Origin of the sequence: Plantibacter sp. CFBP 8804, assembly GCF_014841225.1 — a bacterium.
Lineage (GTDB): Bacteria > Actinomycetota > Actinomycetes > Actinomycetales > Microbacteriaceae > Plantibacter > Plantibacter auratus.
In genome coordinates this window covers 1-56360 of sequence record NZ_JACYTU010000001.1, presented here as the reverse complement: position 1 = coordinate 56360, position 56360 = coordinate 1, and the positions used below count along the sequence as shown (strand labels likewise).

Below are 56360 nucleotides of genomic sequence, written 5' to 3'. Positions count from 1 at the left end.
CGCTCTCGTTGCGGGGTCGGTCACGGCCGACGGTGGCGGCTCCTCGCCGGTGGGAGGAGCTCGACGATCCCGGGTTGGCGCAGCTGGAGTTCCCTGCGGTGCTCGAGCGTCTGGCGGACGGTGAGGACCCGTTGCGGGTGCTCGGCGACCCGCGTCCGTCGATCACGATCCGCCCGTCGGAGCACGAGGACCGGCTCGTGGAGTACCGGCGGAAGCGGGATGCGGAGCGGACGCCCGAGCCCGTCCCGGACGGACCGCCGACGCCTGCCGTTGCCGGGGCACCGCCCTCGTTCGTGATCCAGCGACACGAGGCCCGGAAACTCCACCATGACTTCCGACTCGAGCACGACGGCGTGCTGGTGTCATGGGCCCTGCCGAAGGGGGTGCCGACGGATCCGAGCAGCAACCACCTGGCGGTGCGCACGGAGGACCACCCCATCGAGTACGGCAGTTTCGAGGGCACGATCCCCGCTGGCGAGTACGGGGCCGGTGAGGTGACCATCTGGGACGCGGGCACCTACGAGCTGGAGAAGTGGCGCGACGACGAGGTCATCGGGACCCTGCACGGCCGGGCGGGAGACGCGCTCGGCGGGCCGATGCGGTTCGCACTCATCCGGACCGCGGGCGGGACGGGACGGGAGGCGCCGTCGTGGCTCATCCACCGGATGCGGGCCCCGGGTGACCCGCCGGCTCCACCGGTCGCACGGCCTCGTGGGATCCCCACCCCCATGCTCGCGAGTGTCGCGGTACCCGGCGAGCTGGTCGACGACGGTTCCTGGGCGTTCGAGATGAAGTGGGACGGCATCCGTGCGATCGCGAGCGTCGACGGCTCGACGGGGCGGGTGCGGTTGTCGAGCCGGAACGGCAAGGACCTCACGGCGGCGTACCCGGAGGTGGTCGAGGAGCTCGCGGCGTCGCTCGCCGGCCGTGCGGTCGTCCTCGACGGCGAGATCGTGGCGTCGGGACCCGACGGCCGTCCCGACTTCTCGCTGCTGCAGCGTCGGATGCAGCTCACCGCGGAGCGGGACGTCGAACGGGAGCGCCGTCGGACGCCGGTCCGGCTGCTGCTGTTCGACCTGCTCGCGCTGGACGACACGGATCGGACGGAGCTGCCGTACCGGGAGCGTCGCGAGCTGCTCGAGCGGACGATCGAATCCGGGACCGTCGTCCAGGTGCCACCGACGATCGACGGCTCGCTCGACGATGCGCTCGAGGTGAGTCGCGGGTTGCGGTTGGAGGGCGTGATGGCGAAGGAGCTCGACGGCCGCTACCGGCCGGGTCGACGCAGCAGCACCTGGGTCAAGTTCAAGCACGAACGCATGGAGGAGGTCGTCGTGGCCGGCTGGCGTCCCGGTCGGGGCGGGCGCTCGGGTGGGATCGGGTCACTCCTGCTCGGGGTGCCGGGCTCGGACGGACTGCTGCACTACGCGGGTCGGGTCGGAAGCGGTTTCAGCGACCGGGAGTTGGCGGCGACCGCGCTCCGCTTCGAACGGCTGGGTCGGGCGTCGACGACACTCGTGGGTGTCCCACCGGCCGATGCGGCCGACGCCAACTGGGTGGAACCGGTCCTCATCGGGGAGGTCCGCTTCAGCGAGTGGACACCGGACGGGCGGTTCAGGCATCCGGTCTGGCGCGGATGGCGCCCCGATCGGACGGTGGACGACCTCGAAGCGCCGGACCGCGGACGCTGAGCCCGCGCATCGACCGCGGACGTCCTGTCAGGACAAGCGGCCGGATTCGGCGAGGAGGGCGAGGACGGCCGAGACCCGCGGGTTGCTCGAGGTGTCGTGCTCGATCCCGAGCGCCGCGTAGATCGCCGTGAGGTGGTTCTGGACGGACTTCTCCGCGATCCCGAGCCTGGTCGCGATCCCCGTGTTCGAACGACCGGTCGCGAGCAGCTGCAGCACGGCGTACTGCCGATCGGTGAGCGACTCGAGACTCGACCCAGCTCTGGGCCGGGTCCGGTCGATGAGTTCGGGATCGAGCATCGTCTCGCCACGAGCGGAGACCCGGATGGCCTCAAGCAGGATCTCGCGCGTGAGTGACGAGGTCTTCGACAGGTAGCTCCACCCGTCGCGGACGTCGGCCGGCATCTCGAGCAGCATGTCCATGAGGTCGTAGGCGGACAGCAGGACGACACCGAGGCCGGGTTGCGCCCGGCGGAGGGAGACGCCGAGGCTCACCCCGTTGCCGTCGGGGAGCTCGATGTCCATGGTCAGCACGTCCACCGTTCCCGGGAGGAACAGCCTGCGGGCCTCGGCGACCGTACCGGCACGCCCGACGAACTCCACGCCTGGCGCCCCGTCGAGCAGCTCGGCGAGCATGCCGCCGAGCAGCGGTTGATCCTCGATCACGCCGACACGCAGCGGCCTGGTGGTCGCGGCGTCCGTCGTCGCGTCACCGACCGTGGACAGCGCGGCGGGCGAGATATCGGAGTGCGACTGGTGGTGCATGTTCCGAGTATCCCGGATCGACCGGGGAACGACCGAGGGGGAAGCTCCCGAGCGACCGCACGTCGATGTCGGCGGTGGCGGGCACGGCAGGTCAGAATGGAGCCATGACCCAGGAGGCCCGGACCGCTCGCGCTGAGCGCTGGAGCGACAGCCGGGCGTTCATCACGGCAAGTGGCGCCATGGCCGCGGTCTTCGGGCTCGCGGTGTCCTTCCAGAGCGTCTACATCTACACCTGGGTCGCCCCGGGCGGGACGCGTGGCATGCTCGCCGAACGGGTCACCGCGAACCTCGTCTCGTTGAGCGCGGCGATCCTCGTGCTCGCACTCCTGCTGTGGTCGAGGTGGGGGCCGTCGCTCCACGAATGGTGGCGCCCCAAGGTGCTCGCGGGTGTCCTCCTCGTGGCGATGCTGACGGGGCTGCTGCGAAGCGGACTCCAGCTCCTGCTGGGCGTGTACCGCGACCCGAGCCTGCAGACGGTCCTCGTCGAAGCCGGGACGACGACGCTCGCCCTGGCGGTCTGCGCGACGTTCGGGTTCAGCCTCAGTGCCGCCCGGCGACGCGCCCGCGAGGAGGAGCGCGCGCACGCCGATCAGCGACACCGGGCCGACCTCGCCCTCCAGTCCCTGCAGGGTGAGGAGCTGCGGGTGAAGCGGGAGGTCGCGGAAGGCCTGCACGGCACCTTGCAGCAGCACCTCGTCCTGATCAGCGCCCAGCTCGCGTCCGTCACGACAGCACTCGAACAGGGCGGCCCGGACGTCGGGTCGGATGCGGCCAGGACCCTGCGATCGCTCGGCGAGGAACTCCGCACCGTGCGCGAGCGCGACGTGCGGGAACTCAGCCGGCTCCTGTCACCGCCGCTGCTCGAGGTCGGGATCGCCCCGAGCATCCGCGCGATCCTGCAACGGCTGCCCCCGTCGATCACCACCAGTCTCGACGTCTCTCCGGAGTTCCGGCTCCTCGACGACCCGATCGACAACGTCTTCACGACCGCGGAGCGCGCGGTCGTCGTCCGCACGCTCGAGGAGGGCGTGACGAACGCGCTGACCCACGGGGCGGCCGACCGACTCGTCGTGGACCTCCGGGTCTCGTCGCCCGCCACCGAGCGGCGAGGGACGATGGCGGGCGCCGTCGAGCTGCGCGTCGTCGACAACGGCTCCGGTCTCCGCGACGACGCCGAACCGTCCGGCGGCCTGCTGCAGCTGGATCGACGGGCCGGCGCCTTCGGCGGCTCCCTCAGGGTCGGCCCGGCAGCCGACGACGAGACCGGCGGCACCGTCCTGACCCTGACGATGCCCTACCGCGCGCCGGCGATCCGCTGAGCCGGATCAGGCGGTCGAGGTCTCGGTCAGGAGTTCGCGGACGCGCGGGACGACCGCGGAACCGTACAGACCGATGCTGTCCATGAGGTGCTCGTGCGACAGCGAACCGTTGCTGATCTTCAGATCCACGCGGGACAGCCCCAAGCCGTCGACCGCGGTCGCGACCTTCCGTGCGACCGTCTCGGGCGAACCGACGAACAGCGCACCCTCCGGGCCGGCCTCCTGCTCGAAGTGCCCACGCGTCATCGGGCTCCAGCCCCGCTCGCGGCCGATCCGGTCCATCATCGCCCGGTAGTGCGGCCAGAGCTGCTCCTGCGCGAGCTCATCGGTCGCGGCGATGTGGGCCGGCGAGTGCATGCCGACGGGCTGGGTCGGCAGCTGGAACTGCGCGAGTGCGCGGTGGTAGAGGTCGACGAAGGGGGCGAACCGCAGCGGTCCACCGCCGATCACGGCCAGCATCATCGGCAGGCCGTACCGAGCGGTCCGCACGACCGACTCGGGGCTTCCGCCGACACCGACCCACGTCTTCAGCTTCCCGTGCTCCACCCGGGGGTAGACCGACTGCTCCCGGAGCGGCGCGCGCGTCTTGCCCGACCAGGTGACCGGTTCCTGCTCGAGGAGGGCGACGAACAGCTCGAGCTTCTCCTCGAAGAGCTCCTCGTACTGCGACAGCTCGTACCCGAAGAGCGGGAAGGACTCGGTGAAGGATCCGCGGCCCAGGATGGCCTCGGCCCGCCCTCCGGAGATGCCGTCGAGCGTCGCGAAGCGCTGGTAGACCCGAACCGGGTCGTCGGAACTCAGCACCGTGACGGCGGAACCGAGATGGATGCGCTCGGTGCGGGCCGCGATCGCCGCCAGCACGACCTCGGGTGACGAGACCGCGAAGTCCTCACGGTGGTGCTCCCCCACCCCGATGAAGTCGAGGCCGACCGCCTCGGCATGGACGCCCTGCTCCACGACGTTGCGCAGGACCTGCGCCTGGGACAGTGGTGCGCCGTCGGCGTCGACCGTGACGTCACCGAAGGTGTCGATGCCGAACTCGAGGGGTGTGGTCATGGGGTTCTCCAACGTCGTGTGGCTCGCCGCGGGCTCTCACGGCGATTGTATGTGTTTGCATACATATCGGTGAACCCCGTCGCTTCGACGGGTATTCCCGATCCACCCAGGGTGGCAGAACCGGACGCCCGCTGGGAGCACCCTCTCAGCCGTCCCTGGCAAGCTGGAAGACCTGCACCCCGAGCCTTGGAGCCCCTTGTGTCGCCGCGCCGCCTCTTCCGCCTGATCGCGATCGCCGAGGCGATCACCTGGACCCTCCTCATCATCGGGATGATCCTCAAGTACGTCACGAAGACGACCGACGTCGGCGTGAGTATCGGTGGCGCGCTGCACGGCTTCGTGTTCCTCGTCTACGGTGCAACGGTCCTGCTGATCGGGATCAACCAGCGCTGGCCCATCGGCACGATCCTCGTGGGCCTCGTGAGCGCCGTCGTCCCGTACGCGACCATCCCCTTCGACCTCTGGGCGGACCGCACCGGCCGGCTCGACGGGGCGTGGCGCCGTGAGGCGGGCGCCGACCCGCGCGACCAGCGGGTCCTCGACCGCCTGACGCGCTGGCTCGTCCGACACCCGATCCTGCTCGTGGTCGCCGGCGGCCTCGTGGTCGTCGCCGTCTTCACGGTCCTGCTCGTCGTCGGGCCACCGGTCCCGAAGGGCTGATCGTCAGGATCCCTGCGGACCGCTGAAGCCCACCCCTACCCTCAGCCGAGCAGCTCGACCAGATCCCGCGTGATCTCGGAGCGGGCCTCGTCGCTGGAGATCGTCGCCGAACCGTCACCGGGCTGCACCCCGTAGTCACCGAAGCTCGCGTGGTTCGCCCCGTCGATCTCGATCATCGTCGCGTCAGCGGGCAGCCGGACGCGCGCGTCGGCGACCTTCTCCGGGGTACTCAGTCCGTCGTCGCTCCCCGCGAGGCTCAGCACCTCGAGGGACGAGCCGGAGAGGTCGTTCGCGCAGTAACTCCCGAACAGGACGAGGCCCGTCACCGCGGGATCCTCCGCGAGCTGGCAGGCGCGCACCCCACCGAGTGAGTGGCCACCGACGAACCAGGTGTCGACGCCCGGGGCGGCGGCGGTGAACGTCTCCAGCGGCCGTTGGTCGAAGAACGCCAGGTTGAGCGTCGGCTTCGTGATGACCACGGTCACGCCTGCCTCCTCGACGACGCCGGACAGCTTGTACAGGTAGGCGTACGGGTCGACCTTCGCGCCGGGGATGAAGACGAGACCGGTACCGGAGACCGGGCGCTCGGCGTCTGCGGTCGGGGCGAGGACCACCGCGTCGCCGACGTCGGTGACGGAGACCGCCGGATTCTCCCACACCGTGAGTGCGGCGGGACGGGTGCCCTGCATGACGATCTGGGTCCAGACGACGAACCCGAGGACGACGACGAGCACCGCGCAAAGAACTCCGATGAGGATCGACTTCAGCCGCCCCGCCCGCCGTGGTCGGCCAGGGTGCTCGGTCACATCGCTCATGTTGTTCCTCCACGCTCGGCGCCCCGCGAGGATCACGGCGGACCGGCTCCCTCCAGTATCCCAAACCCGGCCCGGCGCGCGTCGGTCGCGAGGCACGCTGCTGCCGGCTGGGCGCCCGGGTCCCGGTCGCGCTGTCAGGCGATCGGCCTATGCTCGACGGGTGACCACCACTCGCACGAAGCACCCCACCGGGCCGTCGATGACGATCGGCCTCATCACGCACCCCACGAAGAACATCGACGACTCCGTCCGCATCCTCCGCTCATGGCAGCTCGAACACGGCGCGCGCCTCGTCGGACTCCGCGCGGAGGCCAACCGGCTCGGCGACGACGTCGAACTGCTCGACGAGGACGCCTTCGCGTCGTCGGTCGACGTCGCCGTGGCGATGGGCGGCGACGGCACGATGCTCGGGGCGATGCGGCTGCTCGCCGGCCGATCCGCACCGGTGCTCGGCGTCAACTACGGCAACGTCGGCTTCCTCGTGGAGGTCGAGCCGGCCGCACTCGCGGAGGCGCTCCAACGGGTCAGCGACAACGAGTTCTCCCTCGAACCGCACCACGGCCTCGAGGTGACGATCACCACCGGCGAGCAGGTCGCCCATCTCCTCGCCTTCAACGATGTCTCGATCGCCCGGCGCCCGGGAACCGGCGTGGTCATGGCCGACCTCGCCGTGGACGGCACCGCCTACGGGTACTTCAAAGCCGATGCGATCGTGATCGCCACCCCGACCGGATCGACGGCCTACAACTACGCGGCAGGCGGGCCGGTGCTCTCCCCCGCCGTCGCCGCCACCGTCGTGACGCCGGTCGCCCCGATGTCGGGCATCGACCGCTCGTTCATCCTCGGGCCGGCGGAGCGCCTGCAGTTCTCGATCGGGACGGCGACCAAGCAGGCCGCCGTCGAGATCGACGGCCAGGTCCTCGCCGATGTCGCGAGCGGCGCGGTCGTGACCGTCCGGCTCGTGCGCGACGCAGCCAACGTCGTGCGACTCGACCCGAGCCGGCACTCGCGCAAGGGCCGGATGAAACTCAGCCTGCTCGACCTCCCGTTGCGTCGTGATCAGCTGCTCGACCTCGTTCCACCGGACATCCGCGCGCGCGTCGAGCGTCCGTCGCGGGTCCGCCGGACGCGCAGCAAGCCGGCCGACCCCTCGCACTGAGTCCCGCGCCCGCCCGCAGCGCGGCGCCGGCGCCGGCGCGGGGCGGGCGTCACGACGTCGGCAGGACGACCCCGATCGGTTCGCGCTTCTCCGCCTGGAAGCGGTCCTCCGTGCGTCCGTAGGCCCAGTACCCGGACAGTGACAGCTGGGAGCGGTCGAGCCCTCGTTGGGTGAGGAACACCTCGCGCAACGCCTTCATCGACTCCCGCTCGCCGTGGGCGAAGACCTGCACGCGTCCGTCGGGCCACGGGTGTCCGCTGATGGCGGTCGCGAGGAGCGCAGCCGTCGATTCGTCGCGGGCCGCACGGCCGACCCAGATGAGCTGCACCCCGGCCGGGTGGTCGAGGTCGACGAGGTCGTCCCGCCCACCGATCTCGAGGAACGCGAGCCCCTTCGCATCCGCCGGGAGCGCTTCGAGGGCGGCGGCGATCGCGGGGATCGCCGACTCGTCGCCCGCGAAGAGGTGCCAGTCGGCGGTCGGGTCGGGCCGGTAGGCACCGCCGGGGCCGGCGAGCACGACGCGGTCTCCCGGCTGCGCGGCAGCGGCCCACGGGCCGGCGATCCCCTCATCGCCGTGCACCACGAAGTCGATGTCGATGGTGCCCGCCGCCTGGTCAACGCGTCGCACCGTGTAGGTGCGGGTGACCGGGAGGTCGGCGGGTGCCAGCGTCTCGCGGAGCGCCGCGAGGTCGTACGGCGGCTCGAGGCCGAGTTCAGGCTTGGCGAAGGAGATCTTCACGTAGCTGTCGGTGGCGTCCTTGGGCTGGAAGTCGGCGAAGCCGGGACCGCCGAGGGTGAGGCGCACGAGGTGCGGTGTGACCCAGGAACTGCGGATCACCTCGAGGATCATCTGTGGACGTGGGGCTCGAGGTCGCGGTGTCGTCGTCATGATTGTCTCCATTCTGCCGCCCATCGGACGGTCTCGGCATCCCCGATCCCGCTGTCATACTGGAGGAATGGCTACGACCGCAGGCTGGTACCCGCACCCCGACGACCCGACGAAGGAACTCCACTTCGACGGCGAGACCTGGGGCGACTCGAGGGTGCTGCGGTTCCAGCGGGACAAGCCGTCGCAGGCCGACGCCGCGGGCTGGTACCCGCACCCGACCGACGAGGAACGCCAGGTCCACTTCGACGGACGGACGTGGACGGACACGCGGGTGTTGCAGCTCAGCGGCGGCGCGTCCGGTGACGGCGGGCAGGCCCCGGTCTACGTGTCGCCCGCCGAACTGCCGGCACCGGAACGCGAGAGCCGTGCCTGGACGATCGCCAAGGCCGCCCTGTCGTTCGGTCCCATCGTCGCCATCGCGGTCGTCGGCGTGCNACCGGCGGGGCGCTCTTCGTTGGCATGGGTCCTACTTGGCTGCGACGGCCTCGGGGGTCGCGATCGACGAGGCGAGCACCTCGTCGAGGCCCGCGGACGCCTCTTCGTCGGTCATCGACTGCGCGAGCGCGAGTTCGGAGACGAGCACCTGGCGCGCCTTCTGGAGCATGCGCTTCTCGCCGGCCGACACGCCGCTGTCCTGGTCGCGACGCCACAGGTCGCGGACGACCTCGCCGACGCGGTGGACGTTGCCACTGGCCATCTTCTCCTGGTTGGCCTTGTACCGACGCGACCAGTTGCCGGGCTCCTCGACGAACGGCTCGCGGAGCACGCCGTAGACGGCCTGGACGCCGTCGTGGTCGATGACGTCGCGGACACCGACGAGGTCGGCGTTCGCGATCGGCAGCTTGATGGTGAGCTCGGACGTGTGCACGCGAAGCGTCATGACGTCCTGCTCGACACCCTTGATCGTCACCTTCGACAACTCGGTGATGGTGACCGCTCCGTGGTGCGGGTAGACCAGGGTCTCTCCAACGATGAACTGCATGGTTCCTCTTCTCTTCTCAGGTCGTCACCGGTACTCGCGCACCGGCGTCGTCGTGCTCCGGCGGTTCAGCGGCCGGATGGTTCGGGGGTCGGTGGTGGCGGTGACGCGCCGACGGGTCGTTCGTCGAGCAGCCAGGCGGGCAGCAGGGCGACCAGGGCTTCGACCAGTTCGTCGTCCGAGACGTCGATGCGTCCGCGGCGCCAGCCGTCGACGAGGGAGAGCGTGCCACCGGCGACATAGGCGGAGACCAGGCCCGCCGGGATGCCGGCCGGGACTTCGGTGCGCTCAAGCAGCGAGCCGATGAGGTGGTCGGCGTGCTCGCCGACGAGGTCGTCGAACGCGCTGCGGGCGACGGGGAGCTCGAGCACGCTCGAGTAGAGCGGTGCGTCTTCGAGGAGCTGGGCGACGAGCCGTCGGTAGGCTTCGCGGGCGCGCTCGGCGCTGCCCAGCGACTCCCCCGCGGGACGCACCGAGACACCGGACGCGGCAAGGCCGGCGAACTGCACGCGCAAGTAGGCCGCGGTGAGGTCGTCGAGGCTGGAGAAGTGGGCGTAGAACGAGCTGCGGCTGATGCCGGCGACCCGGACGATGTCGCCGACGGACACGCGTTCCGGCCGGCCGGCGAGAATGGTGGCGACGGCGTCGAAGATCGTCTGCCTGGTGCGCTCGGCACGGGGGTCGCCCGTCACTCGGAGGATGGGAGCGAAGCGCTCGACGCGCGACGGCGGAGCGGGACGTTCAGTGGTGGACTGCTCGACACCGAGGGCGGGAACTCCTGATGTGCGAGGCATTCCCACCAGTGTACCACGACTTCTCGGACAGCTGTCCGAGACAGCACCTGTCGGTCTCGAGCGGGTCACGCCTGCAGCCAGGTCCATCCGAGCACACCTCTCCCCCACGAGCCGAGGCAGCGCGACCCGAGTGCCCTTCGACAGGCTCGGGAACCGGAAATGGCGCGGGCGTACGTTCTCACGGTCACCGAGCTTGTCGAAGTGCCCACGAGGACTCCTCGTCGTTCCGGGCGCACCTTTCCCGCTCACTGAGCTTGTCGAAGTGCCCACGAGCAACCCTTCGACAGACTCGGGAACCGGAAATGGCGCGGGCGTACGTTCTCACGGTCACTGAGCTTGTCGAAGTGCCCACGAGCAACCCTTCGTCACGTCGACAAGCTCAGGGCGGCGCAGCTCAGGGACCGGCGGGGGTCAGAACGGTGCGGGGTCCGGTTCCGTCCGGTGGCGTTTGCCGTCAGGTGTCATCCACTCGAGGACCCCGCCCGGCCGATGGTCGAGGTCCCACCCGGGGAAGTGCTTCATCCGGTGGTGATGTCGGCAGAGGCAGGCGAGGTTGCCGACATCTGTTGTGCCGCCGTCGTCCCACGCGACCGAATGGTCGAGGTCGCAGGCCCGGGCGCGCCTCCCGCAACCGGGTGCCCGACAGGTGCCGTCCCGAAGCCGCACTGCCCGTTGGAGGTCGGCGGGAACCCGGTACTGATTCCGCCCAACCGACAAGACCGCGCCGGTTTCCGGCTGGACCAGGATCCGGGTGAAGCTCGGTGCGTTGACCGCGATACGTGCTGCGGTCTCCGGATCGATCGGACCGTACCCGTCGAGGGTGGCCGGGGCGTCGCTGACGCCGGCCATGGTGAGCGCCGGCACCGTGATCTGCACCGTCGGCTTGATGTGCTCCTGCACCTCGATCGGATGCGGAAGCACCGGGCTCGACATCACGTCCTCGGGCGTGACGCCGGTGAGCGCGAGCGCCGCGAGGGCGTCCGCCTGCAGCTGGGTGCAGGTGCGGGTGTCACCGGCCTTGAGCGACTCCGCCGCCGCTGCTTCGACGCGCTCGATGATGCCCTGGGCGATGGGTGCGGTGGTGAAGAGGTGCACCCAGGCCATGCCGTCGGCGGCGGGCTCGAACTCGACCCGGCGGTCCACCTCCGAGCGGGTTGCGCGCGCCGTGATGGATTCGGGGTGGAGGCGCTCGCGCAAGACGCGGGCACTCGTGCGGAGGCCAGCGACAGTAGTGCGCTCGGCGACGACGAGGACCTGTTCGAGGAACACCGCCCGACCCGCGGTCGGGACGTCGCAGAGCTGGTCGGTGATCACCTGCGCATGTCGGGCCGAGATGCGGCCGGCCTCCAGTGACGCGAGTACGGTCGGTGCGTCGTTCACGAGGCGTTCGGCGTCGTTGGTCGCACGCTGGATCGTCCGCTCCGGCGTCCGGGTCGCCATCGCGAGGGCCGCACATGTCGACCGGCGGGAGAGCGCCTGCCGTTCAGCCGGCGGGAAGACGGCCGGCACCGTGGCGTCGGCGAACGCGTCGGCATAGGCGGCGGAACGGGCGAGCAGGCGCGCCTTGCGTGCGTCCAACGTGGCCTGCTGCCGGTGGATCTCAGTCCACTCGTCCGAGAATTCCGCCAGCTGCGCGGCGCACTCGTCGCTCGCGCGGATCGCGGTGATGGTGGTCTCGGTCATGGAACCAGTCCATCATGGACCACTGACATTCCAGATGCTGAGTCGTGACGGTTGGGGAAGTCTCCTCGTGTGCCCATCGACAAGCTCAGTGACCGAAAGAGAGATACGGGCTTCGCGGGGTCTCTGGTGTGCCCTTCGACAGGCTCAGGGACCGGAGAAGGGGGCTCGGCGAACGGAGTGAATGCGAGGGCACCTCTCCCGGTCACTGAGCCTGTCGAAGTGCCTACGCGAGCCCTTCGACAAGCTCAGGGACCGGGAGAAGATCACCGGAACGGGAGGTCCCTCGCCGGGTTTGTCCAGGTGGAAGTGTTCCCCGGCTACGCGGCTGCCGGGGCGGCGATGTTCACCAGCCAGGTGATCCCGAAGCGGTCCTGCACCATGCCGAAGGAGTCGCCCCAGGGGGCCACGCTCAGCGGCTGCTGGACGGTGCCGCCATCCGAGAGCCGCTCGAAGTACTCGCGCAGTTGGGTCTCGTCGGTGTCCGACCCGCTCAGTGACATCGAGAAGTCACTGCCCCTGCTGTAGTCCATGTGCTTCGGCGTGTCCGATCCCATGAAGACGACCCCGGCATCGCCGGTCAGCTGGGAGTGCATCACCAGATCGACCTCGTCCGGCTCGACCGCGGCGCCGAAGTCGCCGAACGTCGACACCGTCAGTTCGCCACCGAAGACCCCCTGATAGAACTCCATCGCCTCGCGGGCTGTCCCGCGGAAGCCGAGGTACGGGTTGAGCGTCGTCATGATCGTCCCTTTCGCCTGGGCGGGCGCATCGTCGCGCTCGTCTCGCGATCATTCTCACGCTCCGGCGTCGCATGCGCGAGCACGTTCCGGTGTCTCCGTCACGAGGGGCCGGGACGCCCACGGCTACTAGGCTCGTCTGGTGCCCTCGCAACCCCAGCCCCTCCGCATCGCGATGATCTCGCTCCACACCAGTCCCGGTGACGAGCCGGGTTCCGGTGACGCCGGCGGGATGAACGTCGTGGTCCGTCATCAGGCCGTCGCGATGGGCGCAGCGGGCCACGAGGTTGACGTCATCACCCGGCGTTCTTCGGCCGACCAGCCGTCCGCCGCATCCCTCGCCCCCGGCGTGACCCTGCGCTTCCTCGACGCCGGTCCCGCCGAGCCGGTCGCGAAGGGTCGGCATGAGGAGTTCGTCGAGGACTTCCGCTCCGAACTCGCCCGACTGCCGCGATACGACGTCCTGCACGCCCACCACTGGTTCTCCGGCATGGCCGCACTCCCCCTCGCGCGGGAGCTGGGGATCCCGCACGTGCAGAGCTTCCACAGCATCGCCGCCGAGTCCACCACGCCGCTCTCGCACGGCGAGCGCGCCGAGTCCCCCGGGCGCCTGGCCGGCGAGGCACGGCTCGCCGCGGAGTCGGACGCGGTCGTCGCGATCAGTGCAGCCGAGGCCGACACCGCGATCACCCGGCTCGGAGCCCGCGCCGATCGGGTGTCGATCGTGCCACCCGGGGTCGACGGGACGCTGTTCCATCCGCTCGACGGCACCCGGTCCGGTCGTCCGACCGCGGTGGTCGCCGGTCGCCTCCACCCGCTGAAGGGCTTCGACCTCGCCATCGAGACCATCGCAGCGGTCGCGCCCGAGCTCCGCCCCGAACTCGTCATCGCCGGTGACGTCTCGGTCGACTACGACCGCTACGCCGAGGAACTCGCCGCGCTCGCCCACGACCTCGGTGTCGCCGACGACGTCCGCTTCGTCGGGCCGCAGTCGCGCGTCGGGCTCGCCACGCTGTTCCGCGAGAGCACGCTCGTGCTCGTCCCCTCCCACTCGGAGACGTACGGTCTCGTCGCGCTGGAAGCCGCGGCGAGCGGTGTGCCCACCGTCGTGGCCGCCTCGGGCGGCTTGCGGGAGGCCGTCGTCGACGGTGAGACGGGCATCGTCATCGACTCCCGCGACCCGCAGGTCTGGGGTGCTGCGGTCGCGTCCATCCTCGGCGACCCGGGGCGGCTCGCGCAGCTCGGCTCGGCAGCGCGACGTCGGGCGGAGCGGTTCGACTGGCAGCGCTCGGGAGACGCCCTCGTCGACGTCTACCGTCCCTTGCTCGACACCACTCCGGCCGTCGTCACCGCTCCGGCGACCTCGGCCTCGTGAACCGCGGACTCCTCCCGCTCGTCGACAGCGGGCGCACCGTCCTGTTCGCACACGCTCACCCCGACGACGAGACGCTCGCCTCGGGTGCCCTCATCGCCGAGCTCGTGGACCACGGTGCTCGCGTCGTCCTCGTGACGGCCACGCGAGGCGAGCGCGGCGAGGTCGTCGACGGCCCGCTCCGGTCTCTCGCCGGCACCGCTGCACTCGCGTCCCACCGTGAGTCGGAGCTCGCCGCCGCCTGCCGGACGCTCGGCGTGGCCGAGCAGTTCTGGTTGGGCACGAGTCCGGCGGCCCGGCCGGGGACGTCGACGCGATACGTTGACTCGGGCATGCGGTGGGTGCGCGAGGGACTCGCCGGCCCCGCTGACGACGTCTCCCCCGGCGCGTTCTCACTCGCGCCGCTCGACGACGTCGCCGACGACCTCGTCGCGCTCATCGGACACGTCTCGCCGGACCTGGTCATCAGCTACGACCACGGTGGCGGGTACGGGCACCCGGACCATCTCCGGATGCACGAGGCCGCGATCATCGCGGCACGGAGGAGCGGGGTGCCGTTCGCGGAACTCGTGCACCACCGCACCGACCTCGAGCCGGTGGGCGACGACGCCGTGTGGTTCCCACTCGAGCACCGCCTCCCGGTCGTCGCCGCGGCACTCGCGGAACACGCCAGCCAGCTGACGGTCGACGGCGAGCAACTCGTCCACTCCGGTGGTCAGCGCGAGGACATCACCACCTCGGTGGGCCTGCGACTCCGGTCCCGCTAAGCGGTCGCTGACTGGTTCCGGTGCTCCCGTGGCATGCGGGCCGCGAGCACGGGGACGAGCAGCATGAGCACGACCGCGGAACCGAAGGCCGCGGGGAACGAGAAGGCGTCGAGCAGTGCGCCGGCGACCAGCGGGCCGACGATGGCGCCGAGGTCGGACGTCGCCTGGAACACCGCGACGGCCCGGCCTCCCCGACCACCCGCGGCGTCTCCGACGGCAGCCGCCGGCGCGGTCCCGAGGAAGGCCGCCGCGACACCGTAGACGCACAGGGCGACGACCAGCAGCCAGAGCTCGCCGACGAACGGCATGGCGAGCAGCGCCGCCGCCGCGACCGGGAACGCGACGAGCATCGCGGGTCGCCGTCCGACGGTGTCGACGAAGCGGCCGGCGGGACCGAGCGCGAGCGTCTGCGCGACAGCGGCGATCGCGAAGGCGATCCCGGTCCAGGCGGCCTCCTCATGGAGCGCCTCCACGACGAGGACCGGCACGAGTGCGCCACGGACGCCCATCGACGCCCACCCGTTCGCGAAGTTCGCGAGGAGCGCCGCCTGGTACCGGCGATCGGCGAGGACGGTGCGGAAGGGCTCGGCCTGCGTGGCGGTCTCGATCGGCGCGGCGATCCGACTGCCGCGCAGCATCACGAGTCCGAGGAGGCCGGCGACCGCGAGGGTCCCGGCGTAGAAGAAGAAGGGTGCCGTGAGCGAGATGGTCGCGAGCAGGCCACCGACGGCCGGCCCGGCCATACCGCCGACGAGGAACCCGCCCTGGTAGAACCCGACCGCCCGTCCACGACGGTGCGGTGGGGTGGTGCGCAGCAGCAGCGTCATCGCGGCGACGGAGAACATCGCCGACCCGATCCCTCCGACCCCGCGGAGCAGGAGCAGCTGCGGATAGTCCGCCGCGAGCCCGACGAGCGCGCTCGACACCGCGACGATCCCGATGCCGGTGGCCAACACCACCCGCTCACCGATCCGGTCGACGAGCGCACCCACGAACGGGTTCGCGATGAGCCGCATGAGCGCGAAGACCGAAACGACCGCCCCGACCTCGAGGTAACCGACGCCGAAACTGCGCACGTACACGGGCAGGACCGGGATCACGACACCGAACCCGAGCATCACGAAGAACGCGACACCGCCGAGGACGAGGACCTCGCGGCCGAGAGGCTCACGAGGAACGGCTCCCGCTCCGCCTGGACGACGGAACGGGAGCCGGATCATGCTCTCAGGGTATCGGTGCGATCAGCCGATCGTCGCCGTGTCGATGACGAAGCGGTAGCGGACGTCGCTGCGGACCACGCGGTCGTAGGCGCCCTCGACCTCGTCGGCACCGATGAGCTCGATCTGCGAGCCGATGCCGTGCTCGGCGCAGAAGTCGAGCATCTCCTGCGTCTCGCGGATGCCGCCGATGTTCGAGCCCGCGAGCGAGCGGCGGCCACCGACGAGCGAGAACACCCGGAACTGCTGCGTGTTCTCGGGCAGTCCGACGAAGACCATCGAGCCGTTGAGCTTGAGGGTCGACAGGTAGGCGTCGATGTCGAGGTCGGCGGAGACCGTGTTGATGATGAGGTCGAAGCGTCCGCGGAGCGACTTCAGGGTGCCCTCTTCGCCGGTCGCGTAGTAGTGGTCGGCCCCGAAGCGCTTGCCGTCCTCCTCCTTCGAGGTCGTCTGGCTGAGCACGGTCACCTCTGCACCGAGGGCGTGGGCGATCTTGACGCCCATGTGACCGAGGCCACCCATCCCGACGATGGCGACCTGCTTGCCGGGACCTGCGCCCCAGTGCTTCAACGGCGAGTAGGTGGTGATGCCGGCGCACAGCAGGGGTGCCGCGACGTCGAGCTCGATGCCCTCGGGGATGCTCAGCACGTAGTTCTCGTCGGCGACGATCTGCTTGCTGTAGCCGCCGTACGTGGGCTCGCCGTCGTACTCACGGCCGTTGTAGGTGGCGACGTTGCCCTTCAGGCAGAACTGCTCCTCGCCGGCGAGGCAGTTCTCGCACTCGCGGCAGGAGTCGACGAAGCAGCCGATGCCGACGCGGTCGCCGACCTGGTGCTTGGTGACCGCGTCGCCGACCTCGGTGACGATGCCGGCGATCTCGTGGCCGGGGACCATCGGGAAGATGGCCTTGCCCCATTCCTCGCGGGCCTGGTGGATGTCGCTGTGGCAGATGCCGGCGTAGTGGACGTCGATGACGACGTCGTTGGCGCGCGGCGCACGGCGCTCGATGGTGCCGACCTCGAAAGGCGCGTCGGCGGTGGGCTTGATGATGGCGGCGACGGTGGTCATAGGACTCCTCGGGCTGGGGGTGTTGGGGGTGCCGTGGGGCGGGATGCACGCGCCGGACAGCACGTTCGACGCTAGCAGCCCACTCCACCGGACGAACCCCCAAGGGACGATCACCCGAGCTGTGCTACGAGCGGTGCGGAGGTGTGAATCCCTGCAGAGTTGCTTGGCAGTTCCCGCAGAGGATCGGCCTCGGGGTGGCATCCTGCCGCGAACCCGAGCAAGGTGGGGAACTCGTATTCGCGAACGGAACGGAGAACACACATGCTCACCCTGACCGAGAACGCTGGCCGAGTCGTCAAGACCCTCGCCGAGAACGCACCACTCACCCCGGGACTGGTCGTCCCGGACGACGCGTCGTCGCTCACGCACGGCGCCGGATTGCGCATCAGCAGCAGCTCCGACGACAACAACTTCGAAGTCACCATGACGGCGACGCCGCACGAGGCCGACCAGGTCATCGAGAGCGCCGGAGCGACCGTCTTCCTCGAGGAGTCCGCAGCCGTCGCCCTGAGCGACGCGGTCCTCGACGCGCAGATCGACGAGCAGGGCGGCGTCCGCTTCGCCCTCGGCAAGGCCGAATAGCGCCCTGAGTCCGCAGAACGCCCGGTGATCCACGGTCACCGGGCGTTCGTGTGTCCGGTGGGCTCAGTCCTCGGAGTGTTTGGCGCGACTCGGCTGCACCCTCGGCGGCTCGCCCGGCATCTTCGGGAAGTCGGGAGGGAACGGGAGCTCCCCCAGTCCCTGCTCGAGGTCCCGCTCCCACCACTGCAGGAGGACGTCGATGCGCCCGGCGGTGTCGTGCATGCCGGCCCACGGGTCTCCGGTGGTCCGGAGTCGCTCCGGGACGGTCCGCACCGTGAAGGCGCCCGGATCGATCTCGGGGAGTTCGTCCCAGGTCACGGGGCACGAGACGGTCGCCGAGGCCAGCGCACGCGGGCTGTAGGCGCCGGCCATCGTCCGGTCGCGGTTCGCCTGGTTGTAGTCGACGAAGATGCGTTCACCGCGCTCCTCCTTCCACCACGAGGTCGTGACCCGGTCGGGATCCCGTCGCTCCAGTTCCCGAGCCGCCGCGATCACGGCGTGCCGGACGTCGAGGAACTCGTGCTCCGGCTCGATTGGCGCGAACACGTGGACACCTCGGTTGCCGGAGGTCTTCACGAACCCCGTCAGACCGACCTCCGTCAGCAGCTCCCGCAGCGAGCCCGCAACGCGCACGGCGTCGGCGAAGTCGGTTCCCGGCTGCGGGTCGAGGTCGATCCGCAGTTCGTCCGGATGGTCGGTGTCCGATGCCCGTGACGGCCACGGGTGGAACACGACCGTGTTCATCTGCGCGGCCCAGACGACCGCAGCGGCCTCGTCGAGGACGAGTTGCGGATGCCGCCGGCCACTCGGATACACGACGTCGACCGCCCGGACGTACTCCGGCGCTCCCTTCGGCGGGTTCTTCGAGAAGAACCACTCACCGTCCACACCGCCCGGGAACCGCTGCAGGGACACCGGGCGGTCACCGTTGGCGGCGAGGAAGGCCGGCGCGACCTCGATGAGGTATTCCGCGAGCTCCCGCTTCGTGACACCGGACTCCTCCCAGAGCACGCGGTCGGGACTGGAGAGACGTACCTCGCGGTCGCCGTGCGGTCCGGGGACGGTGAGGACGATCGCGGTGCTGGCCATGTCGGACACCGTACGCGCCCCGCCCGGCGTGGTCACGAGGGTGGTGCTCGTCGCCGCAGCGGAGTAGAACGGGACCTGTCCATCGAACCCGCCGTCACCACCCTGCCGAGGAGCCACCATGCGCGAGGTCCACGCCTCTCTCTTCCAATCCGTCGACGGCGTCGTCGAGTCGCCCGATCAGTGGCAGTTCGACCACTTCGACGCCGACATGGGCGCCATGATGACCGAGGCGATCGCTCCGATCGACGACGTCCTGCTCGGCCGCGTGAGCTACGAGCAGTGGAGCGGGTTCTGGCCGACGGTCGGCGACGACGACCCGTTCGGCTCCTTCATCAACCCCGTCCGGAAGCACGTCGCATCACGCACCCTGGCGGGCCCGTTGTCCTGGGAGAACGCGACGCTCATCCCCGGCACGCTCGAGTCCTTCGTCGAGGAGCTCAAGCAGCAGGACGGCGGGCGCATCGCGGTGCAGGCGAGCATCTCCGTCGTGCGGCAGCTCCTCTTCGCCGGTCTGCTCGACCGGCTCACCCTCATGATCCACCCGGTGGTCGCCGGCGCCGGGCGTCATCTGTTCGAACCGAGCGACCCCGTGACACGCCTGGAGCTCGTCCACTCGGTGCGGACGAGCTCCGGCAACGTGCTCTCGACATACGCTCCCCGCGCCTAGGCGGGTCGCCGCACGGCCGACTCAGCCCAGGTGGACGGCCTGCTGGTCGCCCGAGGGCAGGAGGTCCTCCTTGCGACCGCGGATGCAGACGATGGCGATGACACTCGCGATCACGAGGCCGACCGCAGCCGCGATGAACGCCGCCGAGTAGCCCTGGGTGAACGCCACGAGCTGCGACGCCCGATCGGTGACCGTCGCCTGGTCGGTGACACTCGCGTACACCGTGGTGAAGACCGACAGGCCGATCGACCCACCGATCTGCATGGAGGCGTTCGCCGTGGCGGAGGCCGCACCGGCGTCGTGCGGGGCGACACCCGTCAGCGCGAGGTTCTGCATCGGGACGAAGATCATCGCCATGCCGATCCCGAGCACGAGGAGCGCCGGCAGCACCTGGACGAAGTAGTCGCCGTCGGCCGTGATGCGGCTGAGGTACACGAGGGCGGCCGCCGCGATGAGCGGACCGATGATGAGCAGCGGGCGCGGGCCGATGGCCGGCAGGAGCTTCGTGGCGATCGGGGCGACGATCATGATCGCGACGGTCATCGGGAGGGTCGCGATGCCCGCCTCGAGCGGCGGGAAGCCGAGCACGATCTGCAGGTGGAACGTCAGGTAGAGCAGGGCCCCGATCATGACGCTGCCGACGATCATCTGCATGAGGAAGGCACCGCCGCGGACCCGGTCCGCCACGATGCGCAGCGGAAGCAGGGGCTGTGCAACGCGCATCTCGATGAAGACGAAGAGGGAGAGGAGTCCCGCACCGAGCGCGAGGAAGCCGATCGTGTCGGCGCTCCCCCAGCCGCCCTCGGCGAGCGTGAAGCCGTAGACGAGGGAGCCGAGGCCCAGGATGACCGTGATCGCGCCGAGCCAGTCGTAGCGGTTGTCGCCCTCGGCCTTGCTCTCGGTCACGAGGATGAGGCCGGCGATGAGTCCGACGATCACGAACGGCACGTTGACGAGGAGGCACCAGCGCCAGTCGACGAACTCGGTGAGCACGCCGCCGAGGATCAGGCCGACGGCCGCTCCCGCACCGGCGACGGTGCCGAAGACGGCGAAGGCCGTGTTGCGGTCGCGTCCGTGGGAGAAGGTGACGGTGAGGAGCGCGAGTGCGGCAGGTGCCATGAGCGCGGCGAACACGCCCTGCAGACCGCGGGCGACGATGAGCTCGGTCCCGCTCTGGGCGAACCCGCCGAAGGCCGATGCGGCGCCGAAGCCGACCATGCCGACCAGGTAGGTGCGCTTCCGGCCCCAGTAGTCGGCGATGCGGCCACCGAGCAGCAGCAGCGCGCCGAACGCGAGGGCGTAGGCCGTGACGACCCACTGACGCTGCGTGTCCGACAGCTCGAGCTCCTGCTGGGCTGCCGGAAGGGCGATGTTCACGATCGTGCCGTCGAGGACGACGATGAGCTGCGTCATCGCGAGGACGACGAGGACCCACCAGCGGCGGGCCGGAGAACCGGACGGTGCGTTGGTGGGGTGCGATGCGGTGGCTGCGGATGCAGACAAGGAGGACCTCCGTGCGAGGGGTGTGGGTGCTGGGGGTTTCCAGCCCCAGATCGATGCTCGACACACGGCGCGAGTGCAGCACGGTGCGGACGATCAACCACCCCAACCACGAAGTCGGGCAGAGGACCAGGATAGCGGATGCCGACGTCGCTGCACCCGTGAGGCCACGCGGATCACTCCGAGGTGACGAGCTCCAGGACGGCCTCCGGGTGTTCCAACGCCGCGAAGTGCCCGGTCGCCGGCAGGGTGCGCAGTCGGAGGTCCGGGACGAGGGCAGTGAGGACGGCTGCATCGTCGGGCCCGATGAAGACGTCGCGGTCGCCCATCATGCAGCGGACGGGACACCGCACGCCGCGCCAGACGTGCAGGTCGTAGGCGGCGGCCGCTCGGGCCGCCAGGAGGAACGACGCCGGCCGGACGTCGGCTGCGAGCGCGTCGACGACCGACCGGTCGAGGTCCCGGCGTCGTCCGAACAGGGGCGACATGAGCGGCGCCAACAGGCCGATCCGGTTCAGCGCGCGGACGAGCCCGGGCCCGCGTTCACCGAGCGCCTGCAGCACACGCATCCCGAGGAGCATGCCCGCGAACCACGGGAGCCGGGCGCCGCCACCGACCGGCTGGCGGATCGCCTCGACGACGCCGATCCCCGTCGGCGAGACGAGGTCGACCCGGATCGTCGACTCGGGCTCGCGGACGGCGAGGTCGAGCGCGACGAACCCGCCGAGCGAGTGCCCGACGACGCGCCAGGACCGGTAGCCGAGCGAGCGGGCGACGGTCGCGACGGCTGCGGAGAGGTCTCCGACCGTCACCGCGTCGGCGGTGGGAAGCGCCGATTCACCCCACCCCGGGAGGTCCACGGCGATGACGTCGTCGACGACCGCGCCCCGCTCGTCGTCGGCTCGGAGGAGTGGTGACCACGTGGTCCAGGAACCGGCGGCGCCGTGCAGCAGGATCGTGGCCGGTCCGCCCGCTTCACGACCCGCCCGGACGGTGACCGGTCCGATGTCGGTGTCCACCGTGACGCGTCCCAGGCCGAGCACGGTCGCATCGGCGGTGATCACGGAGGGGTCGTCCGGCGGGGCAGGACGCGAGGAGTTCACGGGCATACGTGTCATTCGGAAACGAGGTACCGCTCGGATCGGTGCTCGATCGACGACGCCGGTCCCCCGGTGCGGCGCGCAACCCCCCTTCCGGTCGGGAACCCGGCCGCTACCGTGGTCTGATGCCTGAGAACGCACGCGCCGCCGCAGACCAAGCCGCTGGAACCGCTAAGAACAGCACGACCCTCCGTACCCTCGCCCGCACCGGCCACGCCGTCAACGGGTTGCTCCACGTCCTCATCGGCGGGATCGCGATCTCCATCGCCCTGTCCGGCGCGAGCGGTGGATCCGGCGGCGGCGGTGACGCGGACCAGTCGGGTGCACTGAAGACGCTTGCAGGCTCGCCCGGCGGGATCGTCATCATCTGGGTCGTCGCCGTCGGGCTGTTCGCGCTCGGTCTCTGGACGGCGATCTCCGCCTTCCTCGTACGCGAATCCGACACCCGCAAGCGGTGGAGCAAGCGGATCTCGACCGCCGGACGCGCGATCGCCTACTTCGCCGTCGGATCGACCGCGCTGACCTTCGCCCTCGGCGGCAGCCAGGACTCCTCGCAGTCCAGCCAGGGCCTCACGGCGACGCTCCTGTCCTCCCCCGGTGGGGTGTTCGTCGTCATCGTCGTCGGCCTCGTGGTCATCGGCATCGGCGGCTTCTTCGTCTTCAAGGGCGTCACGCAGAAGTTCCTCGAGGACGTGCACCCGCCCGCCGGCACGACGAAGCGCGCCGTCGTCGTCCTCGGCGTCATCGGGTGGATCGCGAAGGGCGTCGCGCTCATCACGGTCGGGATCCTCTTCATCGTCGCCGCCGCGACCCAGGACCCCGAGAAGGCCTCCGGCATGGACGGCGCCATCTCGGCATTGGCCGCGCTCCCGTTCGGCGTGGTCATCCTGCTCGTGGTCGGCGTCGGGCTCATCGCCTACGGACTCTTCTGCGGTGCCCGGGCGCGCTGGGGCAGCCTGTAGAACGGTGAGGCGGGCGCCTCGGACGACGACGCGGACGGGTCCGCTCCAGACCATGTCCTGCAAACGCTTGCGTTGCGACTACCGTTAGGAGTATGACGTCTTCTGATTCCACGACGCAGCCCGAGGCGGAACCCGCCGGCGCTACGCAGACCTTCTCCGACCTCGGCCTCGACGACGCGGTGCTCAAGGTACTCAAGGACGTCGGCTACGAGACCCCGTCCGCCATCCAGGCGGCCACCATCCCGCTGCTGCTCGAGGGACGCGACGTCGTCGGCCTCGCACAGACGGGCACCGGCAAGACCGCGGCGTTCGCCCTGCCGATCCTGTCCCGCCTCGACATCACGCAGAAGACGCCGCAGGCGCTCGTCCTCGCACCGACCCGTGAGCTCGCCCTCCAGGTCTGCGAAGCGTTCGAAAAGTACGCCACCCACCTGCGCGGCGTCCACGTCCTGCCCGTCTACGGCGGCCAGGGCTACGGCGTCCAGCTGTCGGCCCTCCGTCGCGGTGTCCACATCGTCGTCGGCACGCCGGGTCGCATCATGGACCACTTGGAGAAGGGCACCCTCGACCTCACGGAGCTCAAGTACCTCGTGCTCGACGAGGCCGACGAGATGCTGAAGATGGGCTTCGCCGAGGACGTCGAGACGATCCTGGCCGACACCCCGAAGGACAAGCAGGTCGCGCTGTTCTCCGCGACGATGCCCTCGTCCATCCGTCGCATCTCCGCGAAGTACCTGAACAACCCGGAAGAGATCACGGTCAAGACGAAGACCACGACCTCGGCCAGCATCACGCAGCGCTACCTGACGGTCTCGTACCCGCAGAAGGTGGACGCGCTGACCCGCATCCTCGAGACCGAGAACTTCAGCGCGATGATCATCTTCACGCGCACGAAGAACGAGACCGAGACGCTCGCGGAGAAGCTCCGGGCGCGCGGCTACTCGGCGGCCGCCATCAACGGCGACGTCGCCCAGGTGCAGCGCGAGCGGACCGTCAACCAGCTCAAGGCCGGCAAGCTCGACATCCTCGTCGCGACCGACGTCGCCGCGCGCGGTCTCGACGTCGAGCGCATCAGCCACGTCGTCAACTACGACATCCCCGTCGACACCGAGTCCTACGTGCACCGCATCGGCCGCACCGGCCGCGCCGGGCGCACGGGCGACGCGATCAGCTTCGTCACGCCGCGCGAGCGCCACCTGCTGAAGGCCATCGAGCGGGCCACCCGTCAGCCGCTCACGCAGATGCAGCTGCCGAGCGTCGACGACGTCAACGCCACACGCCTCACCCGCTTCGACGACGCGATCACCGAAGCGCTTGGACAGACCGATCGCATCGAGCGCTTCCGCGAGATCATCGGCCACTACGTCTCCCACCACGACGTCCCCGAGGCCGATGTCGCCGCGGCCCTGGCCGTCGTCTCACAGGGCGAGACGCCGCTGCTCCTCTCGGCTGAGGACGAGCGCCGCCGCCGCGAGGAGTTCGACAGCACCAACCGTGGCAACGACCGCGCCGGTCGCGACCGTCGCGACTCCGGTGACCGCGGCTCGCGCTTCGACCGCGGCGACCGTAGCGACCGTGGCGATCAGGGCGACCGTCCCGAGCGTCGCAGCCGTCCGTCCAGCGGACCGATGGCCCCGTACCGCATCGCGGTGGGTCGTCGCCAGAAGGTCGACCCACGTCAGATCGTGGGTGCGCTCGCGAACGAGGGCGGCCTGAAGCGCGAGGACTTCGGCGCGATCCAGATCAAGCCGGACTTCTCGATCGTCGAACTGCCGGCGAGCCTCGGCAACGACGTCTTCGACCGTCTCGAGAACACCCGCATCAGCGGCAAGCTCATCGAGCTCCGTCCCGACCGCGGCGGCCCGGCCCGCCGACGCGACGACGAGGGCGGCACGGGCGGCGGCTCGTACGACCGCAAGCCGCGTTCCTAGCACGCCACACACACGACGAGAGCCGGACGGAATCATGGGATTCCGTCCGGCTCTCGTCGTTCCGCACCCGGCGGGGTGCGTCCGTCAGTCGCGCGGGTCGAGCACGCTCGTGACGACGGCGTAGTCCGCGTCGAGCGCGATCTCGAGCTCGTCGCCGTTCTCGAGGAGGACGTCGACCTCGAACGCCTCGCCCGGGTCGTCGCTGCGGTCGACGTCGGTCACGGTGCCGCCCTTCGCCTCGGCGAGCGCTGCCTTCGAGGCCGCGTCGAACTCGGTGTCGGTGAGCGGCACGTCGTCGGCGTCACGGGCGTCGCGGTCATCGATGGCTGCGGTGGTGTCGTCGTCGATGGCGGCTCCCCCGTCGCGGTCGGTGTTGGACGCAGCCGCGACGCGGTCGTCGTCGGCGTCTCCGAACTCGTCCACGGCGTAGGCGGCACCGGCTCCGCCGAGGGCGAGGGCCCCGACGACGATCGCGGTGATCCACACGGGCTTCCGGCGCCAGAAGGCCGGCTTGCCGGTGGTCGCCGGGGTCGCGGGGACGGTGGTGTGGTCGGTCGCCTCGACACGCTCGACGGGTTCGATGCGCTCGGTGGCTGCGGTGGGCTGCGTGGGATCGGTGGGCTGGGAGGCGGTGTTCTCGTTCATGTGCCCCAGACTGTCCGAGGAGCGCTGAAGCGGACCTGAAGCGAGCTGAAGCCGCGTTCAGGAAGCGGACGACGCCGGGAGCGTGACGATGAACGCCGCCCCGCCGAGCGCGCTGTCGACGAGTTCGATCGACCCACCGTGCAGCCGCACGACGTCGGCCACGATCGCCAGGCCCAGGCCCGATCCGCCGGCGTCGCGCGAACGACTCTCGTCGAGGCGGACGAACCGTTCGAACACGTGTGCGCGGGACTCGACCGGCACGCCGGGGCCGTCGTCCTCCACGGAGATCCTGACGACCCGGCCGTCGGTTGCGCATCCGAGCCTGACCACGGAGCGCGCATGCCGCACGGCGTTGTCGACGAGGTTCCGCACCACCCGGGCGAGCAGGACGTCGTCGCCGTCGATCCTCGCCGCCGCGACGGCCGCGGACTCGACACGCAGTCCGCCGGCAGACCGGAGACGAGCAGCCTCCGCCAGCAGGAGGTCGTCGACGTCGACCGTGCGCCGTGCGGTGCCCGTCGCCCCTTCGTCGAGCTTCGCGAGCAGGAGCAGCGACTCGACGAGCCCCTGCATTCTGGCGCCCTCCTCGAGGACCGTCGAGGACAACTCGGCCGGGTCCACTCGGTCCGGGTGGAGCGACGCCACCTCGGCGTACTGCCTGATCACCGCGAGCGGTGAGCGGAGCTCGTGGGAGGCGTCCGACACGAACCGCCGCTGCGCTATCTGGGCGTCCTCGAGCCGCTCGAGCATGCCGTTCATCGTCCCGGCGAGGCGACCGATCTCGTCGCCCGTGTCGGGGACCTCGATCCGTCGGTGCAGTTCGCCGGCCCCCAGCTCCGAGACCTCACGGCGGATGCGTTCCACCGGCGCCAGCGCACGCCCGACGAGCAGCCAGGTCAGGCCGCCGACGAGGGCGACGAGCACGGGCACCGCGATGAGCAGGAGCGTCGACACGAGTCCGACGGCGTCATCGGTCTCCTCGAGGGAGCGGCCCGCGAGGACGACCAGGTCACGCCCGTCGACGTCGACGTCCTCGCCGGCGAACACCACCGGCTCGTCGTCGACGACCGAGACGAACACGTCACCGTCCGGGATCGGCGTCGGGAGCTCGATCTCGTCATCCGTCCGGTCCACGACACGGCCGTCCTCGACGAGGACCAGGAGTCGACCGTCATCCTCGGGCAGCGTCGTCGCGTCCGCCGCGGCCAGCTGCGCCGCGGCGCTCTCCGCCTCGGCCGAGGCGCTCTGTTCGACGCCGGAACGGAGCGCCGCGGAGAACAGGCCGACGAACGCGACGGAGCCGACCCCGAGGAACAGTCCGACCGCGAGCACCGATCCCAGTGCCGCGCGGGCTCGGACCGACCGCCACAGCCGCCGTCGGGGCGCGACCGCTCCGTGCGGCCCGGCGTCAGCCACGCCCGCCCGCCAACCGGTAGCCGAACCCGCGCACCGTCTCGATCGAAGCACGCTCGAAGGGGCGGTCCACCTTGTTGCGGAGATGCCCGACGTAGACCTCGACGATGTTGGGATCGCCCTCGAAGTCGTCGTCCCAGACGTTCTGCAGGACCTCGCGCTTCGACACCACCTCGCCGCCGCGTCGCATGAGGAACTCGAGGACCGCGAACTCGCGCGAGGTCAGGTCGATCGGGACATTGCCCCGGTGGACCTGCTTCGACGCCGGGTCGAGCCGCAGTTCGCCGACCTCGAGCACCGCCGGCCGCTCCCGCGATCCACGTCGGACGAGTGAGCGGATCCGCGCGACGAGCACCGCGAAGGAGAACGGTTTGCTCAGGAAGTCGTCGGCACCGGTGTCGAGGGCTTCGACCTGGTCCCAGTCGCCGTCCTTCGCCGTGAGCATGAGGATCGGGGTCCAGTCGCCCGCGTCGCGGAGCTGCTGACAGACGCGGTAGCCGCTGAGTCCCGGCATCATGATGTCGAGGATGATGGCGTCGTAGCGATGCTCGCCGGCCATCCACAGGCCGTCGACCCCGTTCGCAGCGACGTCGACGGCGAAGCCCTCCGCTTCGAGCCCCCTCCGAACGCCGTCGGCGAGTCGCACCTCATCGTCCACGACGAGTATCCGCATCCGGTGCGACCTCCAGGCTCCGTGCCGGTCGACGGTCGAGCGGCGCGTCCCAGTCTGGCGCGGACAAGCTGAAGCAGCGCTGAAGCGGGACGGTCCGGCGTGGACCCCCGTCTAGGCTGGGCGCATGGGTGATGAGGACCGCCGGAAGCGAGCCGCCGAGCAGGAGGCCCGGGCGCTGCGTGCGCTCGAGTCGATCAGGAACGGCGGCGATCTCGGCAAGGAGACCCTCGACCTCTCGAACGAGTACTCCGACGGACTGCGCACCCGCGTCGCAGCGTGGTTCCGTGGCGCGAAGCGCCGGAAGGACTGACCGCCGTCAGTCCGCCTGCTCCGGGTGCACCGGGTAGTGGCTCGTGATCGAGACGCGGTTGAAGGCGTTGATCACGATCGCCAGCCACCGGACCGCGGCGATCTGACCGTTCGTGAGCGTCGACAGGTCGTCGTCCGGCAGGCGCCGCCGGTGTTGGACGTCCGCGATGAGGGTGACGTCCTCGGTGATCGCGAGTGCGGCCTGCTCCATCGGGCTGAAGTACTCGCTGTCGCGCCAGGCGGACAGGATGGCGAGGCGTTCCGTGGTCTCGCCGACCGCGATCGCATCGGCGACGTGGAGGCGCAGGCAGTACGCGCAGCCGTTGATCTGCGAGGCCCGGATGCGGATCAGCTCGATGAGCCGGTTGTCGATGCCGGCGTCGAGTGCCGCGCGACCCGCGGCACGCCCGGTCTCGACGAGCGCCTGGTAGACCTCGGGTGATTCCTTGTCGAGCCAGACGTCGGCGCTCATGGGGTTCCTCTCGTCACTGGGCGGGCGCGGTCCCGCACGCATTCGTCCAACGCTAACGCGCATGGCGGGACGACGTCAGCGTGCCGCGTCACCGTGGCGGGATGTCCTGGCGCGTGACCGGCACCGCTGATGCGTCGCCGTGGGGTCGCAATTCCACCCGACGACTGCCGCAGGCGGCGCACCGGAGGTAGCGTAGCGACCCCTCCGAGGTGGTGTGCGCCGACTCCGTCGCCCAGGTGTGGGGGCAGGCGTCGAGGGCGTTCGGCGAGGGTTCGGAGGACTGCGGGGGTGCATCGAGGAGGGTCATGACTCCACCATGATGTAATGGCGTTATGCATCTCAACCCTTACGGCTCGTACGCCGTCCTCCTGGCCGCGTCGCTGGCGAACGACTGGCCCGACGACCGGGACGGCATCGTCGCCCGCACCCGCGAGCACGGGATGACGATGCCCTTCACCGAGGTGGCACGTGACCACGCCCGCGTCCGCCGGGTCGTCGATGAGTGGCTGACCGTCGTCGATGCAGCCGACGATCAGGCCAGGGCGGCCGCGCTCAACCGCCAGATGGCTTCCGCGGCCGCGTTCCCGCGGCTGACGGACCACGACGGCGAGGGGTGGCACCTGCACTACCGCGACGAGCATCAGGCGCTCCCCGAGGTCCTCGCCGCGGTGATCAGCGTCGGGACGGCCCTCCACCTGACGACCAGGGGGATGCAGCGTCTCGGTCGGTGTGCCGCGGGGACCGAACCGGGCGACACCTGCCGGAGGGTCGTCGTCGACGTCACCCGCAACGGCCGTCAGCGCTACTGCTCGGTGCGGTGCGCCAACCGGTCGGGCGTCCGCAGGCACCGCGCACGCGCGGGCGGCTCAGGCCGCTGATCGGGCGTCGGGCAACAGGAACCAGACGCTCGCTCCCCCGAGCCCCGACTCGTCGATCTCGATCCGGCCACCGTGCGCCTCGACGATGCGTCGACAGGTCGAGAGGCCGATGCCGAGGCCGGCGACCTCGCTCCCCGCCGCGCGTTCCATGAGGTCGAAGACCCGCTCTCGCTGCTCCGGAGCGACACCGGGACCGTTGTCCTCGACCGCGACCAGCACCCCGGCGGAGACCCGCTCGGCCTGCACCAGCACGTGCGGGACGACTCCGGCCGCTGCACTGAACTTCACCGCGTTCGCGATCAGGTTCTGCAGCAGCGCGCCCAGCAGCGTCTCGTCGCCCTGCACCTGGAAGGGCGTGTCGACGTCGACGGTCGCGCCGGTCGAGGTGATGGTCGCATCGAGGTCCTCGACCACCGAGGACACGAGCGGCCCGAGGTCGATCGGGACGCGTCGCGGACGGGCGCCACCGATCCGGGCGAAGTCGAGCAGGTCGATGATCATCGCCGCCATCCGGTCGGCGGCGGACTCGGCTCGCGCGAGCGCCTTCGCCGCGTGCGGCGCGTTCACCATGTCCGGGCTGTCGGTCGCGAGCTCGAGGAACCCGGAGACCGCCATGAGCGGGTTGCGCAGGTCGTGGCTCACCTGGCCGGCGAACTGGGCGAGCTGCTCGTTGGACTGGCCGAGCTCGTAGGTGAGGCGGAGCAGCTCGAGGACGTCGACGACCTGCCTCGCGAGGAGGTCGAGGGCCTTGCCCTGTTCCGGAGTCAGCTCACGGACCCGGTCGTCGAAGATGCACAGGGTGCCGATCGGGACGCCGTCGGGGGTGACGAGCGGGCTCGACGCGTAGAAGCGGACGCTGGCGAGCTCACCGGTGACGAAGGGGTTCGCCGCGAAGCGCGGGTCCTCCCGAGCGTCCGAGACGATCGTCCGCACCTGCTGTTGGAACACGACCGCGCACATCGAGTCCTCGCGCGAGCAGCTCGCCGGTTCCAACCCGACCGCAGCGATCTGGTGCTGGAACCGGTCGTCGATGATGTTGATCACGGCGGTCGGCACGTCGCACATGGTCGCGGCGAGGTGGACGAGACTCTCGAGGTCCGTCTCGGGCGGACGACCGACGACCTGGTACTCGGCGATCGCGGAGCGCCTCGTGATGTCCTCTGCGGTGATCACGCGCGCCCTTTCGTCGTCGGAATCCGGAACGTGTCCATGCTACCCATCCAGGGCACATGCACTGCCCCGGCTGTCGGATACGTCCGGGATGTGCCACTCCCTACCCGGACGGTCGACCGTCGCTCACGCGAGCTGGAGACGTCTCCAGGCGAGTTCGGCGAGCACCGCGGACTGCAGGTCCAGGACGCCGTCATCGAACACCGCGCGTTCGGAATGCAGGGCGACGGAGCCCTCATCGGGGGCGGCACCGACGAAGACGAGCGTGCCGGGGACCTCGTCGAGGATGTAGGCGAAGTCCTCCGACGCCATCGACGGCACCTCCTGCCGGACGACCCGGTCGGGCCCCACGAGCGCGTCGAGCGTGCTGAGGACGAACCGCGTCTCCTCCGGGTCGTTGACGGTGACGGGGTAGGACGCGATGAACGTCGACTCGAGGGTGCAGCCGTGCGCCTCGGCGATCGCGGTCAGCAACTCAGGCAGCTGCTCGCGCACCGTCTCGAGCGTCGCCTTCGACAGCGTGCGGATGTTCGCCTCCAGGCTGACGGCCGAGGCGAGCACGTTGCTGGCCTCGGAGTCGCTGCTCAGCCGGGTGATGGAGATGACGGCCTGGTCGGTGGCCGGAAGCCGACGGGCCGCGAAGGTCTGCACGGCGAGGATGAGATGTGCGGCGACCGGCACCGGATCGACGGCGAGGTGCGGGAACGCCGCGTGACCGCCCGTCCCGCGGACGGTGAGCTGCAACGCGTTGGCACTCGCCATCATCGCGCCCTCCCGCGTGACGAGCTGCCCGCGTGGGGTGCTGCAGTCGACGTGCAGCGCGTACGCCGCGATGGGTCGCTCTCCGGCGATGTCGAGCAGATCTTCCTCGAGCATGATCCGCGCGCCGGCCTGGCCCTCCTCCCCGGGCTGGAACATGAACACGACCGTGCCGGCGAGGTCGTCGCGACGGGCGACGAGCAGCCGGACGGCACCGAGGAGACCCGCCATGTGGAGATCGTGGCCGCAGGCGTGCATGGCCCCGGAGGTCGATGCGAACGGCAGCCCGGTCGCCTCGGTGACCGGCAGACCGTCCATGTCGGCACGGAGCAGCACGGTGGGGCCCGGGGCGCCGCCCCGGAGGACGGCGACGACCGAGGAGAGTCCGATGCCCGTCGTGACCTCCAGGCCGAGGCCCTCGAGTTCGCGCAGGATGATCCGCTGGGTTCCGGGCAGGTCGAGGCCGACCTCGACGGCCTGGTGCAGTTCGCGTCGGACGGCGATCAGTTCGTCGCGCAACGCGGTCGCGTCCTCCTGGAAGCCGGTCACGAGCGCACCCCGTCGTCCTGCGGCGAGCGCCGGTACACCTGCTCGCCGCGGATCCAGGTCTCGGCGACCCGGACGGTGGCGATCTCGTCCGCGGGGACGGAGAAGACGTCGCGGTCGAGGACGGCGAAGCTGCCGTCGTATCCCGTGGCGATCCGACCGACGCTGTCGAGCGGCGAGAGCAGGCCGGCTCGTCCCGTGTACAGCAGGAGCGCCTGGGCGACGCTGATGGCTTCCTCGGGGACGAAGTCGGCGCCGTTGTAGGCCTGTCGTCGGACGGCGGCCTCGACGGAGAGCATGACGTCGTCGGCGCCGCTCCAGGCGGTGGCCGGGCGGTCGGAGGAGAGCGCGAGCGGCCCGATGGTGCGGAACAACCGGGCGATCGGGTAGGCGTCGGGGACCTGTTCGGCGCGGAGGGCGAGCTCGTAGCCGTCGTATTCGGCGAAGAAGAACACGGTGTGGGTGGCGATCCCGAACGTCATGCGCGCGGAGCGGAGCCGTTCGGCGTACTCCTCGCTGATGATGGTCGCGTGCTCGATGCGGACGGAGGGGATGCCGTCGAGCCAGGGCTCCTGGTCTTCGAAGAGGCTCGCGACGCGGTCGAGGGCGCGGTCGCCCATGGCGTGCACCGCGAGCTGGACGCCGTTGCGGCGAGCCCAGGCGCCGGCTGCGAGGACGTCGTCGTCCTCGACGAGTCGGAGTCCGTGGTCGCAGGATTCGGGATACGGTTCGGCGACCCAGGCGGTGCGGTTCGAGTAGGCCCCGTCGAGGACGACCTTCACCCCGCCGATGCGGATCCGCCCCTCGCGATCGTCCGGAGTGAGCTCGGCGAGTGGCGCGGAGGGGTCCCAGCCCGGGTAGAGGGCGACGCGGGTGCGGAGCCCCTTGGCGGCAGCGGCGCGGAAGGCGTCGAGGGGGTCGTGCAGTCGGTTGGACAGCAGGTCGCATACGGCGACGATCCCTCGCGAGGCCAGTTCCTCGCCGATCGCGACGAGCGAGGCGACCTGTTCGTCTCGTTCCGGCACCGGGATGAACCTCGCGACCGCCTCGACCGCGGCGATCTCGGTGAGGACACCGTTCGGCTCGCCGTCCGGTCCGCGTTCGAAACGCGCACCGGCCGGGTCGGGTGTGGCGGCCGTGATGCCCGCGAGGCGGAGCGCCGCGGTGTTGCAGACGGCGGAGTGGGCGTCGCAGCGCCAGACGAGGACGGGGCGTTCTGCGGACACCGCGTCGAGGTCGGCTGTGGTCGGCATCCGTCCCTCGGGGAACTTCGTGTCGTCGAACCCTCGGCCGAGCACCCAGGCGCTCGGCGCGGTCAGCGTCGCCTGGTGCTCTCGCAGCCGCTCCACGAGTCCCTCGATGGAGACCACTGACGGCGGGAAGCACTCGGCGGCCACGGCGGTGGCAGCCATGAGCGCCGGGTGGGTGTGGCTGTCGATGAGGCCGGGGAGCACGGTGCGTCCGCCGAGGTCGACCGCGGGTTCCCCCGCGACCGCGGACGCCTCCCCTACCCAGTCGAAGCGGCCGTCGACGATGCGGAACGCGGAGGCGAAGCCCGTCTCGTCGGTGCCGGTGAACACCCGGGCGTTCGTGAAGAGCTGCGAGTGGGTCGGCGTCGCGGTGTCGGTCTGCGTCATGGTAGGGGTATCCGTCTCGGTCTCAGCTGCCATCAGAACGCGCGCCAGGTGAAGCGTCCGCCGAGCAGGGTCGCGGCGACCGGCATCGACCGCAGCCGCTCAGCGTCGGCGTCGAACGGGTCGAGGTCCGTGATGACGAGGTCGGCGGGCTGCCCGACCGCGATCGAAGTGCGGACGCTCGCGGCCAGGGCCACGTCCAGCGGGAGCCGTTGCTCGGGGTGCCAGGCGTCGCGGCCGTCGCGACTCCGGCTCGTCGCGGAGGCGATCGCCTGCCACGGGTCGAGGGGCGAGACCGGAGCATCCGAGCCGAGTCGGAGGCCGACGCCTGCGCGGTGCAGGGATCCGAACGCGAAGGCGCGACCCGTGCGGCCGCTCCAGTGGCGGTCGGCGACGTCCCGGTCGTCCATCGCGTGCTCGGGCTGCACGCTCGCGATGAGCCCGAGGCTCGCGAACCGGGCGAAGTCCTGCTCGCGCACGAGCTGGGCGTGCTCGATGATGCCGCGCATCCCGAGCGCTTCGAAGGTGTCGAGGACCTCGGTGTTGGCTCGGTCGCCGATCGCGTGGACGGCAGCCTCGATCCCGGCGCCCCTCGCTCGTTCCAGCAGTCGGCGGAGCTCGTCGACCGAGACGCTCTCGACCCCGCAGGCGTGCGCACTCGACGGGTCGACGCCCGGATACGGGTCCCAGCACCAGGCGGTCCTCGTGTTGAGGGAACCGTCGACGACGACCTTGAGTCGCCCCATGGTGAGGAGTCCGGCCGGGTCGATCGCGTCGCCGGTGCGGAGTCCCGCCGCGATGACGGACTCCAGTCGGTCGGGCCACGCGGCGGCCTCGATCCGCAGGCTCGTCGCGCCGTCCGCGATGCGCTCGGACCATTCGCCGAGATTGTCGGTGTTCTCGAACTCGACGATCCCGACGACGCCGCGTCGGGCTGCCGCGTCGGCGGCGTCCCGGTAGGCGTGTGCTGCGAGCCCGGAGTGCTGGTCGATCCGCTGCAGCGCCTCGATCCACGGTGCTTCGGCGACGATCCCGCTCGCGTCGAGGTCCAGGCCGAGCCGTCGCGCGGCGCGCGTGTTCATCCAGGCGCAGTGCAGGTCGCCGCTGACGAGGATGACGGGCACGTCCGATTCGGTGGCCTCCAGAGCGGCGAGCGTCGCCGGCTGCCCCCACAGGCCGTCGCGGAACCCGTACCCCATGAGGTACCCGTCGGTGAGGGGTGCACCGGTGTCGACCGCGCGCCGGACGACCGCGAGGACGTCGGCCGCGCTGGCGGTGTCGGTCAGGTCGATCCGTCGCCGCTGGATCACCCACTGGGTCATGTGGACGTGCGCGTCCCAGAGCCCCGGTCCGACCGTGCGTCCGGCGACGTCCACGACTTCGCCGGACGCCGGGGCCGTCCCGGCCGGTCGAATCCCGGCGATCCGACCGTCGCGGACGAGGATGTCGACGGGCTCGCCGCCGGAGGGCCGTGCGTTCCGGAGCGTGAGGTCGGTCACGGCGCGAGTGTCCCGTCGTCGGTGGTCGGCGTCGCCGTCCCCGTGTCGAGCCCGTGGAGGGCCGCCATGCGGGCGGCGAGGCTCGGGTTCCGGTACGGACCCGGCTCCCCGAGCGCCGTGACGACCCGTTCGACGACCTCGGGCGGTTTGTCCTGGCTCATCTTCTCCTTGGCCTCGAACCGGGTCACGCGCAGGCGGAACCCGACCGTCCCGTGAACGATGCGTGCCGCGTACTCGCTGTTCGCGATCGTCCCGTTCATCAGGTACGGCTCGGGCAGCACACGCTCGAAGTGGGCGACGAGGCGGTCGAGCACCTGCAGGTTCTCCTCGTCCGAGAGCAGTTCGGGCACCCCGTACAGGTGGGCGACCGCGAAGTTCCAGGTGGGGACGGCCGGTGAGGTGTCGTACCAGCTCGGCGAGACGTACCCCTGGGGGCCGTAGACGATCACCATGGCCTCGTGCTGGCCGAGCTCGTGCAGTCGCTCATCCGGCCGCCCGACGTGGCTGAGGAGCACGATCCCGTCCTCGTCCTCCTCGAGCAGGACCGGATAGTGCGACGAGACGAGCCCACGACCGGGGACGTGACTGACGACCGTCGCCCAGGGGTGCTCGCGCACGAGTGCGCGGACCGCTTCGACGTCGCCCTGGACGTACTCGGTGGTGTGCCTCATCTGCCGCCTCCTGCGGTGCTCGGGGTGTCGACCGCGGACGCTGCGGCCGCCAGGGCCGTCGCCACGTTCGAGGGGGCTGCGACGCCCCGGACGCGCGCCAACCAGGCGGTCGTCGCGGCGAGGGCCCCGAGGTCGAGCCCGGTCTCGATCCCGAGCCCGTGGAGCATCCACACGAGGTCCTCGGTTGCGAGGTTACCGGTGGCGCCCTTCGCGTACGGGCAGCGACCCAGGCCACCCACGGAGGAGTCGAACTCGGCGACGCCCAGCGAGAGCGCCGCGTACACGTTGGCGAGTCCCTGCCCGTAGGTGTCGTGCAGATGCAGCGCGACCGCCTCGACCGGGATCCCGGCGGCGAGCACGTCCCGGACGACCCGGGTCGTGAGCCCGGGCGTCCCCACCCCGATCGTGTCGCTGACGGCGACGGTCGAACACCCGGCGCGGTACAGCCGGACGGCGGCCTCGACGACCGTCGCCGGATCGACCGCACCCTCCCAGGGGTCCCCGAACGCCATCGACACGTAGCCGCGCACCGGGACGCCATCCGCGGTCGCGGCGGCGACGACCTCCTCGGCGCGTTCGACGGCCCCCTCGCGCGAGGTGTTGAGGTTGGCCCTGGCGAACGACTCCGACGCGCTCACGACGACGGAGACCTCCCGGACACCCGCGTCGATCGCCCGATGCAGGCCGCGCAGGTTCGGCACGAGGCCGACTGCTCGCGCACCGGTCGGCACCTCGAGGCCCGCGACGAGCCGTTCCGCATCCGCGAACTGCGGGATCCAGGTGGCCGGCACGAAACTCGTCACCTCGAGGTCCCGTGACCCCGCCTCGTACAGACGCCGACAGAGCTCCGCTTTCACCGCCGTCGGCAGGATGTCCGTCTCGGCCTGCAGCCCGTCGCGCGGAGCCACCTCGTAGACGCGCACCCGTGTCGGGAGACCGTCCACCGGTTCCATCCGGGGCTGCGGAAGGCCGCTCATGCCGACGTCGCCCGGAGCTCGTCGAGCACCTCGCGCGCGTACTCGACCCGGATCCGACGGTCGGCGACGATCCTCGCCGCGACCGCCCCGATCTCGTCCACGGTCGCGCCGGCGCTCGCCGCGATCGTCCGGGCGTGCAGGGTCATGTGGCCGCGCTGGATGCCCTCGGCGGCGAGCGCCCGACACGCGGCCAGGTTCTGGGCGAGGCCCACCGAGGCGATGACGGCCGCGAGTTCCCGGGCCGTCTCGACGCCGAGGAGGGTCACGCCCGCCTGCGCCGTCGGGTGTGCCTTCGTCGCTCCACCGACGAGTCCGACGGCCAGTGGGACCTCGATCGTGCCGACGAGGTTCCCGTCGGCGTCCTGCTCGAACTGCGACAGCGCCGCATAGCGACCGGACCGCGCCGCGTGGGAGTGGCAGCCGGCCTCGACCGCCCGGGTGTCGTTGCCCGTGGCGAGGACGACGGCCGTGATGCCGTTCATGATGCCCTTGTTGTGCGTGGCCGCCCGATACGGATCTGCCTCGGCGAACGCGCTCGCGGCGACGATGTCGGCGACGACCTGCGCACCACCGAGGAGGTCGGCGTCGAACACCGCCCTGGCACGGGTGATGCGCTGATCGGCCTTGTTCGTGAGGATCCGCAGGAGGGTCCGTGATCCGGCGATCTCGGCGATGCGGGGCGCGATCGCCTCGGCCATCGTGTTCACGGCGTTCGCACCCATGGCGTCGCGGACGTCGACGTGGAGGTGGACGATGACCTGCGTCCCCACGCGCGTCGGCAGGATCCGGACGTCGATGTCCCGGGCGCCACCGCCGAAGGAGACGAGGATCGGGTCGAGCTCGTTCGCGAGGGCGAGCAGTTCGTCTCTGGCCTCGAGGACACGGAGCCGCGCGGCGTGCGGGTCGACCGCGTCGAGGATCTGGATCTGCGCGATCATGACGTCGCCCGACGACGACGTCCGGAACCCGCCGTGCACGCGCGCGATGCGGGCGGCGTTGGAGGCCGCGGCGACGACGCTCGGCTCCTCGGTCGCCATGGGGACGAGTCGGTCCTCGCCGTCGATGGTGAAGTTCGTCGCGACGCCCACCGGGACGGCGATGACGCCGACGACGTTCTCCACGAGGTGGTCCGCCTGGGCGATCGACAGGCCGGTGTCGGGTCGCAGTGCGGCGAGCGCCTCCGCCGCGATCCCGGCCCCCTCGGCGACGAGGTCGAGCCGCTCGTCCGGCGTGTGGTCGCGCAGCCCCTGGATTCGGCTGTTTCTCGGCATGGGTCGCCCTTCGGTACAGGCAGACACCGGATCCTCGGTGCTGCGGTCAAGACGACCCTAGGAGCGGTGATCGTCGACGACGATGGGTGGATGACTCAGCGGATCGGCGATCGTGTGGGTGGATCCCACACCCCGCTGGACCGGCCGTCGCTTTAGACTCCTGAGGGACCAGTCAGGAGACCCGATGCGAGAGCCTGCCGACGTGCGAACGGCCACCGACCTCGTCGACGCCGAACCCGTCCACGACACCGAGCGGGAGCTGATCCGGCTGCGACGCCGCGAGCACGAGCTCTCAGCCCTGTTCTCGAGCGCCCGCGAACTGGCCGAGCTCCGCGACAGCGACGCCGTGCTCGCCAGACTCGTCCAGCGCGCCCACCAGATGATGGGCGTCGATCTGGCTTACCTGTCCGAGTTCGACCCGGTCACCCACGAGTTGCGGGTCCGCGAGACGAGTGGCTCCGTCAGTCCGTCGTTCCAGACGCTCCGCGTCCCTCCCGGGCGCGGGCTCGCGAGCGTCGTCGTCGAATCGCGCACGGCCCAGTGGGTCGCGGACTACTCCGACTACTCGACCGATCGACACGAGCGCGGCATCGACGACGCGGTCGCAGCGGAGGGGCTCGTCTCCCTGCTCGGCGTGCCGATGCTCACGAGCGATGACGTCCTCGGCGTCCTCTTCGTCGGCAACCGCGACCGGAAGGACTTCTCCCCCGACGAGGTCGCGCTCCTGGCGGCGCTCGCGGACCACGCCTCGGTGATCCTCCAGACGACGCAGACCCTCCGCGACCTGCAGGACTCCGAGGACGCCAGCCGACGGAACCTCGCGGATCTCACCGCCCACCTCGTCGAACGCGACCGGGCGAACACCGTCCACCAGGAACTCGTCCAGGCGGTCCTCGCCGGGGGCGGATTCGCACCCGTCGCGGAGACGCTCGCCACCGCACTCGGCCGTGCGGTCGCCGTCACCGACGCGCAGGACCGAGTGATCGCGGCAGCCGGTCTCCCGCTCGCCCCCGGCATGCTCGACCTCGACGACGTCACCCGCGCAGCCATCACCGACAGCCGTCGCTCGGGTCACTGCGTCCTGGTCGCGAGCGGCGGTGTCGGAGCGGTCGCCGCCCTGTCTGCCGGCAGCCGGCATTTCGGCGCCCTCATCCTCGGCGACGGCGACTTCGAGCTCGGCGCCGTGGACCTCCGCACCGTCGAACGCGCGGCGCAGGTCGCGGCACTTCTCGAACTCCAGCAGGAGGCGGCCTCGGGCGCCGACCACCGCGTCCGCAGCGAGCTCATCGCCGACCTCCTCGACGACGTGCCCGAACGCCGATCCGACGTCGAACGACGCGCCAGGCGCCTCGGCATCGACCTGCACGAACTCGACTCCCTGCTCCTCCTCGCCGTCCCGGGAGACCAACAGACCACCGCCGCCCGAGCGCTCAGCCGCCGACTCGACGACCATGCGCTCGTCGGCGAGTACCGCGGGTACGTCGTCGCCGCACACTCCTCCGGCCGTCGGCCGCTCGACGCCGACGCCGTCCGCCGACACGTCGCCGGCAGCATCCAGCAGCCCGTCGTCGCCGTCGTGCCCCGCACCGCTCCCGACGCCCTCACCTCCGCGTTCACCAGCGCGATGCGCACCGCCAGACTCATCGCCGCACTGGAACTCTCGGACCTCACCGCATCGACCGACGACTTCCTGCCCTACTCGGCGATCTTCGACACCGATGCGCGGGCGCTCGCGGACTTCCTGCGCGACACCATCGGACTCGTCCGGCGCTACGACGCCGAGCGGAACGCCGACCTGCTCGGGACGCTGCGTGCGTTCGTGCGGAACAACGCGAGCCCCACCCGCACGGCGCGCGCCCTGAACTTCCACACGAACACGATCCTGCAGCGGCTCGATCGGCTCGACCAGGTCCTCGGCGCCTCCTGGCGCGAGGACGAGCGCATGTTCCGGCTCGGCATCGCCGTCCGCCTCGACGAGCTCCGCGAGCAGTTGCAGGCCGGACGGTAACCGGCAGCCCTCGGACCGGCCCGCTCCGGATCAGCTCGCGGAGGTCGGCATCGGTGAGACGCGGTCGGCGCTGCGAGCGTGGGACGGGGCGAAGCTCGCGATGTCGTCGCTCGTCTCCCCGTCGAGCGCGAGTTCCGCGAGGATGCGTCCGAACGCGGGCGTGAACTTGAAGCCGTGACCGGCGGCGAGGGCGACGATGACGTCCGGGTGCTCCTCGAGCGGGCCGAGGACGAAGTTCCGGTCAGGGGTGAGCGCGTACTGGCAGGTCACCGTGCGGAGCTCGGGGCCCGACGCCGGCACGAGGTCTGCCATGAAGCCGGCCAGCTGCCCGGTGAGGTCCGGCGACGGGACGAAGGTGCGCTCCGCCGGCGACATGCGATTCTCCGAGACGTCGCGTGCGGCCTTCACGGTCGGTTCCCCGAAGGTCGGGAAGCCGTAGTAGCACTCCTCGTCCTCCCAGATCCACACCGGGAACCGCTCACGATCGAGCTGCTCGGCGTCGGCCGGGCGGAAGTAGGTGACCTGCTCCTGCATGACGTCGAGCGGGATCGCCGCGCCGAGGGGTTCGAGCAGCTCGTTGGCCCAGGCATCGGCGGCGAGGACGACCTTGCCGGCGCGCACCGGGCCGCTGGAGGTCTGCACCACGACCCCGTCGCCGTCGGGGGTCAGCGCGTCGACGCGGGTGCGGTCGCGGATGTCCGCCCCGAGTGCTCGAGCACGGAGCTGCAGCGTCGCGACGGTGCGCGCCGCGTGGGCGATGCCGGTGTCGGCGGTGTAGACCGTCTCCACGTTCTCGGGGATCCGGAACTGCGGCCACCGCGCCTGCACCTCGGCCGGCGTCAGCAGCTCGTGCGGGACCCCGCACTCCTCCAGGGCCGCGGTGAAGTCGGTGGCCGAGTAGGGCCCGTCGACGGGCAGGAAGATGACCCCACCGGTGATGGTGAGCAACCGCTCGCCAGACTCCTGCTCGAGGTCAGCCCAGTCGCGGTACGCCGACTGCGCGAGTCGCACGTACTGCGGAGCGCCGTACGACGTCCGGACGATCCGCGAGGTGTCGTGCGAGGCACCGCGGACGTGCCCGAGTTCGAACTGCTCGAAGGCGACGACCTTCGCGCCCCGGCGGGCGAGGTGGTAGGCGGCGGCACTGCCGAGAGCTCCCATGCCGACAACCGCGACGTCGAACGATTCCATCCGGTGGTGCTCCCTCGTGCTTGCCCGATTGATTCAGGCAAGTGTGCTGGAGCGCCGGGGACCGGCCTATGGACCGTTGATCCAGGTTTTCGCGTCAGGAGTGTGCCGTGGCGACGACCCCTCGCCGGGGTCAGCGCCCGCGGCGCCCCGAGAACAGTGCATGGAGGAGTGGCACGACGGAGACCACCATGAAGACGGTGCCGAGCACCGCGTCGTCGGCCCGGAGGACGGCACCCGCGACGAGCAGCGCGGCGAACAGCACGGCCGAGACGACCCGGCCCGTCGTGCGGTCGAGCCGCGCGATCCGCTGTTCCAGTCTCGGGTTGGTGGTCGCGACGGTGCCGGCTTCGACCCGCGTGATGACCGCGTCGAGACGCTTCGGCAGGCGGACGGCGACCGTGGCGATGTCGAGTGCCTCGCGACCGAGGTCCTGGACGACGTTGCCGCGTTCGTCACGGAGCAGCTGCGCGGCGTAGGGCTCGACGGAGTCCCAGAGGTTGAACTCGGGGTCGAGTGCGCTGCAGACACCGGAGGTGAGCGAGATCGCGCGGATGATGAGCAGGAAGTTCTCGGGGAGCTGGAACGGCAGCGTCCGGATGACCTCGCTGAACTGGTTGCCGAAGTCGCGGAACTCCTTCGGGTCGACGTCGCGCAGTTCCGCGAACCCCATGCCGCCGAAGCGCCCGAACAGCGCGGTCATGGCCCGTTCGAGCTCGGTCGTGTCGGCAGAGGGCAGGAGGACGCCGAGGTCGCGGATCGCGTCGACCAGGCCCTTGCCGTCGCGCGATGCGGCGGCGATGAGCAGCTTCCGGAGGCCGCGCCTCGTGGTCGGCGGGACCTCGCCCATCATCCCGAAGTCGATGAAGGTCAACTTCCAGGGTCGCTCGCCCGGGGCAGCCTCGACGGGCGTCACGAAGATGTTGCCGGGGTGCGGGTCGGCGTGGAAGAACCCGTTGGTGAAGAGCTGGTCGAACATGACGGCGGCGAACACGGGTGCCACGTCGACCGGATCGATGCCGGCGGCGCGCAGGGCGTCCGCGTCGGTGATCTTGATGGCGGTGACGTCTTCGAGCGTCAGGACGCGCTGGGTCGTGCGCTCCCACACCACCGCGGGTACGGAGACGCGGTCGTCGCCCGCGAAGTCGGCGGCGAACCGCTCGGAACTCGCAGCCTCATGGAGGTAGTCGATCTCCTCGAGGCTCGTCGCGGCGAACTCCTCGACGAGCGCAGGCATGTCGACGCGGTCGGACACGAGCCGGACGCGGCGCAACCAGCCGCCCACCTTGCGCAGGGCGGCGAGGTCGACGGTGACGATCTCGTCGATGCCCGGCCGCTGGACCTTGAGCACGACGGCGTCGAGCCCCGTGTCCGCGGCGAGCGCCGGAGCGAGCAGGGCGCGGTGCGCCTGGCCGAGCGAGGCCGCTGCGACGGGGCGTTCGTCGATGCCGGCGAAGACCTGCGAGAGCGGCACACGGAGTTCCGACTCGGCGAGCGCGCGGATGCGTGGGAAGGCGACGGGCGGGACTTCGTCCTGCAGGCCTTCGAGCTCCTTCGTGATCTCCGGCGGGAGCACGTCGAGGCGCGACGACATGAACTGGCCGACCTTGATCATGAGGCCGCCGAGGTCGACGGCGAGCACGTGGAACCGTCGTGCGAACTTCTGCATGCGGCGCGTGCGGGTCCGCTCCGTCAGCTTGATGAGCCCGAACCGCGGCAGGACGATCTCGAACCACCAGGCGGCGGCCAGGTGCCAGCTCGCGAAGCGGAGGATGCGACGGTACCGGGCGCGCCCGTGAGCGGGCGGACCGGCAGGAACGCCGGCCCGCCCGCTCATGGGGAGCTCGCCGAAACGGGACGCCGAGTCGCTGGGCGTCCCGCCGGTCGACGACACTCGGTCAGTCCTGGGCGAGGATCGCGTAGAGGCGCTTGCGAGCTTCGTCGAGGATGGTGACGGCCTGCTGGACCTGCTCGGGCGTTCCGGTGCGGCCGACCTGGGCTGCGGCCTGGGCCAGCTCGACGCCGGCCTTCGGCAGAGCGGTGAAGCCGGGGTGCTCGGACGACTCGGCGTTCTGCCACGGAGCGGATGCGCCAGACTCGGCGACCTCGTCGCGACCGGCCTCGGTCAGTGCGTAGGTCTTGCGGCCGCCCGACTCCTCGGCCGTGATGATGCCCTCGTCGGACAGCAGCTGCAGCGTCGGGTAGACCGAGCCTGCGCTGGGCTTCCACGAGCCGCCGCTGCGCTCCTCGATCTCGCGGATGATCTGGTAGCCGTGCATCGGCTGCTCGGCCAGGAGGGCCAGCACGGCGGAGCGGACGTCGCCGCGGCCGACGCGCGAGCCGGCGCTCTTCTCGAACTTCGAACGCAGCTGCTCCATCATCTGCCACATGCCGTCGGTACCGAAGCCGGCTCCGTTGCCGAAGCCTCCGCCGTTACCGAACCCGGCGCCACCGAATCCTGCGCCACCGCTTGGGAATCCACCCATGATTGCTCTCCTTCGTCGTACGTGAACGATGCTCAACGATATATCGGTGAAGCTGTGAACGATATGTGTAATCGGAAGATCGTGATGGCGTAACGTCGCCCTCATGAGCCCCTGGACCGCAGCAGACATCCCCGATCAGCACGGCCGCGTCGCGATCGTGACCGGCGCGAACAGCGGGATCGGCGCGGTCACGGCCCGCGAGCTCGCCGCCCACGGTGCCGCCGTGATCCTCGCCTGCCGCGACACGGACAAGGGCGCGCGGGCCGCGGCGACGATGACCGGCGACGTCGAAGTGCGGCAGCTGGATCTCGCCGACCTCGCGTCCGTCCGCCGATTCGCCGACGGCGTCGAGCGGGTCGACGTGCTGGTGAACAACGCCGGCGTCATGGCGGTTCCCGAACGACGCACGGCCGACGGCTTCGAGATGCAGATCGGCACGAACTTCCTCGGGCCCTTCGCGCTCACCGGCCTCCTGATCGACCGCATCACCACGCGGGTCGTGACGCTGTCGAGTGCTGCACACCGCGCCGGCAAGATCGACCTGGCCGATCTCAATTGGCGCAACCGGACGTATCGGCGCTGGTCCGCCTACGGCCAGTCGAAGCTCGCCGACCTCATGTTCTCGGCCGAACTGCAGCGACGCCTCACGGCGGAGGGTTCCTCGGTGCTGTCCGTGGCCGCACACCCCGGCTTCGCGTCGACCGAGCTCCAGTCCCACACCGAGTCCGCGCAGGGTCCGCTCCTCGCGTGGGGAACCCGGCTCCTCGGTCAGAGCGCTGAGATGGGTGCGCTTCCGACGCTGTACGCGGCGACGTCGCCCGATGTCGAGCCCGGCGGCTACTACGGTCCGAGCGGCTTCGGTGAGATGCGCGGTGCCCCGAAGCCCGTCGACCGGACCTCGGCGGCCCGCGACGAGCACGTCGCCGCCGAGCTCTGGAGGACGGCCGAGGCGCTCACCGGAGTCACCTACCGGTGAGCGTGCCCGGCCGTCCCGGCGTCACGCGGGAAGGCTCTCCTCGATCGCGGCGATGATCTCGGGGGCGTCCGGCTCGGTCGTCGGACGGAAGCGGTGCACGGTGCCGTCGGGCGCGATGAGGAACTTCTCGAAGTTCCACTTGACGTTGCCCGCCTTGCCATTGGCATCGGCGGTCTTCACGAGCTCCTGGTAGAGCGGGTGCCGGTTCCGGCCGTTGACCTTCACCTTGTCCATCATCGGGAAGGTGACGCCCCAGGTGGCCGAGCAGTATTCGGCGATCTTCTCGTTGTCGCCGAGCTCCTGCAGGAACTGGTTGCTCGGGAACCCGATCACCGTGAAGCCGCGGTCGGCGTACTCCTTCTGGAGTGCCTCGAGCTTCTCGTACTGCGGCGCGAGGCCGCAGCGGCTCGCGACGTTGACCACGAGCTTGGCCTTCCCGTCCCACTCCGCGAGGGTCGTGTCCCGGCCGTCGAGGGTGGTGACGGGGATGGTGTCCAGATCGGTCATGGTGTGATGCCTCTCATCTGTCGAACGACGTCCTGCCCGTGCACTGGTGTGCGCAAGCGGATCCACTCCGAACGCTACTCGCCCAGGACACGGCCGATGCCCTTTCGTCAGTGCGTTCTCAGCCGACAGCCGTTGACACCGCCTGCCGGCCGGTGGATCGTGAGTGCAGCAGATCGGAGCAGGACATGGGACGCATCCACATCGACCTCTTCATGACCCTCGACGGCGTCGCTCAGGCGCCCGGTGGGCCGGAGGAGGACCCCAGTGACGGGTTCGCGTTCGGTGGCTGGCAGGCGCCGCTCATCGACGAGGTCGACGGTGAGCAGATCGACGCCGGCATGGTGGGCATGGACGCCCTCCTGCTCGGTCGCCGGACCTACGACATCTTCGCCGGATACTGGCCGCACCAGGAGGGCGGCCAGGACGACGGCATCGCCAGGCTCTTCAACCGACTGCCGAAGTACGTCGCGTCACGCGAGCCGCGGGAGCTGGGGTGGGCGAACTCGACGCAGCTCGGATCGAACCTCCCGGAGGCCGTTCGATCACTGCGCGAGCGTCACTCGCAGATCCACGTCATCGGCAGCCTCGACCTCGTGCAGACCCTGCTCGCCGACGCACTCTTCGACCAACTGAACCTCTGGGTGTACCCGATCACGCTCGGCACCGGGAAACGCGTCTTCGCGGATGGCACAGTACCGTCCTCGCTGCGCCTGCTCGGCCCGGCGACCACCTCCCCCGCAGGGACCGTCCACCTTCGCTATGAACGGATCGATGGCACGCCGGCCACCGGCGACATGGGCGACCCGCGATGAGCGCGTCGGACGAGGCGTCGACGAAGTCGCCCGAAACGGATACCCGCTTCGACACGGTCGTCGTCGGTGCCGGCGTCGCCGGGCTCGTCGCCGCACGGCTCCTCGCGGCCGCCGGACGAACGGTGGTCGTCGTCGAGGCCCGTGACCGGGTCGGCGGGCGGGTGTCGACCGAGCGTCGCGACGGTCAGGTGACCGATCTCGGCGCATCGTGGGTGCACGGGGTGAATGACAGTGCGGTCGCCGCGGCGGCCGACGCGTTCGGGATGCGGACGGTCGAGTTCACCGTCGGTGGCTACCAGCCGGACAGCCGGCCGATCGCGTACTACGGACCCGACGGCGAGCGCCTGTCGGACGCCGAGGCTCGCGGCTTCGCCGAGGATGTCCACGCCCTCGACGCGACACTGCTCGGTGTCGTCGCCGAGTCCGCGCCGGACGCGTCCTACCGTGACGTGACCGAGGCAGCGCTCGCGCTGCAGGACTGGGACGCCGAGCGGGTGCAGCGGGTCCGCGAGTACCTGGAGCATCGTTCGGAGGAGCAGTACGGCGCGTGGATCGAGGACCTCGCGGCCCACGGGCTCGACGACGACGCGATCGACGGTGACGAAGTCGTGTTCCCCGACGGGTACGACGTGCTCCCCCGGCGACTGACCGAGGGGCTCGACGTGCGCCTGGAGCACGTGGTGACGAATGTGCGGTGGTCTGCAGACGGCGTCGAGGTCACCGCGCAGGGACCGATGGGCGAGGTGGTGCTGCGCGCGGGCTCGGTGGTGGTGACGGTGCCGGTCGGGGTGCTGCAGTCGGAGGAGTTCACGATCGATCCCCCGCTGCCGGAGCCCGTCGCCGGGGCGCTCTCCCGATTGCGGATGAACGCGTTCGAGAAGGTGTTCCTGCGGTTCGAGCGACGGTTCTGGGACGACGACGTCTACGCGATTCGTCAACAGGGGCAGGAGAGCCGTCGCTGGCACTCCTGGTACGACCTCACGACGGCGCACGGATCGCCGACGCTGCTCACGTTCGCCGCCGGCCCGACGGCCGTGGAGATCCGGGACTGGGACGAGTCGCGCGTCGTGGAGTCGAACCTCGAGCAGCTGCGGCGCCTGTACGGCGACCGCGTCGAGGAGCCGTCGGAGGTGCACGTCACCCGGTGGCAGGACGACCCGTTCTCCCGCGGGTCCTATGCCTACATGACCGTCGGCTCGACGACGGACGACCACGACGCTCTCGCGACCCCGGTCGGTGGCGTCCTGCACCTCGCGGGCGAGGCGACCTGGACCGATGACCCCGCGACGGTGACGGCGGCATTCCACTCCGGCCACCGGGCGGCGGAGCGCATCCTCGGTCAGTCGATCCCGATCGACACCCTCTGGCGCCACGAGAGCGCAGTACCGGTCGTCAACCCGGTCCGATAATCACCACGAGTGCGCTCTCGCGAGCGTCAAGAGAGAGGAAACGTATGCGATTCATGATGTTCGTCCTCACGGACCCGGTGCCCAACGAACCGACCGACGACTCCGACGTCGACCACTGGGTCCAGGAGCTCGACACGACGGGTCGGCGGCTCCTCGGCGACGTGCTCGACCCGAGCGAGGCGCGCGGCGTCCGTGTCCGCGCCGGCGAGCGCCTGGTCACCAACGGCCCGATTCCGGGAGCGACCGACACCCTCTGGGGCTTCGACATCCTCGAGTGCGCCGACCTCGACGAGGCGATCGACATCGCGGCCCGCCACCCGATGGCCCGCAACGGCCGCCTGGAGCTGCGCCCGTTCCCGAACGGCGGCTAGCCCGCTACGTCCTAGCTTCGCCAGATTTTTCAGCAGTCGTTGACCGCGCCGAGCACGGCGCGTCAGGCTCGCACCGTCACGCTCCATGCGAATCGCTGATGTTCACTATCACCAACCCGAATGACCGCGCATCCCTCGGTTAGCGCCGCGTCGACCATGGCAGCGTGCGGGTGGTTGAATCCATTTCTCCCGTCAGCAGGCGCGAGAATAACGCTCGAGCGATCGGGCACGCGCTTGTAGAGCTCCGTACTCGAGTTGTGGCGTGACCCGTGATGCGGGGCGTTCATCACGTCTACTTCGTCGAGAGTACGACCGAAGTAGCTGATGAGCTTGTCCACATCGACAGACGACCGCAGCATCGCATCACCGGTCCCCAGCCACCCTCCCGACCGAAACCACGGTCGTAGGGCGCCGTCGCCTAGCGGATAAAGACCACGCAGCGTCACACCTCGACTTGTAGTAACCCGGCGCACATTTGGGCCGGGCCCCGACCAGAGCACGAGTGAATATGGATTCAAGTCTCTATGGGTAAGCAACTTTCGGTACAGGTCGGCGACATCGCGCCACCGATTCTTCGCTGAGATCGCTCGCCAGACGTCTTCCGGCGACACAACTTCGCGCGGACTAAGACCCAACAATTTCATGAGCCCCTGGGCCAAGGACGCAGGTAAAACAGACCCAGCGGGTAGCGCCCGGTGCACTCGCCATTGATATGCCCAGATCACCTCTGCTGGCGTAGCACTCGATGATGACCGCGACACTCGAACTCCGCTGTTCGCATCGAAAGAGGCCGCGAGATCCGGATCAAGCTCGACAACAGTCGCGCCGTCGCCCTGCTCACTCCGATTGTCAGCGGATTCCTCGTCGGGCCCCACGAGAACGACCTCAGCCTCAGGCCACAGTCTTCCTATCACTCCCTCGGGATCAATTGCGACCTGATCCGCGAACGTGTCGTCCTCGCGATCCCGGTTGCTGCGCGCTTGCCTCTGCGGTGCCGCAACATTGCGAAGCAACTGCATTACTCGTTCAGCAGGATTCAGAAATGGCATGATGACCTTGCGCGGCGCGAATCCCGAATCGTTCAGACGAACTAACCCGTTCACATGGTCTCGGTCAAAGTGGCTGACCACGAGCACATGGAGGGAGTCACCCCTCGTGGAGAACCCACCTGATGCGACGGACCAAGCCTCAATCTCCCGTTCCATGAGCCATCCAGCTCGCATAGTTCCGCAGTCGTAGACAACTCGGGCAAACGGTCGAAACTCTGCTCCCCGAGCATCAACGTTACGGAGATCCTCGGTATGGAAACCTCCATTCCCCACACCCCACTGAACACGATCTACTTCAACTCCCGATTGAGACATCCAGCAATACTATCGTTCAAGCCACACCTCTTTCGATAGAATCGGACAGAATTGCGGCGTTGCCTCTCTTGAAAAGAACTTTCGCCTATCTTGGATTAGCATGTCGGTGCGCCTATGGTGGCTTGACGAATTCGACCGAGGGTGACCTGCACACGCCAAGCGGTCGCCGATTGCCCCACCCCGTGACATGCAGACTGGATACGTCTACTGTCTAGCTTTCGTACAACGGCTCGCCGTCGCCATCCTGCCGGCGGCTACGCCCGCACCCGCGACAGATCGGCCAGGATATAGTTTCTGCTAAACCTCGGGCCGATCGGTGTGTTTCTCCTTGTCATCATCCTCGTGGCGGAGCGGAAGCCGAATACTTGAGCGCAGGTAGGTGATATATGGGCGCACGCGTCACGATAGGCGTTCGCTCGGGGCGGGGGCTCCGAGCGTGCTCTTCCTCTGGTATGACCACTATTGACCGGGTGACCTTCTGTCGCTCGAGGCTCGATGGCACGGGTGCCGCCTGTCTGTATGTCCGAGATCGTCTACGTCCCTTTGCGATCGACAGGATGTTCACCCCTCACACCGCCGAACTGTCATCGGGGCCATTCCAGCGGCCACGCACGCCTTCGTGACTGTTGACGGTCTCACGGTCCGCAAGTTCACCGTGGTCGCCGAAGCGATCAACACCAGATGGGCGAGCGACGACGAGCACGTGATCTCACATCCGAGCATCGAACTGCGCCCCCGCAGATCCTGAATTGTCTCCGCTTCTCCGACGAGATCAAGCTCGCGACCGACGCCGCGTGAGCTCTGCGGATGTACCCGTAAGGCCACGCTCCGCACCTGATGAAGCCCTGGACGGTCACCTAAACGCGCCGCAGGTGCGCCGATGGGACGCGGCTCACCGCGTAAGATGAGTTCGAGATGAATGCAGGATTCAACAAAGCGCACTCTGCGGTTGCGATTGCATCAATCCTCGAGGACGCTCGCTTCATAGTCCGTACTGCTCGAGCTCTACAGCAGTGCTCCGCGAGCAATAGATCCATCGCTTCGATGGCGCTTATCCCCTCGTTTGGGATCATTACCCACGAGACTCGCAAGTGGCTGTCGCAACACGCCCGCGACGTCGCCGCAGAACTACCCGCGGACGAGCTCGATCTCGTTCGGACCGTCCGCAACGCATCGAAGTGGTTCGACGCGAGCAAGAGTGGCCAGGATGGCGCCATTGGAAGGTTTAGCGACCTCACTTACACCCATGCAGACACGTTCCTCGGGAACACCCCGCACGCGTGGGCGCGACGCTTCGAGGCGGACCTTGGTCTTTACCTTCACGGCAACACAGTTGTTCTGAACACCCACTTGGTGGGCGTAATGCTCGGAACAGACGCTCTTGAAAAGGGCCCAGTCGTGCGCAGAATGGCGGCAACGATGACGGGACAGGCCGCCAGTCTTACCAATGAACTCGCGGCTGCCCCTTCGTTCCTCGATAACATGAGACCCTTCCGAAGCCGCGATGTTCGCAGCACGCAGTACTACGGAAAGTCAGGTCTGAATCTCTCGGAGTCCGGCTACCTCCACCTTGTGTGGAACACGCTTGGGTTCCTCACATTCCTGACGCCTTCTGTAGAGGATGACGAAGGAACGATCTTCAAACTGCAGCACGTAGCTCTCTTTCACGCGACCAAGACAGTTAGGCGTCTCCTCCCAGACTGCGCCCCGCCGAACGACCTCGTCGACGGAGACCCGGCCCGCAGGCTTCGAAACGACCTCGTCCACTACACGCCGCACCACGGTTACCCACCTGCGGCGATTGACCCTCAGCGCCCCAGGCAGACACTGGTGGAACTTGCTTACTCGCTTCCCTTCGCTGAGGTCGCCGACAAGGCGCGCGTTGAGCTCAGTGTCTTGCACGATCGACTTGGCGAGCGCCTCGGCCACTGAGTTCGACCGTTCGGCGAGCAGAGCGATCTCCTCCGTACGGTCGAACCGCGTTCGCCCGTCTCATCCCGGAATGGGAGTCGCGCAGCGTTCCGCGCGAGACCACGTTTTCAGGCTGGCTTGTGCTGCGACAAGCAGACCTTCACCGCACCTTCCAGTTAGGGGCGCTGGAACATCAGAAAGCAGCAACCCGGAATCCACGAACCCTGCCGCCGAAAGGGCAAGCTCAGCGAGTCGGTCGAGTCCCTTTCTATCGTGCGGGCAGACGGCCATGGCCTGACGATCTACCCCTCACGAGGACGACTGCAGTTGAGCTGTTGACGCGGCGCGGCAGAGGTATCCACGGACTGGCGATCAGTGGATGAGCCAGCCCTGGCATCCGGCATGGACGAGACCGCAGTCTGGGTCCCACACACCACGCTGTGCCACCTCCCAGACGAAGGACCGACCATGCCGCGAACACCTGCGTTCACCATCCCCGACCTGACCGGGTCGCTCGCCGTCGTCACCGGAGCGAGCGACGGCCTCGGACGGGTCATCGCAACCGACCTCGCCCGGGCGGGTGCCGAGGTCGTCCTGCCCGTTCGCTCGACCACGAAGGGCGCGCACGTCGCCGACGGCATCCGTGCGGCGGTGCCGGGCGCGACGGTGTCGGTCCGCAGTCTGGACCTCGCCTCCCTGGATTCCGTCGCAGCGCTCGTCGAGCAGCTCACCGCCGAGGGCCGCCCGATCGACCTGCTCATCAACAACGCCGGCGTGATGACGCCGCCCGAACGGCAGGAGACGCGGGACGGCTTCGAGCTGCAGTTCGGCGTCAACCACCTCGGCCACTTCGCGCTGACCCTCGGTCTGCTGCCGCTGCTCAAGGCCGGTGGAGCGCGCGTCACGCACCAGACGAGCATCGCCGCCCGGAGCGGCTCGATCAACTGGGACGACCTCGACTGGAAGAACGGGTACGACGGGATGCGGGCCTATCAGCAGTCCAAGATCGCCGTCGCGCTGTTCGCCCGCGAACTCGACGCCCGCAGCAGCGCCGGCGGCTGGGGTGTCTCCAGCAACCTGTCGCACCCTGGCGTCTCCCCCACCAACCTGTTGGCCGCCCAGCCGGGCATGGGCCGGCAGCGCGACACCGGAGCCCGTCGTGTGGTCCGCCTGCTCTCACGCCTCGGCGTCGCAGGCACGGTGTCGAGTGCCTCTCAGCCCGCGCTCCTGGCCGCGACGGCACCGACCGCGCGAGGCGACGAGTTCTACGGCCCGGTCCGCACGATGGGTGGCCGACCCGCGCTCCTCCCGGCACTGTGGCCGCCAATGCGGAACCTGGACGACGCGCGTCGGCTCTGGGACGAATCCGAGCGGCTCATCGGACGGTGACGCGCACGACCGTCGACCGGTCGATGGTACGAGGACGCCTGCCGGAACTCGTGACGATGGCTGCCACCACCGCCCACCGGCGGCCGGCACCGAGGTGATCCGGAGGCTCGCGCCCTACTCAGGGATGGACGGTGCCCCGTCCACGCCGCGCGCGATGCGGAGCATCCGCGTCGCTGTCGCGTGGAGGAGTGCTCTGAGGTCTTCAGGCTCGTCGACGATCACCGCATGATCCCCCAGCCCGGCGATCACCGCTGGAAGCCAGTCGAGGCGTTTGGCTCGGATCGAGACCCGATGCCAGGCAGGTGCGTCCTCGATCGGCTCCACGACGGCCACGCTCTCCGGGAAGTAGGCCCGGATCTGCGGGACGCTCGCCTGGATGCGCAACCGGACGTGCCATCGGTAGTCCGCCCCCGCGAAGCGATCGAAGAGTGGAGGGCGCTCCGCTCGAACAATCGGGCCCGAGACGACGCCGGGCAACGTCCGCGCCGATCGGATGCGGTCGACCCGGAAGGTGCGCTCCTCCGCTCGCTCGACGTCGAACGCGTCCAGGTACCAACGACCGGCGTGGACGAGCAGGTCGAACGGATGCACCGTGCGACGCGAGGGCGTGTCCTCCGCGTCGCGGTAGCGCAATTCCACGGGGCGTCTCGCTCGGATCGCGTCCGACACGGTGAGCAGGACTCCCGCGTCGGGCACGTCGTGGCGCGTCGGTCTCCGTGCTGCGGCCTGCAGGACCGCCTCGAGGCGGTCCACGGATGCGGCCGGGAGGGAACGCCGGATCTTCGCGAGGGCGATCTGCGCTGCGACGTCCGGGGAGTCCGAGGTCGATTGGGCTTCGCTCAAGCCGAGGAAGACGGCGGCCGCTTCCTCGTCGGTGAGCATGACCGGCGACACCCGGCGGCCGACGGCGAGGCGGTACCCGCCGTAGCGGCCGCGCACCGACTCGATCGGGACATCCATGTCCACGAGACGCTGCACGGAGCGGCGCACGGTCCGTTCATCAACGCCCAACCGTTCGGCGAGCTCTGGCACGCTGCGGATCTCCGCCGACTGCAGCAACTCGAGCAGCTGCAGCGCTCGAGCAGTCGGCGAGCTGGCATGTCCCATCTCATGAGAATACCGGGCGAAATATGTCCGGTATTCGCTCTATCGTCGTCACCGCCGCCGCACCCGCGGGGAGCCCCACCCGTCAAGGAGACACGCATGCAACTCGCAGCCACCCGGATCATCACCGACGACGTCGACACCCTGGTCGCGTTCTACGAACGGGTCACCGGTGCGACCGTGGCACGCTTGCACCCATTGTTCGCCGAGGTGCGCACCGACACCGGCACGCTCGCCATCGCCAGTTCAGCGACCATCCCACTGCTGGGCGAGAACGCCGCCGCGCCGCGAGCCAACCGATCCGTCATCCTCGATCTGCTCGTCGATGACGTCGACGCGGTCTACACGAGGCTGCAGGGCGTCATGGAGACGTTCGTGAACGAGCCGACGAACATGCCGTGGGGCAACCGGTCGCTGCTGTTCCGCGACCCCGACGGCAACCTCGTGAACGTCTTCACCCCGATCACCACCGACGCCGGTGAACGCGTCGGATCGTGAACCTGCACCTGCCGGCTACGCCGGGATGACGCTCGACATGAGTCGCGGTGCTGGCGGGAGCGCTTCGTGCCGGTGGGACGCACGCAGTCCGTCGATCACGAGTGCGGCATAGCGTCGCGCAGCTCGGACGCGCTCCGTCTCCGCCGTACTCGAGAGTCCGCGAGCCGCGAGCAGGACCACGAGGAAGTCGTCGAGGACGAAGTCCGCGCGCAGCGCGCCGACGTCGATGGCACGACGAGCGACGGCGGTGATCGCACGCATGGCCTGTTCACGCTGGGTCCGGAAGTCGACGGCATCGGGGTAGGCGGCGAGGAACGCGTCCGTGAACCCCTGGTTCCGAGCGTTGAGGACTAGGACCTCCTCGATGATGCCGCGGAATCCACGCCAGGGGTCGACGTCCGCGAGGGCGTCGACCACGATCGAGCGGCAGTCGTCGAGCTCGTTCACGAATGCGGCTCTGACGAGATCGGCTTTGGTCGGGAACCGTCGGTACAGGGTCGCCGGCCCGACACCGGCTCGGCGGGCGATCTCTCGCATCGTCACGTGGAGACCGTCGGTCCCGAACAGTTCGCGGGCTGCCGCGAGGACGCGGTCACGGTTCTCCTGGGCGTCGGAACGCAGGTTCTGAGGCAGTGTCGCGGACATGTGTCTCACATTACTCAAGTGGACGGGTGCGTCCGTTACGTTTCGGGAGGCGGGTCAGATCCCCCGCCGCGAAACGGAGTGCACCCATGCGCGCAGTGATCATCCGGACCTTCGGCGACCCGAGCGGGATGGAGGTGACGGACCTGCCCGTCCCCACGCCCGGGGCCGGTGAGGTCCTCGTTCGAACGGAGGCCGCAGGCGTCGGCGGGGTCGACGTCGTGATCCGCCGGGGCGGGATCGCCGAAGCCGCCCGGGACTCGGGGATGATCCCCGGGAGTGAGGCCGCCGGCGTCATCACCGCGACCGGGCCCGACGTCGACCCCGCATGGGTCGGTCGACGGGTCTGGGCGTTCACGGGGACCTCGGGCGCGTACGCCGAGTACGTGATCGCGCGAGCCGACGAGATCGTCGAACTGCCGTCCGACCTGACGTCCGTCCAGGCGGTGACGCTGGGCAGCGCGTTCCCGGTTGCGCACTTCGCGCTCGAACGCGCTCGCCTGACCGAGGGCGAATCCGTCCTCGTGCGCGGGGCCGCCGGGAGTATCGGCCTGGCCGGCGTCGAGCTGGCCGCTCGTGCCGGCGCCGGCGTCATCGCCGTCACCACCTCGTCCTCCGAACGCGGGGAACGTCTGCGGGCGTTCGGTGCAACCCACGTGCTCGACCGCTCCGGCGCGGGCGATGCGGACGCCCCGGCGGAGTTCGACGTCATCCTCGACATCGTCGGCGGTCCCGATCTCCCCCGGTTCATCGAGCGGCTCTCGCCGAACGGCCGCCTGATCGCCGTGGGCGTGGTGGGCGGGTTCCCGCCCGCCGACTTCGGCACGGCTCTCCTGGCCGGCTTCCGCCGATCGATCACCTTCGGGACCCTGAGCCTCGACACCGTGCCGCGCGCGGAACTCGCGCGGGTGCGAGCCGAGGTGTTCGACGACGCCGTCCGAGGCACGCTCTCACCGGTGGTCCACGACACCCTGCCGCTGAGCGACGCAGCCGAGGCGCACCGTCTCATGGACGCCGGGGACGTGTTCGGGCGCGTCGTGCTCGTCCCCTGAGTCGGCTGACGAGGCAGGCACCGATCCGCCACCGCTACAGCCAGATCGTCGCCAGCCAGATCTCGACGGCGGCGAGCACCAGCAGGGCGACATTCAGCCCGAGTACCCGGATCTCGCCGCGACGCAGGTGCAGGGTGATGCCACCGATCTGCACGAGGACCAGTCCGACCGCCGCAGCGACGCTCAACCAGGTGAGGACGCCCACGAGCGGGGGCAGGATGAGGCCGATCACGCCCAGCACCTCGAGCAGCCCGATCACTCGAACCACCGAGAGCGGCATGCCGTCGACCCACGCCATCATCGGGCGGAGTTGCTCTGCCGAGCGGACGAGCTTCATGCCGCCCGAGTACAGGTACAGGACCGCGAGCAGTCCTGCGACGATCCAATAGGCGATGACCATGTGCAACCTCCGAGTGCGTGTGCGTTGATGGTTACGATGGGTAACCGACGCAAGTGTGGACCGGATCGGACCGGCGTACAAAAGGCACACGCGTGTGACCGAGCCGCGAGGGGTGCCGTGTTCCGCTACCAGAAGCTGTGTTCCGTCCGGGGCGACCAGGGCAAGGCCATCCGCTCACTCCTGGACCGCATCGCCGACAAGTGGGCGCTCCTCCTCATCGCGACACTCCATGACGGGCCATTCCGGTTCACCGAGCTCGAGCAGCGCATCCCGGGCATCTCCCGACGCATGCTCACCCTCACCCTCAGGAACCTGGAGCGCGACGGACTCGTCACCCGCACCACCTTCGCCGAAGTGCCGCCGCGGGTCGAGTACGAGCTGACGGACCTCGCGCAATCGCTCATCCCCCATGCTGTGGCACTCGCCGAGTGGGCCGGAGAGCACGTCCCCGTGATCGAAGCGAGTCGAACGGCATACGACGAGCGGTCCTGACCACCTGCCCGCGCTGCGGGCCAACGAAAAAGTCG

Annotated in this window: 55 protein-coding genes (1 of these 55 running past the window's edge); 23 read left to right on the top strand and 32 right to left on the bottom strand. The window is 69.8% G+C overall.

Features of this window, described 5'->3' with window-relative positions; genetic code table 11:
- On the top strand, positions 1-1691 hold the 3' portion of the coding sequence (locus IFU11_RS00275) for an ATP-dependent DNA ligase (protein WP_192017890.1). 754 nt of this gene lie to the left of the window's left edge; only the last 1691 of its 2445 coding nucleotides appear in the window; the start codon falls outside the window, past its left edge; it ends in the stop codon at positions 1689-1691.
- 27 nt (positions 1692-1718) lie between these two features.
- Here the strand turns inward: IFU11_RS00275 and IFU11_RS00270 are convergent, their stop codons facing one another.
- Positions 1719-2453, bottom strand: coding sequence for a response regulator transcription factor (locus tag IFU11_RS00270; RefSeq protein ID WP_192017889.1), 735 nt, complete (start codon positions 2451-2453; stop codon positions 1719-1721).
- A gap of 104 nt (positions 2454-2557) precedes the next feature.
- Between IFU11_RS00270 and IFU11_RS00265 the strand changes: the two genes are divergently transcribed.
- Positions 2558-3772, top strand: coding sequence for a sensor histidine kinase (locus IFU11_RS00265; protein ID WP_192017888.1), 1215 nt, complete (start codon positions 2558-2560; stop codon positions 3770-3772).
- Positions 3773-3778: 6 nt separating this feature from the next.
- Here the strand turns inward: IFU11_RS00265 and IFU11_RS00260 are convergent, their stop codons facing one another.
- Positions 3779-4828 (bottom strand): LLM class flavin-dependent oxidoreductase, encoded by a 1050-nt coding sequence (locus IFU11_RS00260; protein WP_192017887.1) that lies wholly within the window; start codon positions 4826-4828, stop codon positions 3779-3781.
- 198 nt (positions 4829-5026) lie between these two features.
- Between IFU11_RS00260 and IFU11_RS20095 the strand changes: the two genes are divergently transcribed.
- Complete coding sequence (locus IFU11_RS20095) at positions 5027-5488, top strand: DUF3817 domain-containing protein (protein ID WP_192017886.1); 462 nt, start codon at positions 5027-5029, stop codon at positions 5486-5488.
- Between the two features lie 41 nt (positions 5489-5529).
- Here the strand turns inward: IFU11_RS20095 and IFU11_RS00250 are convergent, their stop codons facing one another.
- Positions 5530-6303: an alpha/beta hydrolase gene (locus tag IFU11_RS00250; RefSeq protein ID WP_192017885.1), complete on the bottom strand. Its 774-nt coding sequence runs from the start codon at positions 6301-6303 to the stop codon at positions 5530-5532.
- Between the two features lie 160 nt (positions 6304-6463).
- Between IFU11_RS00250 and IFU11_RS00245 the strand changes: the two genes are divergently transcribed.
- Positions 6464-7462 (top strand): NAD(+)/NADH kinase, encoded by a 999-nt coding sequence (locus IFU11_RS00245; RefSeq protein ID WP_236555474.1) that lies wholly within the window; start codon positions 6464-6466, stop codon positions 7460-7462.
- Positions 7463-7511: 49 nt separating this feature from the next.
- Here IFU11_RS00245 and IFU11_RS00240 read toward each other — a convergent pair whose 3' ends face one another.
- The 5 genes from IFU11_RS00240 to IFU11_RS00220 all read right to left on the bottom strand — a co-directional run bounded on the left by IFU11_RS00240 (position 7512) and on the right by IFU11_RS00220 (position 12547).
- Positions 7512-8351 carry a siderophore-interacting protein gene (locus tag IFU11_RS00240; RefSeq protein WP_137241593.1) on the bottom strand — a complete coding sequence of 280 codons (840 nt, stop codon included), beginning with the start codon at positions 8349-8351 and terminating at the stop codon, positions 7512-7514.
- Positions 8352-8817: 466 nt separating this feature from the next.
- Positions 8818-9333, bottom strand: coding sequence for a CarD family transcriptional regulator (locus IFU11_RS00235; RefSeq protein ID WP_064296128.1), 516 nt, complete (start codon positions 9331-9333; stop codon positions 8818-8820).
- Positions 9334-9398: 65 nt separating this feature from the next.
- The gene (locus IFU11_RS00230) at positions 9399-10124 is read right to left on the bottom strand and encodes a TetR/AcrR family transcriptional regulator (RefSeq protein ID WP_192017884.1); all 726 of its coding nucleotides are present in this window, start codon (positions 10122-10124) and stop codon (positions 9399-9401) included.
- A 411-nt stretch (positions 10125-10535) separates the two neighbouring features.
- Positions 10536-11807: an HNH endonuclease signature motif containing protein gene (locus tag IFU11_RS00225; protein ID WP_192017883.1), complete on the bottom strand. Its 1272-nt coding sequence runs from the start codon at positions 11805-11807 to the stop codon at positions 10536-10538.
- A gap of 317 nt (positions 11808-12124) precedes the next feature.
- Positions 12125-12547 (bottom strand): VOC family protein, encoded by a 423-nt coding sequence (locus IFU11_RS00220; protein WP_199862086.1) that lies wholly within the window; start codon positions 12545-12547, stop codon positions 12125-12127.
- Positions 12548-12686: 139 nt separating this feature from the next.
- Between IFU11_RS00220 and IFU11_RS00215 the strand changes: the two genes are divergently transcribed.
- Positions 12687-13919 carry a glycosyltransferase gene (locus tag IFU11_RS00215; protein ID WP_192017882.1) on the top strand — a complete coding sequence of 411 codons (1233 nt, stop codon included), beginning with the start codon at positions 12687-12689 and terminating at the stop codon, positions 13917-13919.
- Positions 13916-14683, top strand: coding sequence for a PIG-L deacetylase family protein (locus tag IFU11_RS00210; RefSeq protein WP_192017881.1), 768 nt, complete (start codon positions 13916-13918; stop codon positions 14681-14683). The genes IFU11_RS00215 and IFU11_RS00210 overlap by 4 nt, the downstream gene beginning before the upstream one ends.
- Here IFU11_RS00210 and IFU11_RS00205 read toward each other — a convergent pair.
- Together IFU11_RS00205 and IFU11_RS00200 are read right to left on the bottom strand one after the other, a co-directional pair.
- Positions 14680-15903: an MFS transporter gene (locus IFU11_RS00205; RefSeq protein WP_192017880.1), complete on the bottom strand. Its 1224-nt coding sequence runs from the start codon at positions 15901-15903 to the stop codon at positions 14680-14682. The two genes, IFU11_RS00210 and IFU11_RS00205, sit on opposite strands and share 4 nt — an antisense overlap.
- 21 nt (positions 15904-15924) lie before the next feature.
- Positions 15925-16968, bottom strand: a complete 1044-nt coding sequence (locus tag IFU11_RS00200; RefSeq protein WP_064296121.1) for an NAD(P)-dependent alcohol dehydrogenase — start codon at positions 16966-16968, stop codon at positions 15925-15927.
- A 261-nt stretch (positions 16969-17229) separates the two neighbouring features.
- Here IFU11_RS00200 and IFU11_RS00195 point away from each other — a divergent pair, with 261 nt between their 5' ends.
- The gene (locus IFU11_RS00195; RefSeq protein WP_064295440.1) at positions 17230-17550 is read left to right on the top strand and encodes a hypothetical protein; all 321 of its coding nucleotides are present in this window, start codon (positions 17230-17232) and stop codon (positions 17548-17550) included.
- Between the two features lie 63 nt (positions 17551-17613).
- Here IFU11_RS00195 and ligD read toward each other — a convergent pair whose 3' ends face one another.
- The gene (gene ligD, locus IFU11_RS00190) at positions 17614-18639 is read right to left on the bottom strand and encodes a non-homologous end-joining DNA ligase (protein ID WP_137243054.1); all 1026 of its coding nucleotides are present in this window, start codon (positions 18637-18639) and stop codon (positions 17614-17616) included.
- Positions 18640-18757: 118 nt separating this feature from the next.
- Here ligD and IFU11_RS00185 point away from each other — a divergent pair, with 118 nt between their 5' ends.
- Positions 18758-19306: a dihydrofolate reductase family protein gene (locus IFU11_RS00185; RefSeq protein WP_138944517.1), complete on the top strand. Its 549-nt coding sequence runs from the start codon at positions 18758-18760 to the stop codon at positions 19304-19306.
- A gap of 21 nt (positions 19307-19327) precedes the next feature.
- On the opposite strand, the gene IFU11_RS00180 is transcribed toward IFU11_RS00185, so the two are convergent.
- Both IFU11_RS00180 and IFU11_RS00175 read right to left on the bottom strand, forming a co-directional pair.
- Complete coding sequence (locus tag IFU11_RS00180; RefSeq protein WP_199862085.1) at positions 19328-20809, bottom strand: MFS transporter; 1482 nt, start codon at positions 20807-20809, stop codon at positions 19328-19330.
- A 173-nt stretch (positions 20810-20982) separates the two neighbouring features.
- Positions 20983-21915, bottom strand: a complete 933-nt coding sequence (locus IFU11_RS00175) for an alpha/beta fold hydrolase (RefSeq protein WP_192017879.1) — start codon at positions 21913-21915, stop codon at positions 20983-20985.
- A gap of 116 nt (positions 21916-22031) precedes the next feature.
- On the opposite strand from IFU11_RS00175, the gene IFU11_RS00170 reads away from it, so the two are divergent.
- Together IFU11_RS00170 and IFU11_RS00165 are read left to right on the top strand one after the other, a co-directional pair.
- Positions 22032-22868: a DUF1206 domain-containing protein gene (locus IFU11_RS00170; protein WP_192017878.1), complete on the top strand. Its 837-nt coding sequence runs from the start codon at positions 22032-22034 to the stop codon at positions 22866-22868.
- A 92-nt stretch (positions 22869-22960) separates the two neighbouring features.
- On the top strand, positions 22961-24799 hold the full coding sequence (locus IFU11_RS00165; RefSeq protein WP_192017877.1) for a DEAD/DEAH box helicase: 1839 nt from the start codon (positions 22961-22963) through the stop codon (positions 24797-24799).
- Between the two features lie 84 nt (positions 24800-24883).
- Here the strand turns inward: IFU11_RS00165 and IFU11_RS00160 are convergent, their stop codons facing one another.
- Genes IFU11_RS00160 through IFU11_RS00150 form a run of 3 tightly spaced genes read right to left on the bottom strand, consistent with a single transcriptional unit; the run spans position 24884 to position 27530 of the window.
- Entirely contained in the window at positions 24884-25444 is a 561-nt protein-coding gene (locus tag IFU11_RS00160) for a hypothetical protein (RefSeq protein ID WP_192017876.1), read from the bottom strand.
- 57 nt (positions 25445-25501) lie between these two features.
- Entirely contained in the window at positions 25502-26860 is a 1359-nt protein-coding gene (locus tag IFU11_RS00155; RefSeq protein ID WP_192017875.1) for a sensor histidine kinase, read from the bottom strand.
- Entirely contained in the window at positions 26853-27530 is a 678-nt protein-coding gene (locus IFU11_RS00150; protein WP_192017874.1) for a response regulator transcription factor, read from the bottom strand. Before IFU11_RS00150 ends, IFU11_RS00155 begins: the two co-directional genes overlap by 8 nt.
- A 124-nt stretch (positions 27531-27654) precedes the next feature.
- On the opposite strand from IFU11_RS00150, the gene IFU11_RS00145 reads away from it, so the two are divergent.
- On the top strand, positions 27655-27840 hold the full coding sequence (locus IFU11_RS00145) for a hypothetical protein (protein WP_192017873.1): 186 nt from the start codon (positions 27655-27657) through the stop codon (positions 27838-27840).
- Between the two features lie 6 nt (positions 27841-27846).
- Here IFU11_RS00145 and IFU11_RS00140 read toward each other — a convergent pair whose 3' ends face one another.
- Positions 27847-28311 (bottom strand): carboxymuconolactone decarboxylase family protein, encoded by a 465-nt coding sequence (locus IFU11_RS00140; protein WP_192017872.1) that lies wholly within the window; start codon positions 28309-28311, stop codon positions 27847-27849.
- A gap of 88 nt (positions 28312-28399) precedes the next feature.
- A complete protein-coding gene (locus tag IFU11_RS00135; protein ID WP_192017871.1) occupies positions 28400-28618 on the bottom strand; it encodes a hypothetical protein in 219 nt (72 codons plus the stop codon).
- Positions 28619-28643: 25 nt separating this feature from the next.
- Here IFU11_RS00135 and IFU11_RS00130 point away from each other — a divergent pair, with 25 nt between their 5' ends.
- Positions 28644-29189: a CGNR zinc finger domain-containing protein gene (locus IFU11_RS00130; protein WP_192017870.1), complete on the top strand. Its 546-nt coding sequence runs from the start codon at positions 28644-28646 to the stop codon at positions 29187-29189.
- Here the strand turns inward: IFU11_RS00130 and IFU11_RS20670 are convergent.
- From IFU11_RS20670 to IFU11_RS00095, 7 genes are all read right to left on the bottom strand, one after another.
- Positions 29178-30362 (bottom strand): sensor histidine kinase, encoded by a 1185-nt coding sequence (locus tag IFU11_RS20670; protein WP_192017869.1) that lies wholly within the window; start codon positions 30360-30362, stop codon positions 29178-29180. The two genes, IFU11_RS00130 and IFU11_RS20670, sit on opposite strands and share 12 nt — an antisense overlap.
- 123 nt (positions 30363-30485) lie before the next feature.
- Complete coding sequence (locus tag IFU11_RS00120; protein ID WP_137241572.1) at positions 30486-31667, bottom strand: M20 metallopeptidase family protein; 1182 nt, start codon at positions 31665-31667, stop codon at positions 30486-30488.
- The gene (locus tag IFU11_RS00115; protein ID WP_192017868.1) at positions 31664-33301 is read right to left on the bottom strand and encodes an amidohydrolase; all 1638 of its coding nucleotides are present in this window, start codon (positions 33299-33301) and stop codon (positions 31664-31666) included. Before IFU11_RS00115 ends, IFU11_RS00120 begins: the two co-directional genes overlap by 4 nt.
- A gap of 32 nt (positions 33302-33333) precedes the next feature.
- Positions 33334-34797, bottom strand: a complete 1464-nt coding sequence (locus IFU11_RS00110; protein WP_192017867.1) for an amidohydrolase — start codon at positions 34795-34797, stop codon at positions 33334-33336.
- The gene (locus tag IFU11_RS00105; RefSeq protein ID WP_192017866.1) at positions 34794-35468 is read right to left on the bottom strand and encodes an FMN-binding negative transcriptional regulator; all 675 of its coding nucleotides are present in this window, start codon (positions 35466-35468) and stop codon (positions 34794-34796) included. Before IFU11_RS00105 ends, IFU11_RS00110 begins: the two co-directional genes overlap by 4 nt.
- A complete protein-coding gene (locus tag IFU11_RS00100) occupies positions 35465-36421 on the bottom strand; it encodes a hydroxymethylglutaryl-CoA lyase (RefSeq protein ID WP_244631608.1) in 957 nt (318 codons plus the stop codon). Before IFU11_RS00100 ends, IFU11_RS00105 begins: the two co-directional genes overlap by 4 nt.
- Positions 36422-36441: 20 nt before the next feature.
- A complete protein-coding gene (locus IFU11_RS00095; RefSeq protein WP_192017864.1) occupies positions 36442-37716 on the bottom strand; it encodes a hydroxymethylglutaryl-CoA reductase, degradative in 1275 nt (424 codons plus the stop codon).
- Between the two features lie 202 nt (positions 37717-37918).
- Between IFU11_RS00095 and IFU11_RS00090 the strand changes: the two genes are divergently transcribed.
- Complete coding sequence (locus tag IFU11_RS00090) at positions 37919-39724, top strand: GAF domain-containing protein (protein ID WP_199862084.1); 1806 nt, start codon at positions 37919-37921, stop codon at positions 39722-39724.
- Positions 39725-39754: 30 nt separating this feature from the next.
- On the opposite strand, the gene solA is transcribed toward IFU11_RS00090, so the two are convergent.
- The 3 genes from solA to IFU11_RS00075 form a co-directional block, all read right to left on the bottom strand.
- Positions 39755-40915 (bottom strand): N-methyl-L-tryptophan oxidase, encoded by a 1161-nt coding sequence (solA, locus tag IFU11_RS00085; RefSeq protein ID WP_192017863.1) that lies wholly within the window; start codon positions 40913-40915, stop codon positions 39755-39757.
- Between the two features lie 130 nt (positions 40916-41045).
- Positions 41046-42749 carry an ABC1 kinase family protein gene (locus tag IFU11_RS00080; protein ID WP_192017862.1) on the bottom strand — a complete coding sequence of 568 codons (1704 nt, stop codon included), beginning with the start codon at positions 42747-42749 and terminating at the stop codon, positions 41046-41048.
- Positions 42750-42810: 61 nt separating this feature from the next.
- Positions 42811-43302, bottom strand: a complete 492-nt coding sequence (locus tag IFU11_RS00075) for a PadR family transcriptional regulator (protein WP_124769454.1) — start codon at positions 43300-43302, stop codon at positions 42811-42813.
- A 199-nt stretch (positions 43303-43501) separates the two neighbouring features.
- Here IFU11_RS00075 and IFU11_RS00070 point away from each other — a divergent pair, with 199 nt between their 5' ends.
- Positions 43502-44374 (top strand): oxidoreductase, encoded by an 873-nt coding sequence (locus IFU11_RS00070; protein ID WP_192017861.1) that lies wholly within the window; start codon positions 43502-43504, stop codon positions 44372-44374.
- 21 nt (positions 44375-44395) lie between these two features.
- Here the strand turns inward: IFU11_RS00070 and IFU11_RS00065 are convergent, their stop codons facing one another.
- Positions 44396-44881 (bottom strand): glutathione peroxidase, encoded by a 486-nt coding sequence (locus tag IFU11_RS00065; protein ID WP_192017860.1) that lies wholly within the window; start codon positions 44879-44881, stop codon positions 44396-44398.
- Between the two features lie 185 nt (positions 44882-45066).
- Between IFU11_RS00065 and IFU11_RS00060 the strand changes: the two genes are divergently transcribed.
- The 6 genes from IFU11_RS00060 to IFU11_RS00035 all read left to right on the top strand — a co-directional run bounded on the left by IFU11_RS00060 (position 45067) and on the right by IFU11_RS00035 (position 52137).
- A complete protein-coding gene (locus tag IFU11_RS00060; protein ID WP_192017859.1) occupies positions 45067-45693 on the top strand; it encodes a dihydrofolate reductase family protein in 627 nt (208 codons plus the stop codon).
- Positions 45690-47102: a flavin monoamine oxidase family protein gene (locus tag IFU11_RS00055; RefSeq protein ID WP_192017858.1), complete on the top strand. Its 1413-nt coding sequence runs from the start codon at positions 45690-45692 to the stop codon at positions 47100-47102. The genes IFU11_RS00060 and IFU11_RS00055 overlap by 4 nt, the downstream gene beginning before the upstream one ends.
- 44 nt (positions 47103-47146) lie before the next feature.
- The gene (locus tag IFU11_RS00050) at positions 47147-47473 is read left to right on the top strand and encodes a YciI family protein (RefSeq protein ID WP_192017857.1); all 327 of its coding nucleotides are present in this window, start codon (positions 47147-47149) and stop codon (positions 47471-47473) included.
- Between the two features lie 1983 nt (positions 47474-49456).
- Entirely contained in the window at positions 49457-49585 is a 129-nt protein-coding gene (locus IFU11_RS20480; RefSeq protein ID WP_256430707.1) for a hypothetical protein, read from the top strand.
- Positions 49586-49881: 296 nt separating this feature from the next.
- On the top strand, positions 49882-50769 hold the full coding sequence (locus tag IFU11_RS00040; RefSeq protein WP_192017855.1) for a hypothetical protein: 888 nt from the start codon (positions 49882-49884) through the stop codon (positions 50767-50769).
- Positions 50770-51216: 447 nt separating this feature from the next.
- Complete coding sequence (locus tag IFU11_RS00035; protein WP_192017854.1) at positions 51217-52137, top strand: SDR family oxidoreductase; 921 nt, start codon at positions 51217-51219, stop codon at positions 52135-52137.
- Positions 52138-52251: 114 nt separating this feature from the next.
- Here IFU11_RS00035 and IFU11_RS00030 read toward each other — a convergent pair whose 3' ends face one another.
- On the bottom strand, positions 52252-53244 hold the full coding sequence (locus IFU11_RS00030; protein ID WP_192017853.1) for a helix-turn-helix transcriptional regulator: 993 nt from the start codon (positions 53242-53244) through the stop codon (positions 52252-52254).
- 96 nt (positions 53245-53340) lie between these two features.
- Between IFU11_RS00030 and IFU11_RS00025 the strand changes: the two genes are divergently transcribed.
- Positions 53341-53739: a VOC family protein gene (locus IFU11_RS00025; RefSeq protein ID WP_192017852.1), complete on the top strand. Its 399-nt coding sequence runs from the start codon at positions 53341-53343 to the stop codon at positions 53737-53739.
- Between the two features lie 15 nt (positions 53740-53754).
- Here the strand turns inward: IFU11_RS00025 and IFU11_RS00020 are convergent, their stop codons facing one another.
- Positions 53755-54384, bottom strand: coding sequence for a TetR/AcrR family transcriptional regulator (locus IFU11_RS00020; protein ID WP_192017851.1), 630 nt, complete (start codon positions 54382-54384; stop codon positions 53755-53757).
- Between the two features lie 86 nt (positions 54385-54470).
- Here IFU11_RS00020 and IFU11_RS00015 point away from each other — a divergent pair, with 86 nt between their 5' ends.
- The gene (locus IFU11_RS00015; RefSeq protein WP_192017850.1) at positions 54471-55433 is read left to right on the top strand and encodes a zinc-dependent alcohol dehydrogenase family protein; all 963 of its coding nucleotides are present in this window, start codon (positions 54471-54473) and stop codon (positions 55431-55433) included.
- Positions 55434-55467: 34 nt separating this feature from the next.
- On the opposite strand, the gene IFU11_RS00010 is transcribed toward IFU11_RS00015, so the two are convergent.
- Positions 55468-55833, bottom strand: coding sequence for a DoxX family protein (locus IFU11_RS00010; protein WP_192017849.1), 366 nt, complete (start codon positions 55831-55833; stop codon positions 55468-55470).
- 117 nt (positions 55834-55950) lie between these two features.
- Here IFU11_RS00010 and IFU11_RS00005 point away from each other — a divergent pair, with 117 nt between their 5' ends.
- A complete protein-coding gene (locus IFU11_RS00005) occupies positions 55951-56325 on the top strand; it encodes a winged helix-turn-helix transcriptional regulator (RefSeq protein ID WP_192017848.1) in 375 nt (124 codons plus the stop codon).
- Positions 56326-56360 lie beyond the last annotated feature (35 nt).

Coding starts and splice junctions, on each gene's coding strand:
- IFU11_RS00130 (WP_192017870.1), top strand. CDS start 28,644: ATGCATCTCAACCCTTACGGCTCGTACGCCGTCCTCCTGGCCGCGTCG.
- IFU11_RS00095 (WP_192017864.1), bottom strand. CDS start 37,716: ATGCCGAGAAACAGCCGAATCCAGGGGCTGCGCGACCACACGCCGGAC.
- IFU11_RS00080 (WP_192017862.1), bottom strand. CDS start 42,749: ATGAGCGGGCGGGCCGGCGTTCCTGCCGGTCCGCCCGCTCACGGGCGC.
- IFU11_RS00035 (WP_192017854.1), top strand. CDS start 51,217: ATGCCGCGAACACCTGCGTTCACCATCCCCGACCTGACCGGGTCGCTC.
- IFU11_RS00260 (WP_192017887.1), bottom strand. CDS start 4,828: ATGACCACACCCCTCGAGTTCGGCATCGACACCTTCGGTGACGTCACG.
- IFU11_RS00135 (WP_192017871.1), bottom strand. CDS start 28,618: ATGACCCTCCTCGATGCACCCCCGCAGTCCTCCGAACCCTCGCCGAAC.
- IFU11_RS00060 (WP_192017859.1), top strand. CDS start 45,067: ATGGGACGCATCCACATCGACCTCTTCATGACCCTCGACGGCGTCGCT.
- IFU11_RS00240 (WP_137241593.1), bottom strand. CDS start 8,351: ATGACGACGACACCGCGACCTCGAGCCCCACGTCCACAGATGATCCTC.
- IFU11_RS00145 (WP_192017873.1), top strand. CDS start 27,655: ATGGGTGATGAGGACCGCCGGAAGCGAGCCGCCGAGCAGGAGGCCCGG.
- IFU11_RS00205 (WP_192017880.1), bottom strand. CDS start 15,903: ATGATCCGGCTCCCGTTCCGTCGTCCAGGCGGAGCGGGAGCCGTTCCT.
- IFU11_RS00265 (WP_192017888.1), top strand. CDS start 2,558: ATGACCCAGGAGGCCCGGACCGCTCGCGCTGAGCGCTGGAGCGACAGC.
- IFU11_RS00185 (WP_138944517.1), top strand. CDS start 18,758: ATGCGCGAGGTCCACGCCTCTCTCTTCCAATCCGTCGACGGCGTCGTC.
- IFU11_RS00105 (WP_192017866.1), bottom strand. CDS start 35,468: ATGAGGCACACCACCGAGTACGTCCAGGGCGACGTCGAAGCGGTCCGC.
- IFU11_RS00200 (WP_064296121.1), bottom strand. CDS start 16,968: ATGACCACCGTCGCCGCCATCATCAAGCCCACCGCCGACGCGCCTTTC.
- IFU11_RS00100 (WP_244631608.1), bottom strand. CDS start 36,421: ATGGAACCGGTGGACGGTCTCCCGACACGGGTGCGCGTCTACGAGGTG.
- IFU11_RS00230 (WP_192017884.1), bottom strand. CDS start 10,124: ATGCCTCGCACATCAGGAGTTCCCGCCCTCGGTGTCGAGCAGTCCACC.
- IFU11_RS00075 (WP_124769454.1), bottom strand. CDS start 43,302: ATGTGGCAGATGATGGAGCAGCTGCGTTCGAAGTTCGAGAAGAGCGCC.
- IFU11_RS00175 (WP_192017879.1), bottom strand. CDS start 21,915: ATGCCCGTGAACTCCTCGCGTCCTGCCCCGCCGGACGACCCCTCCGTG.
- IFU11_RS00225 (WP_192017883.1), bottom strand. CDS start 11,807: ATGACCGAGACCACCATCACCGCGATCCGCGCGAGCGACGAGTGCGCC.
- IFU11_RS00160 (WP_192017876.1), bottom strand. CDS start 25,444: ATGAACGAGAACACCGCCTCCCAGCCCACCGATCCCACGCAGCCCACC.
- ligD (WP_137243054.1), bottom strand. CDS start 18,639: ATGGCCAGCACCGCGATCGTCCTCACCGTCCCCGGACCGCACGGCGAC.
- IFU11_RS00115 (WP_192017868.1), bottom strand. CDS start 33,301: ATGACGCAGACCGACACCGCGACGCCGACCCACTCGCAGCTCTTCACG.
- IFU11_RS00010 (WP_192017849.1), bottom strand. CDS start 55,833: ATGGTCATCGCCTATTGGATCGTCGCAGGACTGCTCGCGGTCCTGTAC.
- IFU11_RS00025 (WP_192017852.1), top strand. CDS start 53,341: ATGCAACTCGCAGCCACCCGGATCATCACCGACGACGTCGACACCCTG.
- IFU11_RS00220 (WP_199862086.1), bottom strand. CDS start 12,547: ATGACGACGCTCAACCCGTACCTCGGCTTCCGCGGGACAGCCCGCGAG.
- IFU11_RS00235 (WP_064296128.1), bottom strand. CDS start 9,333: ATGCAGTTCATCGTTGGAGAGACCCTGGTCTACCCGCACCACGGAGCG.
- IFU11_RS00250 (WP_192017885.1), bottom strand. CDS start 6,303: ATGAGCGATGTGACCGAGCACCCTGGCCGACCACGGCGGGCGGGGCGG.
- IFU11_RS00165 (WP_192017877.1), top strand. CDS start 22,961: ATGACGTCTTCTGATTCCACGACGCAGCCCGAGGCGGAACCCGCCGGC.
- IFU11_RS00050 (WP_192017857.1), top strand. CDS start 47,147: ATGCGATTCATGATGTTCGTCCTCACGGACCCGGTGCCCAACGAACCG.
- IFU11_RS00140 (WP_192017872.1), bottom strand. CDS start 28,311: ATGAGCGCCGACGTCTGGCTCGACAAGGAATCACCCGAGGTCTACCAG.
- IFU11_RS00065 (WP_192017860.1), bottom strand. CDS start 44,881: ATGACCGATCTGGACACCATCCCCGTCACCACCCTCGACGGCCGGGAC.
- IFU11_RS00170 (WP_192017878.1), top strand. CDS start 22,032: ATGCCTGAGAACGCACGCGCCGCCGCAGACCAAGCCGCTGGAACCGCT.
- IFU11_RS00055 (WP_192017858.1), top strand. CDS start 45,690: ATGAGCGCGTCGGACGAGGCGTCGACGAAGTCGCCCGAAACGGATACC.
- IFU11_RS00030 (WP_192017853.1), bottom strand. CDS start 53,244: ATGGGACATGCCAGCTCGCCGACTGCTCGAGCGCTGCAGCTGCTCGAG.
- IFU11_RS00270 (WP_192017889.1), bottom strand. CDS start 2,453: ATGCACCACCAGTCGCACTCCGATATCTCGCCCGCCGCGCTGTCCACG.
- IFU11_RS00015 (WP_192017850.1), top strand. CDS start 54,471: ATGCGCGCAGTGATCATCCGGACCTTCGGCGACCCGAGCGGGATGGAG.
- IFU11_RS00070 (WP_192017861.1), top strand. CDS start 43,502: ATGAGCCCCTGGACCGCAGCAGACATCCCCGATCAGCACGGCCGCGTC.
- IFU11_RS00150 (WP_192017874.1), bottom strand. CDS start 27,530: ATGCGGATACTCGTCGTGGACGATGAGGTGCGACTCGCCGACGGCGTT.
- IFU11_RS00040 (WP_192017855.1), top strand. CDS start 49,882: ATGGCGCTTATCCCCTCGTTTGGGATCATTACCCACGAGACTCGCAAG.
- IFU11_RS00195 (WP_064295440.1), top strand. CDS start 17,230: ATGCTCACCCTGACCGAGAACGCTGGCCGAGTCGTCAAGACCCTCGCC.
- solA (WP_192017863.1), bottom strand. CDS start 40,915: ATGGAATCGTTCGACGTCGCGGTTGTCGGCATGGGAGCTCTCGGCAGT.
- IFU11_RS00020 (WP_192017851.1), bottom strand. CDS start 54,384: ATGTCCGCGACACTGCCTCAGAACCTGCGTTCCGACGCCCAGGAGAAC.